This window comes from Pseudomonas capeferrum, assembly GCF_013523055.1.
In the GTDB taxonomy this organism is placed as follows: Bacteria; Pseudomonadota; Gammaproteobacteria; order Pseudomonadales; family Pseudomonadaceae; genus Aquipseudomonas; species Aquipseudomonas capeferrum_A.
The window spans coordinates 1-55,295 of the sequence record NZ_JAAMQM010000007.1 but is presented as its reverse complement, the minus strand read 5'-3'; the positions used below and the strand labels follow the sequence as shown (position 1 = coordinate 55,295).

At 62.1% G+C, this 55,295-nt stretch carries 53 protein-coding genes, 5 tRNA genes and 1 pseudogene (1 of these 59 running past the window's edge); 41 read left to right on the top strand and 18 right to left on the bottom strand.

Annotated features, from left to right (window positions below; translation table 11 throughout):
- A protein-coding gene (locus G7009_RS09720) for an NAD(P)-binding domain-containing protein (protein WP_181129781.1) crosses the window boundary here: on the bottom strand, window positions 1-694 show its 5' portion. 95 nt of this gene lie to the left of the window's left edge; only the first 694 of its 789 coding nucleotides appear in the window; its start codon is at window positions 692-694; the stop codon falls past the left edge of the window.
- 806 nt (window positions 695-1,500) lie between these two features.
- Window positions 1,501-2,355 (bottom strand): bifunctional methylenetetrahydrofolate dehydrogenase/methenyltetrahydrofolate cyclohydrolase FolD, encoded by an 855-nt coding sequence (folD, locus tag G7009_RS09715; protein ID WP_181129780.1) that lies wholly within the window; start codon window positions 2,353-2,355, stop codon window positions 1,501-1,503.
- A 270-nt stretch (window positions 2,356-2,625) separates the two neighbouring features.
- On the opposite strand from folD, the gene G7009_RS09710 reads away from it, so the two are divergent.
- The 5 genes from G7009_RS09710 to G7009_RS09690 all read left to right on the top strand — a co-directional run bounded on the left by G7009_RS09710 (window position 2,626) and on the right by G7009_RS09690 (window position 3,210).
- Window positions 2,626-2,702, top strand: a tRNA-Arg gene (locus G7009_RS09710).
- A 42-nt stretch (window positions 2,703-2,744) separates the two neighbouring features.
- Window positions 2,745-2,820 (top strand) — tRNA-His (locus G7009_RS09705).
- A 55-nt stretch (window positions 2,821-2,875) separates the two neighbouring features.
- A tRNA-Leu gene (locus tag G7009_RS09700) sits at window positions 2,876-2,960 on the top strand.
- A gap of 36 nt (window positions 2,961-2,996) precedes the next feature.
- Window positions 2,997-3,072: transfer RNA gene (locus G7009_RS09695), tRNA-His, on the top strand.
- A gap of 57 nt (window positions 3,073-3,129) precedes the next feature.
- Window positions 3,130-3,210 (top strand) — tRNA-Leu (locus G7009_RS09690).
- A 182-nt stretch (window positions 3,211-3,392) separates the two neighbouring features.
- Here G7009_RS09690 and G7009_RS27490 read toward each other — a convergent pair.
- Together G7009_RS27490 and G7009_RS27485 are read right to left on the bottom strand one after the other, a co-directional pair.
- Entirely contained in the window at window positions 3,393-3,716 is a 324-nt protein-coding gene (locus tag G7009_RS27490) for a transposase (protein ID WP_258197904.1), read from the bottom strand.
- A 206-nt stretch (window positions 3,717-3,922) separates the two neighbouring features.
- A complete protein-coding gene (locus tag G7009_RS27485) occupies window positions 3,923-4,108 on the bottom strand; it encodes a hypothetical protein (protein ID WP_219856517.1) in 186 nt (61 codons plus the stop codon).
- Window positions 4,109-4,222: 114 nt separating this feature from the next.
- Between G7009_RS27485 and G7009_RS28345 the strand changes: the two are divergent.
- The 18 genes and pseudogenes from G7009_RS28345 to G7009_RS09595 form a co-directional block, all read left to right on the top strand.
- Window positions 4,223-4,309: pseudogene (locus tag G7009_RS28345) on the top strand (PP0621 family protein); the annotation flags it as partial.
- 147 nt (window positions 4,310-4,456) lie between these two features.
- Entirely contained in the window at window positions 4,457-5,221 is a 765-nt protein-coding gene (locus G7009_RS09675) for a FadR/GntR family transcriptional regulator (RefSeq protein ID WP_181129779.1), read from the top strand.
- Between the two features lie 89 nt (window positions 5,222-5,310).
- Window positions 5,311-6,513 (top strand): ABC transporter substrate-binding protein, encoded by a 1,203-nt coding sequence (locus G7009_RS09670; RefSeq protein WP_181129778.1) that lies wholly within the window; start codon window positions 5,311-5,313, stop codon window positions 6,511-6,513.
- Between the two features lie 64 nt (window positions 6,514-6,577).
- Window positions 6,578-7,438 (top strand): branched-chain amino acid ABC transporter permease, encoded by an 861-nt coding sequence (locus G7009_RS09665; protein WP_181129777.1) that lies wholly within the window; start codon window positions 6,578-6,580, stop codon window positions 7,436-7,438.
- Window positions 7,439-7,440: 2 nt separating this feature from the next.
- Window positions 7,441-8,448 (top strand): branched-chain amino acid ABC transporter permease, encoded by a 1,008-nt coding sequence (locus tag G7009_RS09660; RefSeq protein WP_181129776.1) that lies wholly within the window; start codon window positions 7,441-7,443, stop codon window positions 8,446-8,448.
- A complete protein-coding gene (locus G7009_RS09655; protein WP_181129775.1) occupies window positions 8,448-9,200 on the top strand; it encodes an ABC transporter ATP-binding protein in 753 nt (250 codons plus the stop codon). Before G7009_RS09660 ends, G7009_RS09655 begins: the two co-directional genes overlap by 1 nt.
- A complete protein-coding gene (locus G7009_RS09650) occupies window positions 9,200-9,895 on the top strand; it encodes an ABC transporter ATP-binding protein (RefSeq protein ID WP_181129774.1) in 696 nt (231 codons plus the stop codon). The genes G7009_RS09655 and G7009_RS09650 overlap by 1 nt, the downstream gene beginning before the upstream one ends.
- Before the next feature lie 12 nt (window positions 9,896-9,907).
- A complete protein-coding gene (locus G7009_RS09645; protein ID WP_258197902.1) occupies window positions 9,908-11,185 on the top strand; it encodes a Zn-dependent hydrolase in 1,278 nt (425 codons plus the stop codon).
- 1 nt (window position 11,186) lies between these two features.
- Window positions 11,187-12,596, top strand: coding sequence for an amidase (locus tag G7009_RS09640; RefSeq protein WP_181129773.1), 1,410 nt, complete (start codon window positions 11,187-11,189; stop codon window positions 12,594-12,596).
- A gap of 372 nt (window positions 12,597-12,968) precedes the next feature.
- Window positions 12,969-13,172 (top strand): hypothetical protein, encoded by a 204-nt coding sequence (locus G7009_RS09635; protein WP_181129772.1) that lies wholly within the window; start codon window positions 12,969-12,971, stop codon window positions 13,170-13,172.
- A 125-nt stretch (window positions 13,173-13,297) separates the two neighbouring features.
- The gene (locus tag G7009_RS09630) at window positions 13,298-13,453 is read left to right on the top strand and encodes a hypothetical protein (protein WP_181129771.1); all 156 of its coding nucleotides are present in this window, start codon (window positions 13,298-13,300) and stop codon (window positions 13,451-13,453) included.
- 388 nt (window positions 13,454-13,841) lie between these two features.
- Window positions 13,842-14,147 (top strand): DUF6388 family protein, encoded by a 306-nt coding sequence (locus G7009_RS09625; RefSeq protein WP_181129770.1) that lies wholly within the window; start codon window positions 13,842-13,844, stop codon window positions 14,145-14,147.
- A gap of 262 nt (window positions 14,148-14,409) precedes the next feature.
- Window positions 14,410-15,723, top strand: a complete 1,314-nt coding sequence (gene tig, locus G7009_RS09620; RefSeq protein WP_181129769.1) for a trigger factor — start codon at window positions 14,410-14,412, stop codon at window positions 15,721-15,723.
- 89 nt (window positions 15,724-15,812) lie between these two features.
- Window positions 15,813-16,454 (top strand): ATP-dependent Clp endopeptidase proteolytic subunit ClpP, encoded by a 642-nt coding sequence (gene clpP, locus G7009_RS09615; RefSeq protein WP_181129768.1) that lies wholly within the window; start codon window positions 15,813-15,815, stop codon window positions 16,452-16,454.
- Window positions 16,455-16,561: 107 nt separating this feature from the next.
- Window positions 16,562-17,845 (top strand): ATP-dependent Clp protease ATP-binding subunit ClpX, encoded by a 1,284-nt coding sequence (gene clpX / locus G7009_RS09610; protein ID WP_181129767.1) that lies wholly within the window; start codon window positions 16,562-16,564, stop codon window positions 17,843-17,845.
- 151 nt (window positions 17,846-17,996) lie between these two features.
- A complete protein-coding gene (gene lon / locus G7009_RS09605; RefSeq protein ID WP_181129766.1) occupies window positions 17,997-20,393 on the top strand; it encodes an endopeptidase La in 2,397 nt (798 codons plus the stop codon).
- Between the two features lie 153 nt (window positions 20,394-20,546).
- Complete coding sequence (locus tag G7009_RS09600) at window positions 20,547-20,819, top strand: HU family DNA-binding protein (protein ID WP_181129765.1); 273 nt, start codon at window positions 20,547-20,549, stop codon at window positions 20,817-20,819.
- A gap of 183 nt (window positions 20,820-21,002) precedes the next feature.
- Window positions 21,003-22,874 carry a SurA N-terminal domain-containing protein gene (locus G7009_RS09595; protein WP_181129764.1) on the top strand — a complete coding sequence of 624 codons (1,872 nt, stop codon included), beginning with the start codon at window positions 21,003-21,005 and terminating at the stop codon, window positions 22,872-22,874.
- Between the two features lie 55 nt (window positions 22,875-22,929).
- On the opposite strand, the gene G7009_RS09590 is transcribed toward G7009_RS09595, so the two are convergent.
- Window positions 22,930-23,970: a patatin-like phospholipase family protein gene (locus tag G7009_RS09590; RefSeq protein ID WP_181129763.1), complete on the bottom strand. Its 1,041-nt coding sequence runs from the start codon at window positions 23,968-23,970 to the stop codon at window positions 22,930-22,932.
- A 153-nt stretch (window positions 23,971-24,123) separates the two neighbouring features.
- On the opposite strand from G7009_RS09590, the gene G7009_RS09585 reads away from it, so the two are divergent.
- From G7009_RS09585 to G7009_RS09575, 3 genes are all read left to right on the top strand, one after another.
- The gene (locus tag G7009_RS09585) at window positions 24,124-24,402 is read left to right on the top strand and encodes a hypothetical protein (protein WP_181129762.1); all 279 of its coding nucleotides are present in this window, start codon (window positions 24,124-24,126) and stop codon (window positions 24,400-24,402) included.
- A gap of 14 nt (window positions 24,403-24,416) precedes the next feature.
- A complete protein-coding gene (locus G7009_RS09580) occupies window positions 24,417-25,184 on the top strand; it encodes a CHAD domain-containing protein (protein ID WP_181129761.1) in 768 nt (255 codons plus the stop codon).
- Window positions 25,185-25,268: 84 nt separating this feature from the next.
- Window positions 25,269-26,066 (top strand): acyl-CoA thioesterase, encoded by a 798-nt coding sequence (locus G7009_RS09575; protein ID WP_181129760.1) that lies wholly within the window; start codon window positions 25,269-25,271, stop codon window positions 26,064-26,066.
- Here G7009_RS09575 and G7009_RS09570 read toward each other — a convergent pair.
- The 3 genes from G7009_RS09570 to G7009_RS09560 all read right to left on the bottom strand — a co-directional run bounded on the left by G7009_RS09570 (window position 26,063) and on the right by G7009_RS09560 (window position 28,881).
- A complete protein-coding gene (locus tag G7009_RS09570; protein WP_181129759.1) occupies window positions 26,063-26,431 on the bottom strand; it encodes an Mpo1-like protein in 369 nt (122 codons plus the stop codon). The genes G7009_RS09575 and G7009_RS09570 overlap by 4 nt on opposite strands.
- A gap of 76 nt (window positions 26,432-26,507) precedes the next feature.
- The gene (locus G7009_RS09565) at window positions 26,508-27,986 is read right to left on the bottom strand and encodes a methyl-accepting chemotaxis protein (RefSeq protein WP_181129758.1); all 1,479 of its coding nucleotides are present in this window, start codon (window positions 27,984-27,986) and stop codon (window positions 26,508-26,510) included.
- A gap of 88 nt (window positions 27,987-28,074) precedes the next feature.
- Window positions 28,075-28,881, bottom strand: a complete 807-nt coding sequence (locus G7009_RS09560) for a TatD family hydrolase (protein ID WP_181129757.1) — start codon at window positions 28,879-28,881, stop codon at window positions 28,075-28,077.
- A 155-nt stretch (window positions 28,882-29,036) separates the two neighbouring features.
- Here G7009_RS09560 and G7009_RS09555 point away from each other — a divergent pair, with 155 nt between their 5' ends.
- From G7009_RS09555 to greB, 3 genes are all read left to right on the top strand, one after another.
- Window positions 29,037-30,431 (top strand): MltF family protein, encoded by a 1,395-nt coding sequence (locus G7009_RS09555; RefSeq protein ID WP_181129756.1) that lies wholly within the window; start codon window positions 29,037-29,039, stop codon window positions 30,429-30,431.
- Window positions 30,432-30,634: 203 nt separating this feature from the next.
- Window positions 30,635-30,943, top strand: coding sequence for a hypothetical protein (locus tag G7009_RS09550; RefSeq protein ID WP_181129755.1), 309 nt, complete (start codon window positions 30,635-30,637; stop codon window positions 30,941-30,943).
- A gap of 86 nt (window positions 30,944-31,029) precedes the next feature.
- Window positions 31,030-31,503: a transcription elongation factor GreB gene (greB, locus tag G7009_RS09545; RefSeq protein ID WP_181129754.1), complete on the top strand. Its 474-nt coding sequence runs from the start codon at window positions 31,030-31,032 to the stop codon at window positions 31,501-31,503.
- Between the two features lie 6 nt (window positions 31,504-31,509).
- Here greB and G7009_RS09540 read toward each other — a convergent pair whose 3' ends face one another.
- Together G7009_RS09540 and G7009_RS09535 are read right to left on the bottom strand one after the other, a co-directional pair.
- Complete coding sequence (locus G7009_RS09540; RefSeq protein ID WP_181129753.1) at window positions 31,510-34,017, bottom strand: ABC transporter permease; 2,508 nt, start codon at window positions 34,015-34,017, stop codon at window positions 31,510-31,512.
- A complete protein-coding gene (locus G7009_RS09535; protein ID WP_181129752.1) occupies window positions 34,017-34,700 on the bottom strand; it encodes an ABC transporter ATP-binding protein in 684 nt (227 codons plus the stop codon). Before G7009_RS09535 ends, G7009_RS09540 begins: the two co-directional genes overlap by 1 nt.
- Window positions 34,701-34,710: 10 nt before the next feature.
- Between G7009_RS09535 and G7009_RS09530 the strand changes: the two genes are divergently transcribed.
- The 3 genes from G7009_RS09530 (at window position 34,711) to G7009_RS09520 (ending at window position 36,738) form a co-directional block, all read left to right on the top strand.
- Window positions 34,711-35,316 (top strand): arylesterase, encoded by a 606-nt coding sequence (locus tag G7009_RS09530; RefSeq protein ID WP_181129751.1) that lies wholly within the window; start codon window positions 34,711-34,713, stop codon window positions 35,314-35,316.
- A 56-nt stretch (window positions 35,317-35,372) separates the two neighbouring features.
- Window positions 35,373-35,654, top strand: coding sequence for a hypothetical protein (locus tag G7009_RS09525; protein WP_181129750.1), 282 nt, complete (start codon window positions 35,373-35,375; stop codon window positions 35,652-35,654).
- Window positions 35,655-35,760: 106 nt separating this feature from the next.
- Window positions 35,761-36,738 (top strand): L,D-transpeptidase family protein, encoded by a 978-nt coding sequence (locus G7009_RS09520; RefSeq protein WP_181129749.1) that lies wholly within the window; start codon window positions 35,761-35,763, stop codon window positions 36,736-36,738.
- Between the two features lie 124 nt (window positions 36,739-36,862).
- On the opposite strand, the gene G7009_RS09515 is transcribed toward G7009_RS09520, so the two are convergent.
- A complete protein-coding gene (locus G7009_RS09515; RefSeq protein ID WP_181129748.1) occupies window positions 36,863-37,114 on the bottom strand; it encodes an Lpp/OprI family alanine-zipper lipoprotein in 252 nt (83 codons plus the stop codon).
- A 494-nt stretch (window positions 37,115-37,608) separates the two neighbouring features.
- On the opposite strand from G7009_RS09515, the gene G7009_RS09510 reads away from it, so the two are divergent.
- Complete coding sequence (locus G7009_RS09510) at window positions 37,609-37,890, top strand: GNAT family N-acetyltransferase (protein ID WP_084854752.1); 282 nt, start codon at window positions 37,609-37,611, stop codon at window positions 37,888-37,890.
- Between the two features lie 83 nt (window positions 37,891-37,973).
- Here G7009_RS09510 and G7009_RS09505 read toward each other — a convergent pair whose 3' ends face one another.
- Entirely contained in the window at window positions 37,974-39,050 is a 1,077-nt protein-coding gene (locus G7009_RS09505; protein ID WP_181129747.1) for a 3-deoxy-7-phosphoheptulonate synthase, read from the bottom strand.
- 321 nt (window positions 39,051-39,371) lie between these two features.
- Between G7009_RS09505 and G7009_RS09500 the strand changes: the two genes are divergently transcribed.
- The 3 genes from G7009_RS09500 to cysB all read left to right on the top strand — a co-directional run bounded on the left by G7009_RS09500 (window position 39,372) and on the right by cysB (window position 42,020).
- Window positions 39,372-40,319 carry a putative 2-dehydropantoate 2-reductase gene (locus tag G7009_RS09500; protein WP_181129746.1) on the top strand — a complete coding sequence of 316 codons (948 nt, stop codon included), beginning with the start codon at window positions 39,372-39,374 and terminating at the stop codon, window positions 40,317-40,319.
- Between the two features lie 104 nt (window positions 40,320-40,423).
- Complete coding sequence (locus G7009_RS09495) at window positions 40,424-40,921, top strand: universal stress protein (protein WP_181129745.1); 498 nt, start codon at window positions 40,424-40,426, stop codon at window positions 40,919-40,921.
- Between the two features lie 124 nt (window positions 40,922-41,045).
- Window positions 41,046-42,020, top strand: coding sequence for an HTH-type transcriptional regulator CysB (gene cysB, locus G7009_RS09490; RefSeq protein WP_181129744.1), 975 nt, complete (start codon window positions 41,046-41,048; stop codon window positions 42,018-42,020).
- Between the two features lie 314 nt (window positions 42,021-42,334).
- Here the strand turns inward: cysB and G7009_RS09485 are convergent, their stop codons facing one another.
- From G7009_RS09485 to rloA, 5 genes are all read right to left on the bottom strand, one after another.
- Window positions 42,335-43,069 (bottom strand): phosphoadenylyl-sulfate reductase, encoded by a 735-nt coding sequence (locus tag G7009_RS09485; RefSeq protein ID WP_181129743.1) that lies wholly within the window; start codon window positions 43,067-43,069, stop codon window positions 42,335-42,337.
- A 246-nt stretch (window positions 43,070-43,315) separates the two neighbouring features.
- On the bottom strand, window positions 43,316-44,659 hold the full coding sequence (pabB, locus tag G7009_RS09480; protein WP_181129742.1) for an aminodeoxychorismate synthase component I: 1,344 nt from the start codon (window positions 44,657-44,659) through the stop codon (window positions 43,316-43,318).
- Between the two features lie 127 nt (window positions 44,660-44,786).
- Window positions 44,787-45,767, bottom strand: a complete 981-nt coding sequence (locus G7009_RS09475; protein ID WP_181129741.1) for an alpha-L-glutamate ligase-like protein — start codon at window positions 45,765-45,767, stop codon at window positions 44,787-44,789.
- Complete coding sequence (gene rloB / locus G7009_RS09470) at window positions 45,767-47,299, bottom strand: osmotic stress tolerance membrane protein RloB (RefSeq protein WP_181129740.1); 1,533 nt, start codon at window positions 47,297-47,299, stop codon at window positions 45,767-45,769. Before rloB ends, G7009_RS09475 begins: the two co-directional genes overlap by 1 nt.
- A gap of 5 nt (window positions 47,300-47,304) precedes the next feature.
- Window positions 47,305-47,841 (bottom strand): retropepsin-like aspartic peptidase RloA, encoded by a 537-nt coding sequence (rloA, locus tag G7009_RS09465; protein ID WP_181129739.1) that lies wholly within the window; start codon window positions 47,839-47,841, stop codon window positions 47,305-47,307.
- 291 nt (window positions 47,842-48,132) lie between these two features.
- Here rloA and G7009_RS09460 point away from each other — a divergent pair, with 291 nt between their 5' ends.
- The 5 genes from G7009_RS09460 to prpF all read left to right on the top strand — a co-directional run bounded on the left by G7009_RS09460 (window position 48,133) and on the right by prpF (window position 54,873).
- Window positions 48,133-48,849: a GntR family transcriptional regulator gene (locus G7009_RS09460; RefSeq protein WP_181129738.1), complete on the top strand. Its 717-nt coding sequence runs from the start codon at window positions 48,133-48,135 to the stop codon at window positions 48,847-48,849.
- The gene (gene prpB / locus G7009_RS09455; protein ID WP_181129737.1) at window positions 48,846-49,736 is read left to right on the top strand and encodes a methylisocitrate lyase; all 891 of its coding nucleotides are present in this window, start codon (window positions 48,846-48,848) and stop codon (window positions 49,734-49,736) included. Before G7009_RS09460 ends, prpB begins: the two co-directional genes overlap by 4 nt.
- A gap of 60 nt (window positions 49,737-49,796) precedes the next feature.
- Entirely contained in the window at window positions 49,797-50,924 is a 1,128-nt protein-coding gene (prpC, locus tag G7009_RS09450; protein WP_181129736.1) for a bifunctional 2-methylcitrate synthase/citrate synthase, read from the top strand.
- Between the two features lie 124 nt (window positions 50,925-51,048).
- The gene (acnD, locus tag G7009_RS09445; RefSeq protein ID WP_181129735.1) at window positions 51,049-53,634 is read left to right on the top strand and encodes a Fe/S-dependent 2-methylisocitrate dehydratase AcnD; all 2,586 of its coding nucleotides are present in this window, start codon (window positions 51,049-51,051) and stop codon (window positions 53,632-53,634) included.
- A 48-nt stretch (window positions 53,635-53,682) separates the two neighbouring features.
- Window positions 53,683-54,873 (top strand): 2-methylaconitate cis-trans isomerase PrpF, encoded by a 1,191-nt coding sequence (prpF, locus tag G7009_RS09440; protein WP_181129734.1) that lies wholly within the window; start codon window positions 53,683-53,685, stop codon window positions 54,871-54,873.
- Between the two features lie 120 nt (window positions 54,874-54,993).
- On the opposite strand, the gene G7009_RS09435 is transcribed toward prpF, so the two are convergent.
- Window positions 54,994-55,295 (bottom strand): aconitase family protein (locus tag G7009_RS09435; protein ID WP_258197901.1); only part of this gene is annotated, 302 nt, incomplete at its 5' end.

The following is a 55,295-nucleotide window of genomic DNA, read 5'->3' as shown; positions in this document are numbered from 1 at the left end:
TGAGCACCGCCAAGCCGTCGGCGGTGAAGGTGCCGGGCGTGGCGATCGCCTGACCCAGCGCCCTGAGCGTCTGCTCGGGCTGTCGTTGGGCGCTGGCCACGCAGTCCTGCATGTTGCCCAGGACCAGGGCCCTTGCTTCGGCAGTTGGCAGGCCTTTGTCGCACAGCCATTGCTGCAGGTCATGCAACAGGAAGTAGAACCAGCCATTCATGCACGCGGCCACTGTAGCCAGCTCGAACGCCGACTCATCCTCCAGCACGACAAGGTTGCCGAGCGGACCGAGGCACGCCTGGCTGGCAGCATCCGGCGGGCATATCACCACCATGCTCTGGTTGAACTGCGCCGCATAGGAAAGCATGACGCGGATGCATGATGCGCCTGGGAAGGCCACTGACAATTGCTCCAGGTTCACACCGGCAGCCAGTGAAATCAGGCGCTGGCCTGGCTTGAGTATCACTTGCCGGGCAATTTCGGACAGCGCCTCCGGGCGCACGCCGAGAATGACCAGGTCCGCATTGTCGATGACCGCCTGATTGCTCTCCATTACCTGGCAACCACATTCCCGGACCAGCGCATCGGCCCGCTCGGCATTGCGTGGGGAGAGCAAGAGAGGGCTTGTGAAACCACTGTGACGCAGGCCGCGTACGACTTTTTCGGTCAGCTCGCCGACCCCGAGTATGCCTAGGCTGTACATGAAGCCTCCTTGACTTTACTGGCCGGCGCGACACGTCGCCCAGGTGCAGGTTGAAAGTGACGTTCAGGCTCGGAACGGCTCTGCTAGGCTGCGGTTCGGGGCCGGCGATATTCACTATGACATCCGCGCGGAAGTGGAAATATAACGTGCGGGACGAGTGCTGGAAGGTTTTGACCGCTGGCGAGCACCACGGCGTCGATGGCGCATGCTCGAGAGGATGTACCAAAGAAAACGGCACCTTGCGGACAATGCCAGTCAGTTAAGCCCGCAACCTGCACTTGGGCTGCTTCGCACCCCTTCGCGGGCAAGCCCGCTCCCACAGAGTGGACTGCTCCTGAAAGTTGGGCTGCTTTGTACCCCTTCGCGGGCAAGCCCGCTTCCACAGAGTGGACTGCCCCTGAAAGTTGGGCTGCTTCGCATCCCTTCGCGGGCAAGCCCGCTCCCACAGAGTGGACTGCCCCTGAAAGTTGGGCTGCTTCGCACCCCTTCGCGGGCAAGCCCGCTCCCACGGATTGGACTGCTCCTGAAAGTTGGGCTGCTTTGCACTCCTTCGCGGGCAAGCCCGCTTCCACAGGGTGGACTGCTCCTGAAAGTTGGGCTGCTTTGTACCCCTTCGCGGGCAAGCCCGCTCCCACGGATTGGACTGCTCCTGAAAGTTGGGCTGCTTTAGCCAGCAGCATCTGAAAGCGGCGAGGTATCTTGTGGGAGCGGGCTTGCCCGCGAAGGGCCGCAAAGCGGCCCATTGGCCTTGACTGACCGGCACTAACCTTGCGGGTGCCGTTTCTTGGCGATAGCAGGTATGCGTATCAGTCGTGCAGCGTTTCGGCCGCGTACAGTGTGTTTTCCAGCAGGCAGGCCCGGGTCATCGGCCCGACACCGCCGGGCACCGGCGTGATCCAGCCAGCGCGGGGCAGGGCAGTCTCGTAGACCACATCGCCGACCAGCTTGCCATCTTCCTGGCGGTTGATGCCGACGTCGATGACGATGGCGCCTTCCTTGATCCATTCACCCTTGACCAGCCCAGGCTTGCCGGCGGCCACAACTACCAGGTCGGCACGGCCGACGTGTCCGGCCAGGTCCTTGGTGAAACGGTGGGTGACGGTCACGGTGCAACCGGCCAGCAGCAACTCCATCGCCATGGGGCGGCCGACGATGTTCGAAGCGCCGACGATGACTGCATTCATGCCATACAGATCCTGACCGGTACTCTGCAGCAGGGTCATGATGCCTTTCGGCGTGCACGGGCGCAGCAGGGGGATGCGCTGGGCCAGGCGGCCGACGTTGTAAGGATGAAAGCCGTCAACATCCTTGTCCGGACGAATGCGCTCGAGCAGCAGCGAGGCCTCTAGATGCGCGGGCAGCGGCAATTGCAAGAGAATGCCATCGATTGCCGGATCTTCGTTGAGGCTATCGATCAGGTCGGTCAATGCTTGCTGCGTGGTATCGCTGGGCAGGTCGAATGCCTGGGAGATGAAGCCGACCTCTTCGCAGTCCTTGCGCTTGTGCGAGACATAGACTTGAGAGGCCGGGTCGGTGCCGACCAGGATCACGGCAAGGCCTGGCGTGCGCAGGCCCTGTTGGCGTCGCTCCACGACACGTTGAGCGATCTGCTGGCGCAGGCTGGCGGCGATCGCCTTGCCATCGATAAGGTGTGCAGTCATAGACGCGTGATTAACCATCTAGAAGGGAACATAAAGAGCGCACATTCTCGCACGACCTAGGCCGAGGGCAAAGGCGCCTGGTCGCCCAAATCCCCTAAGCCCTTAAATAAAATGAATTTTTTTGAAAGAACTGTTGACGCCCACCCGGCTCGCCTATAAGATTCGGCGCACTTGTCGGGCACGGCCTAGCACTGGTTGGCAAGGCTGGGCAGAATGAGTGGTTTACCAGCTTGTCTGATAGACTCTTGTTCGGTTAGGCACAATGCTTATGCGCCCGTAGCTCAGCTGGATAGAGCATCCGCCTTCTAAGCGGATGGTCGCAGGTTCGAGTCCTGCCGGGTGCGCCATTAGGCAGCTTGGGCAAGCAAGTAAGGTTGTACAGCGATATGGTGGGCGTAGCTCAGTTGGTAGAGCGCTGGATTGTGATTCCAGTTGTCGTGGGTTCGATTCCCATCGTCCACCCCAGATTCTTCAAGGGCGTCGTGATTGCACAATCTGGCGCCTTTGTTTTTAGCGTTACGCGGACGTGGTGGAATTGGTAGACACACTGGATTTAGGTTCCAGCGGCGCAAGCTGTAAGAGTTCGAGTCTCTTCGTCCGCACCATGCTTCTGTAAGGTTGTACCGCAAGACCGCAACATGGTGGGCGTAGCTCAGTTGGTAGAGCGCTGGATTGTGATTCCAGTTGTCGTGGGTTCGATTCCCATCGTCCACCCCATATTTTTCGAAGGCGCCTTGATCGTGAGATCGGGCGCCTTTGTCGTATCTGCTTCACGCGGACGTAGTGAAATTGGTAGATACACTGATTTAGGTTCCGGCGGCGCAAGTTGTAAGAGTTAGAGTCTCTTCGTCCGCGCCGTATGAGCACCTGTTATCTCAAGGGCGCTTTTGGGATTTCAGGCAAAAAAGGCAGCCCCCGGGGCTAATGCCAGTCAGTTAAGCTGACTGGCATTTTCATTTTCGGCACGGATATTTTGCCGCTCGCTGCTTCACCGCTCGCGGAAACCATCGGTCATGGCGTCGATGGGGCAGGGCATACTAGGCTGCTGACGCCTGTAGGTCTGCCAGGAACCCAGGTAAATTGCCGGGATGATTCAAAGATGTGCCATGCAGCAAGCCCAATATCGCCCAGATGCAGGCGGTAAAGCTCATTTCACATGGGTAGACGCCTGGACACTGGCGAGACATCTGAATCATCTGATAGCGCAAGAGGTTGTATCCTAACAGCACACCCCATAGCGCTTGCGCAATCATCTCGGGCGTCTTGCTTCGCAAGGTGTATTCACCGCCCAGCAGGCCTTGCTTGATTTCGCGATAGCCAAGCTCGATTTCCCAGCGCTGACTGTAGAGGTCGACGATCATCACTTGGAAAACGCAGCGGGTCAGTCATTAAGGTAAGAACGCTTACAACCTTTCCCTTGATCGTTTTGTTCGACAGTCGCGCCCGAATCTCCAGTGGCAAGCTCGGCCATTGTTTGCGTGCCTGAGGTGATGTGCGAAGCACGGCCAAAGCATCGTTGCGGCCAAGATTATGCTAGACCTCGTACTGAGTGCCCTTTTCATGGGGATCAGCCAATGGCGCTACGCACCTTGAGATTGCCAGTGATGCAGCAAGCCCAACGAGTAAGACCCTTATCGAATAAGGTCAGCGAGTGGTCTGGCGTGTTGGCGATCAATTGCTCGGCGAGGTTCATTTCACTGCTGCGATAACTCTCGAACGCGCTGCTTATCAGGAGGTGGCTGGTCAGTTCCATCTGGCAGACCATCCGAACCTGAGGATGACTGCCATCGCCATGCTGGTTGGCAGCACTTGCGTAGTGAGCACGGTTTTCCGCCGTGTCAGGCGTGTTCCAGACAAGCTGGACACCATCGTTCGCCTACTTTTCTGGATCGCCCTGATCGCCGCCGCGTTCTGGCTGTGGCGTAAATTCAAGATCAGCCAGCAATCGCGCCCCGTGCAGCGGTCCCAAAAATCCTCACCGTACATATCCCTCACCGACCCATACGCACTATTTACGACCTCACCCCGCCTCAACCATTGACCCACCCGAGCAAAATTCGCTAAATCATATTTATCCGCATAAATATGAAAAATAGCCCCGATGCTCAAACCCAAGCGCAAACGCCAAAAGCTCTCTGACATGATCGTCGAATCGGTCAAGCGCTCGATCGTCACCGAGGCGCTGCGCCCCGGCGATCGCCTGCCCACCGAGCGCGAGCTGATGGAGCACTTCGAATGCTCCAAGGGCACCGCCCGCGAAGCGCTCAAGACCCTTGAGGTCGAAGGCCTGGTCAGGACCCGCACCGGGCCGACCGGCGGCGCCTACCTCAATGAGGCCGGCACCGAGCCGGCCAGCCGCGCCCTGCGCAACTACCTGCACTTCCAGCACCTGGACGGCGAGCAGGTCTATCAACTGCGCAAGGTCATCGAGGTCGAGCTGGCAGTGTCGGTCATGGGCCAGCTGAGCGAAGCCGACTACGCCGCGCTGCAGGCCAACATCGATTTCTGCAGCACCCCGGAAGACAGCGAGGAGGGCCAGCGCGAACAGCGCTTGGCCGAGCTCGAATTCCACACTCTGCTCGCCCGCCGCTGCGCCAACCCGCTGCTGAGCTTCATGGCGGTGTTCCTCAACGATCTGCTGCGCGACCTGGTGGTGCTGAAAAAAGCCTACCTGCCCAAGCGCCAACAGTTTGCCGCAGCCAACATCGACTACCACAAGCAATTGCTGCTGGCCCTGCGCGCCAGCGACGAACCGGCCGTGCGCCGCCTCATGCACGAGCACATGTGCGACGCCGAACACCACATGACCGCGCTGGAAGGCGAAGTCGCCCGCAACTTCCTCCTGGAGTTCGAACACAACCACTGATCCGCCTGACAGAGGCCTGCGCACAGGCCCGGCCGTACCCGCTTTGTCATTGCCACTCCTGCCTAATAACCACAACCAAGGAGTTACTCATGCAAAGACGTACCCTGCTCAAGGCAGGCCTTGCCCTGGGTGCCCTCGGTAGCCTTCCGTTCGGAGCGTACCGGGCATTCGCCGAGCAACCGCTGACCTTCTATGGGCTCAAGTCCATGTCCGGTCCCTTTGCCAGCTATGGCAAGTACGCCGACATGGGCTCGCGCCTGGCCATTGCCGAGCACCCGCAGCTGCTCGGCCGGCCGCTGAAGTACAAGGTCATCGACACCGAGGGCAACGCCGGCAAGGCGGTACGCAAGGTCCAGGAAGCCATCGGCCAGGACGGCGCGCGGTTCTTCCAGGGTTGCACGCTGTCTTCTTCGGCCCTGGCGGTCTCCAAGGAGATCCACAAGGCCGGCGGCGTGTTCATGACCCCGGTCGGCGCCGATGAAATCACCGGCAAGGACTGCAACAGCTCGACCTTCCGCTGGTCGGTGCCAACCTATGGCGCCATCCGCGAAACCCTGGTGCCGATGATCAAGCTGCTGCCCGACGCCAAGCGCTGGTACACCATCACCCCGCAATACGTGTTCGGCGACGCCCTGCTCGACAACGCCCGCAAGGTCTTCGCCGAAAAGGGCATCGAGCACATCGGCAACAGCTACCACTCGCTGCAGGAGCAGGAATTCTCCGGTTATCTGACCAACGCCATCGCCGCCAAACCCGACGTGCTGGTGCTGCTCAACTTCGGCAGCCAGTCGTCCAACGCCCTGCGCCAGGCGGTCAACTTCGGCATCAAGGAGCGAATGAAGGTGTTGCTGGTGTGGTCGGCCGGCCTCGACCAGTTCCAGGAGCTGGGCAGCGACGTGCTCGAAGGCGTCTACCTGGGCGCGCAGTACTGGCATCAGGTCGACACGCCACTGAACCGAGAGCTGGTCGCCGCCACCCGCAAGGTCTACGGCATCAACCCCAACTACCCACTGGCCGCCGATTATATCGGCACCCGGGTGATGCTCGAGGCCATCGTCAAGGCCGGCAGCCTCGATGGCGCCGCGGTGTCCCAGGCGCTGCAGGACATGCGCTTCCAGGGCCCGACCGGCGAAGAGCTGATCCGCCCCGGTGATCACCAGGTACTCAAGGACTACTACCTACTGCGCGGCAAGCCCCAGGCGCAGATGCGCGACGAGGACGACCTGGCCGAGGTGCTCAGCGCCGGCCGCTCGTTCGTCGAGGTCGATCACACCGGTTGCGCCCTGGCCTGAGCCTCGGTTCGTCTCACATCCATGCAGACATGCAGGCGCCAAGCGCGCTGCAGAGGGCACTACCATGCTCGATTTGTACCTGTTTCAACTGCTCAACGGCCTTGGCCTGGGGATGATCTACTTCCTCATCGCCGTGGGCCTTACGATCATTTTCGGCCTGCTCAACTTCGTCAACTTCGCCCACGGGGCGTTTTTCCTGCTCGGCGCCTACCTGTGCTACACCGCCGTGGCGCTGACCGGCAACTTCTGGCTGGCCCTGCTGATCGCGCCACTGGCGGTGGCGGCCCTGGCCTGGGTGGTCGAGCGCTTGCTGATCAAGCGTATCTACCACCTGCCGCACACCTTCCAGATCCTCGTCACCCTGGGCATCGCGCTGATCATCCAGGAAGCCTCGGTGCTGATCTGGGGCCCGGTCGGCAAGCATATCGCGGTGCCGCCGGAACTGCGTGGGGTGCTCATCGTCGGCGACTTCATCTACCCCTACTACCGCTTGTTCCTGATCGGCTTCGCCGCTTTGATCGGGGTCGGCCTGTGGCTGCTGCTGGAGCGCACGCGCTTCGGTGCGCTGGTGCGCGCCGGCAGTGAAAGCACTGAAACCGTCTCACTGTTGGGCACCAATATCTTCCGCCTGTTCTCCCTGACCTTCGCCCTCGGCGTCGGCCTTGCCGGTGTCGCCGGAGTGCTGTTCGCACCGCTGCGAGGCGCCCAGCCGTTCGTTGGCCCGGAGATCCTCGGCATCGCCTTCGTGGTGGTGGTGATAGGCGGCATGGGCTCGTTCGGCGGCGCGCTGGTCGGCGGGCTGCTGGTGGGTGTGGTGCAAAGCATGATGACCAGCCTCTGGTCGCAAGGCGCCAGCCTGATGATCTACGGCGCGATGGCAGCGGTAATCCTGGTACGTCCCTACGGCCTGTTCGGGAGAGCATGAACATGACTGACAAGAATCCACTGGCCGTGGCCAAGGGCCATGGCCATGCCCTGCTGTTGCTGCTGATCGTCAGCCTGATCGGCCTGCCGTTGATCCTGCCGTCGGCGACCCTGGCCACCGAGATCCTGATCTTCGGCCTGGCCGCCCTCGCGTGCAACCTGCTGCTGGGCTACACCGGGCTGCTGTCATTCGGCCAGGGCATCTTCTTTGGCGCCGGTGCCTACGGGGCCGCGCTGCTGATGATTCACCTGCACTGGGGCATGCTCGGCGCGCTGGTTGGCGCGGCGCTGTTCGGCGCACTGCTGGCATTGCTGGTCGGTGCCCTGGCGATTCGCCGCAAGGGGATCTATTTCGTCATGCTGACCCTGGCCTTCAGCCAGATGGCGTACTTCCTGGCCTACACCTTGAGCGGTTGGACCGGAGGCGACAACGGCCTGCTCGACGTGCCGCGGCCGAACATTGAAATCGCCGGCCATGTGCTGGTGGACCTCGCCGACCCACGGCACTTCTATGCCTTTGTCGCGCTGTTGTTCCTGCTGATCTTCGCCGGTGCCCTGCGGGTGATCCGCTCACCGTTCGGCAGCACCCTGATGGCGATTCGCGAAAACGAAACCCGCGCCGCCGCCATCGGCTACGACATCCGCCACTTCAAGATCCTGGTGTTCATGCTGTCGGGCGCCATCACCGGCATCGCCGGGGCGCTGTACGCGATGCTGCTGCACTTCGCGCCCCTGTCGAACATCGACCTGATGATGAGCGAGAACATCCTGATCATGACCATCGTCGGCGGCACCGGCTCGCTGTTCGGGTCGCTGCTCGGCGCTGGCGCTATCGTCATGCTCGGCGATGTGCTCTCTGAGCTGTGGCCGCGCTGGCTGATGCTGCTGGGGGTGATCCTGATCCTGGTGGTGGTGTTCATGCGGGGCGGCCTGTGGGGCGGCCTGGCCGATCTGGTCAAGCGCCTGCAACCGTCGCGCGCCCTCGATGCCAAGACCAAGGAGACCCTGTGATGAGCGACTATCTCCTGGAAACCCGCAACCTGCAGCTGGCCTACGGGCCGTTCCACGCCGTCAATGGCGTCGACCTCAAGGTCCGCACCGGTACCATCCACACCGTCATCGGCCCCAACGGCGCCGGCAAGACCAGCCTGTTCCACTGCCTGACCGGCGAGCGGCAGGCCACGGCGGGCAAGATCCTGTTCAACGGCCAGGACATCATCCGCAAGCCCTCCCATGGCCGGGTGGCGCTGGGCATGGCGCGCTCGTTCCAGCTCACCAGCCTGTTCCAGAACCTCAGCGTGCGCGAGAACCTGCGCCTGGCCGCCCAGGGCCGCGACGGCCTGGGCGCGCTGAACTTCTGGCGCAGCGTCGAGCACAAGCGCAGCCACTGGGACACCGCCGACCGCGTGCTGGAACGCCTCAAGCTCAACGGCCGCGCCGAAACCCTGGCCGGTGAACTGTCGCACGGCCAGCAACGGGTGCTGGAGGTGGGCATGTCGATCTGCGCCAGCCCGACCCTGCTGATGCTCGACGAGCCCACCTCGGGCATGGGCATCGACGACATTCCGCTGATGACCGACCTGATCAGCGACCTGGGCCGCGACCACACCGTGCTGCTGATCGAGCACAACATGAGCATCGTCATGTCGATCAGCCAGCGCATCACTGTCATGAGCCACGGCCAGATATTGGTCGAGGGCACCCCGGACCAGGTGCGCAACGACGAGCGCGTGCGCACCGTCTACCTTGGAGAGGCCGCCTGATGCTCAGCGTCGATTCGATCCATTCCTACTACGACAAGAGCCATGTGCTCGAAGGCGTCTCGCTCAAGGTCGAGGCCGGCGAGCTGGTGACCCTGCTCGGGCGCAACGGCGCCGGCAAGACCACCACCCTGCGCAGCATCCTCGGCATCGTCCGCCCGCGCCAGGGGCAGATCCACTTCAACGGCCAGGCGCTGGTCGGTCGCGAAATCTTCGATATCGCGCGCCAGGGCATCGCGCTGGTGCCTGAGCACCGCGGGATCTTCCGCCAGCTGAACGTCGAGGAAAACCTCACGATCGCCGCGCGCAAGGGCAGCCGCTGGCAGCTCGCAGACGTCTACGCGATGTTCCCGCGGCTCAAGGAGCGCCGGCGCAACAATGGCTTTGCCTTGTCGGGCGGCGAGCAGCAGATGCTGGCCATCGCCCGCGCCCTGCTCAACGACCCAAAGCTGCTGATCCTCGATGAACCGACCGAAGGCCTGGCCCCGGTGATCGTCGACGAACTGGTGAAGATCCTGCGGCGGATCAAGGACGAAGGCCTGTCGATCCTGCTGGTGGAACAGAACCTCAAAGTCTGCGACGCCCTCGCTGACCGCCACTACGTGCTCGAACAAGGCCGGGTGGCCTACCAGGGCAGCGCCGAGCAGTTCCGCGCCGACCCCAGCATCAAGAACCGCTACCTGGCCCTGAGTGCCTGAAGGAGACGGACCATGAATACCCGCATCGATCCCTCGCAACACCTGCTCGGCCAAGGCGCGCTGGTCAGCCGCGAGCGCCTCTGGCAGTCTCTGATGGATCTCGCCCGCCTCGGCGCCACGGCCAAGGGAGGCGTCTGCCGCCTGGCCCTGACCGACCTCGACCGCCAGGCCCGCGACCTGTTCGTGCAGTGGTGCACCGAGGCCGGCTGCACGGTCAGCGTCGACGCCATCGGCAATATCTTCGCCCGCCGCCCGGGGCGTAACCCGCACCTGGCACCGGTGATGACCGGCAGCCACATCGACACCCAGCCCACCGGCGGCAAGTTCGACGGCTGCTATGGGGTGATGGCCGGGCTGGAGGTGATCCGCACCCTCAATGACCTCGGTCTGCACACCGAAGCGCCGCTGGAAGTGGCGGTGTGGACCAACGAGGAAGGCTCGCGCTTCCCGCCGTGCATGATGGGTTCGGGGGTGTTTGCCGGGAAGTTCGGTTTGCAGGAGACGCTGGACAAGGTCGACGAACAGGGCCTGTCGGTGGGCGCCGAGCTGCAACGCATCGGCTATGCCGGCCCGCGCGTGCCGACTGGACATGCTGTGGGTGCCTATTTCGAGGCGCATATCGAGCAGGGCCCGGTCCTGGAAGACCTGCGCACCACCATCGGCGTGGTCCAGGGCTGCCTGGGGCAGAAGTGGTTCGACCTGGTACTGACCGGCGTCGAAGCCCACGCCGGGCCCACTCCGATGCGCCTGCGCAAGGACGCCCTGGTCGGCGCCGCCGAAGTGGTCGCCGCGGTCAACCGCATCGCCCATGCCCACCAGCCGCACGCCTGCGGCACGGTCGGCTGCCTGAGCGTGCACCCCGGCTCGCGCAACGTGATCCCTGGCCAGGTGCAGATGACCATCGACCTGCGCCATCTCGACCCCGCGCAGCTGGGTGCGATGGTCGCCGAAGTACGCGACGTCATCCAGGCCAGCGCGGCCAGGCACGGGCTGAGCTTCGAGCTCACCCCGACGGCCGACTTCCCGCCGCTGTACTTCGCCGAGCAGTGCGTCGATGCCGTGCGCCAGGGTGCCCGCGAGCTGGGGCTGAGCCATATGGATATCGTCAGCGGCGCCGGCCACGATGCGATCTTCCTCGCCGAGCTCGGCCCGGCCGGGATGATCTTCGTGCCGTGTGAAGGCGGTATCAGCCACAACGAAATCGAGAACGCTGCGCCGCAGGACCTCGCCGACGGCTGCGACGTGCTGCTGCGAGCGATGTATCAGGCGGCCAACCAAGGAGCCCATTGAAATGACCAGCAAGACCGCTATCGGCGAACTGACCGCCGTCGAATTGCTCGAGCTGTACCGCCAGCACCAGCTGTCGCCGGTTGAAGTGACCGACGACGTACTCGCCCGCATCGACCGTCACAACCCGGCGGTCAACGCTTTCTGCCATGTGGACGGTGAAGGCGCCCGCGCCGCCGCCCGCGCCAGCGAACAGCGCTGGCAGCGCGGCGAACCCTGCGGCAAGCTCGACGGCGTGCCGGCCTCGATCAAGGACCTGACCCTGACCCGTGGCATGCCTACCCGCAAAGGCTCGCTGAGCACCTCGGCAGCCGGGCCGTGGGACGTCGACGCGCCGTTCGCGGCGTTCATGCGTGAGGCCGGGGCAGTGCTGGTGGGCAAGACCACCACGCCCGAGTTCGGCTGGAAGGGCGTCACCGACAACCCGTTGTACGGCATTACCCGCAACCCGTGGGACACCCGCCTGACCGCGGGTGGCTCGTCGGGCGGTGCCGCCGCGGCGGCGGCGCTCAACCTCGGGGTGTTGCACCAGGGCAGCGACGCCGGTGGTTCGATCCGTATTCCCTGTGCGTTTACCGGCACCTTCGGCATCAAGCCGACATTCGGCTACGTGCCGCAGTGGCCGGCCAGCGCCATGACCCTGCTGTCGCACCTGGGGCCGATGACGCGCACGGTCGACGACGCCGTGCTGATGCTCGACTGCGTGGCCCGGCCCGACCCGCGCGACGGTCTGGCCGGGGCGCCGCGCCAGGCGCCCTGGCTGCCCGGCGAGCAGGACTTGAGCGGGCTGCGCATCGCCTACAGCGCCGACTTCGGCTATGTGAAGGTCGACCCGCAGATCCAGGCCCTGACCGCGCAAGCGGTGCAACGCCTGTCGCGGCTGGGCGCGCAGGTGGAGGAAGTCGATCCGGGCTTTGCCGATCCGCTGCAGACGTTCAATACCTTGTGGTTTGCGGGCGCGGCGCGGCTGGCCAGTCAGTTGTCGACAGCGCAGCGTGAGTTGCTCGACTCAGGCCTGCGCTGGATTGCCGAGCGCGGTGCGGATATCAGCCTGGAGCAGTACACCGAAGCGCTGGAAGCACGGGCCGAACTGGTGGCGCGGATGAATGCCTTCCATCAGCGTCATGACGTGCTGGTGTCGCCGATGATGCCGTTGGTGGCGTTCGAGGCCGGGCACAATGTACCGCCGGGGTCGGGGATGGCGCAGTGGATGGAGTGGACGCCGTTCAGCTATCCGTTCAACCTGACCCAGCAGCCGGCGGCTTCAGTGCCCTGTGGGTTTACTCAGGAGGGCTTGCCGGTGGGCTTGCAGGTGGTGGCCGGGCGGTTTGCCGACGAGCAGGTGCTGCGGGTGTGCAAGGTGTATGAGCAACATTACCCTAGCCGGCATTTGCAGGCGCCGGTGATCGGCTGAAGGCATTCTGGGGCTGCTTTGCAGCCCATCGCAGCATGATGGCGTCCCGACAAGCCAGCCAGTTAAGGGATTTGGCGTTAGATCCAAGGCTGTCGCGGGCTTGCCCCACGATAGCGTCAGTATGGGCAACACGATCCTTGACTGACTGGCATTGGCCGCCGGGGCTGCCTTTCTGCGTTCTGTCGTATATGGGGCAAGAATCGATATGAAAGGCGTGGGTTCGGCAGTGGCCTTGGCATTCTTGCTTCAGGTTGAAGCCGAGATTTCGTTGCGATGGGCGACACCATTCGTCCAAGAACGGACACTTCTCATGACCTGCGTCTCTCCCAATTCTAAGCGCGGAAAACCCGCGCCGCAGACGGGAGAGTGATGATGGTGAAAGACAACAACGGGCCGAAGAATCCCTACCCAGGGCCAGCCAAGCCAGGCAGCGATCAGGAGGTCTATCCTGACATCAGCGACGAACACGGCTCTGGCGGCGGTCGAGACCAGAAGGGTGCGGTCGACGATTCGGATATGCCGAAGAATCCTCCGGTTGACGAAGCCGAAGAGCCGTCACCTGGCAGTAGTGCTTGATGACCTTGCAGATGAAATGACGCCGAGTGGCTGTAATTCGTTGGCTGAGTGCCGTCGAGGCTCGGCGCCTGCTTATTCCTCAGGTTGGTGGGCTCCCCAGCGGGCCGATAAAGGAGTGGGCATGGGTGCTGATTCGCAAATCCGAAGGCACGGGTGGTCTCGATTTACCGCCGACATCGCCTGATTCGGTAAGTCCCGGCATCGGACGTGACTCGGCAGGCAAGGGTGGAGTCGATGAGTTGCCGGAAAACGAAGGTAAGACTTTCTTTGCACACGAGTGAAGAAGCGCATGACAGCGCGACGTGCCGAATCGGGATGTCGATAAAGCGGAAATGGACGACGCGCCGAACCCGGCTGAGCAAGCCACGCAAAGCCCGACCGTTGGGTTGTCGTGGCATTCATGCAAGGCCTCCGGGCCGCCTTGATATCTTCGGCGGGCGGTGGAACCGGCAAGTCGCCGCCTGCACGGATATAGCGCTCGACTCGAGAGTTGCCTGTATGCGTGGGTTTGTCGTGCGCTGCTCGCCCGTGGCTTCCTGACGGAGGCCTTGGCCTTGGTGGCGTCCTTGGTTCGATCGAAGTGATCCGCCTCTATTCTCCCTCCCTGCAAAACTGTTAGATTTCAATTGTTTGAATCAATGGCCAGGCGGCCGTGAAGGAAAGTGCACAATGATCGCGAGAGAAGCTCGTCAGGACCTGGCGCTGCAACGGTTTGCCGAGGCCAGTCCGCAGCTGCTCGAAGAAATCCGTGAACTGGATGCGCATGAGCAGGCGCAACAAATCCAGTGGGCTTTCGAGGACGCTGCCCAGGAGCAGGGGCTGGAGCCTTGGGAGTTGACGTTGCAACTGGTGGCGGAGTCCGCCGATGACCTGCGGGCAATGCGTCTCGAGGTTCATCGCGAGGTGGCCGAGGCGCTGGGGATGGAGTGGGCCGAATACTGTCGCTGCAATGAGCTCGACGAATCGGCGCCCTGAAAAGCGGCATTCGTCATTGCCTTTGTTTGACAAGGTTTTTCAGCGGTGGGCGCGTACGAGTCAGCAAGGCCGGCAGCGCTCCCAACGCTTTTGTCGAGAAGGGTCGAACGGCAGGTGTGCCGCGGCCTTAAGCGAAATCGACCGGCTTGATGCCCCATCCTCCTGAACGGGGTGACTTCTGCTTTGTGAGTCACTAGAATGCTTGCCCTTGATTCTGGAGTCGGGCTATCGCCGGCTAACGTCTGTGCAACGAGGAATATCCATGCAAGTTTCTGTTGAAAATACTTCCGCTCTCGAGCGCCGCATGACCATCGCCGTTCCGGCCGAGCGCGTCGAGACCGAAGTCAACAAGCGTCTGCAGCAGACTGCCCGTCGCGCCAAGGTTCCAGGCTTCCGTCCTGGCAAGGTGCCAATGAGCGTGATCCGTCAGCGTTACGAAGACGCTGCCCGCCAGGAAGCCTTCGGTGACCTGGTCCAGGCTTCCTTCTATGAAGCCGTGGTCGAGCAGAAGCTGAATCCGGCCGGCGCGCCAGCAGTAGAGCCCAAATCCTTCGAGAAGGGCGGGGATCTGGAATACATCGCCACGTTCGAAGTGTTCCCGGAGTTCACCGTTGCAGGCTTCGAATCGATCAATGTCGAGCGTCTGAGCGCCGAAGTGGCCGACGCCGATCTGGACAACATGCTGGAAGTCCTGCGCAAGCAGAACGTGCGCTTCGAAACGGTAGACCGCGCGGCGCAGCTCGAAGACCAGCTCAACATCGACTTCGTCGGCAAGATCGATGGCGAAGCCTTTGCCGGTGGTTCGGCCACCGGTACCCAGCTGGTGCTGGGTTCCGGCCGCATGATCCCTGGCTTCGAAGATGGCCTGGTCGGCGCCAAGGCAGGTGAAGAGCGCGTTCTGACCCTGACTTTCCCCGAGGACTATCAGAACCTGGACCTGGCCAACAAGGCCGCCGAGTTCACCGTCACCGTCAACAGCGTTTCCGAGCCGAAGCTTCCTGAGCTGAACGAAGCTTTCTTCTCCCAGTTCGGCATCAAGGAATCCTCGCTGGAAGGTTTCCGCGCCGAAGTCCGCAAGAACATGGATCGCGAACTGCGTCAGGCCATCAAGACCAAGGTCAAGAACCAGGTCATGGACGGTCTACTGGCCGCCAACCCGATCGAAGTGCCGAAGGCGCTGCTGGAAAACGAAGTCAATCGTCTGCGCGTGCAGGCCGTTCAGCAGTTCGGTGGCAACATCAAGCCCGAGCAGCTGCCTGCCGAGCTCTTCGAAGAGCAGGCCAAGCGTCGTGTGGTCCTGGGCCTGATCGTCGCCGAAGTGGTCAAGCAGTTCGAACTGAAGCCGGACGATGCACGTGTTCGCGCCATGATCGAAGAAATGGCCTCTGCCTACCAGGAGCCTGAGCAGGTCATTAACTGGTACTACAAGAACGACCAGCAGATGAACGAAGTCCGTTCGGTTGTGCTGGAAGAGCAAGTTGTAGATACTGTCCTGCAGAAAGCGACTGTGACCGACAAGTCGGTCTCGTACGAAGAAGCTGTCAAGCCAGCACAGGCACCTGCCGAAGCTGAGTGATCCGCTTCTCTCGTAGGGCCCCCACAAGCCAGCCTTCGCGCTGGCTTGTGCGTATTCAAGACATGACTATTTGGGAGTGAGTGCAGGATATGTCCCGCAATTCTTATATTCAGCAGGGCTCTGACATCCAGGCCGCAGGCGGCCTGGTCCCGATGGTTATCGAGCAGTCCGCTCGTGGCGAGCGTGCCTACGACATCTACTCGCGCCTCCTGAAGGAGCGGGTGATCTTCCTGATCGGCCCGGTAGAGGACTACATGGCCAATCTGGTGGCGGCGCAATTGCTGTTCCTTGAGGCGGAAAACCCGGACAAGGATATCCATCTGTACATCAACTCGCCGGGCGGCTCGGTCACTGCGGGGATGTCGATCTACGACACCATGCAGTTCATCAAACCGGACGTGTCTACCATCTGTATCGGTCAGGCCTGCAGCATGGGCGCCTTCCTCTTGACCGCAGGTGCCAAGGGCAAGCGTCACTGCCTGCCGAACTCGCGGGTGATGATTCACCAGCCGTTGGGCGGCTTCCAGGGTCAGGCCACCGATATCGAGATCCACGCCAAGGAGATCCTCTCCATCAAGGCGCGGTTGAACGAACTGTTGGCGTACCACACTGGTCAGGACCTCGAAACCATCAAGCGTGACACCGAGCGCGATAATTTCATGAGTGCCGAGCGCGCGGCCGAGTACGGCCTGGTCGACTCGGTCTACGACAAGCGGCAACTGGTGTCCTGATACCGGTGCAAGCGTAGGCGGGTAATCATCTTGCCCGCCTGCGGACTTGAAAAAGCCCGCAATTGCCTTCATCTTGTGTTGCAAGCCTACCGGATTGGATCGATCGAATGACTGACACCCGTAACGGCGAGGACAACGGCAAATTGCTCTATTGCTCCTTCTGCGGCAAAAGCCAGCATGAAGTGCGCAAATTGATTGCCGGGCCCTCGGTATTTATCTGCGACGAGTGCGTCGACCTGTGCAATGACATCATCCGCGAGGAGGTGCAGGAAGCCCAGGCCGAAAGCAGCGCGCATAAATTGCCTTCGCCGAAAGAAATCAGCGGCATCCTGGACCAGTACGTCATTGGTCAGGAGCGCGCGAAGAAGGTGCTTGCCGTAGCGGTGTACAACCACTACAAGCGCCTGAACCAGCGTGACAAGAAAGGCGAAGAAGTCGAACTCGGCAAGAGCAACATCCTGCTCATCGGGCCGACCGGCTCGGGCAAGACCCTGCTCGCCGAAACCCTTGCACGCCTGTTGAACGTACCGTTCACCATCGCCGACGCCACCACCTTGACCGAAGCCGGTTACGTGGGTGAAGACGTCGAGAACATCATTCAGAAGCTGCTGCAGAAGTGCGACTACGACGTGGAAAAGGCCCAGATGGGCATTGTCTACATCGACGAGATCGACAAGATCTCGCGCAAGTCGGACAACCCGTCGATCACCCGTGACGTCTCGGGTGAGGGCGTGCAGCAGGCATTGTTGAAGCTGATCGAAGGCACGGTAGCCTCCGTACCGCCCCAGGGTGGTCGCAAGCACCCGCAGCAGGAGTTCCTGCAGGTCGATACGCGCAATATCCTGTTCATCTGCGGTGGCGCATTCTCCGGTCTGGAGAAGGTCATCCAGAGCCGTTCCACCAAAGGTGGCATCGGTTTCGGTGCCGAAGTGCGCAGCAAGCAGGAAGGCAAGAAGGTCGGCGAGTCGTTGCGCGAAGTCGAGCCGGACGATCTGGTCAAGTTCGGTCTGATCCCCGAATTCGTCGGTCGTCTGCCGGTGCTGGCAACTCTCGACGAGCTGGATGAGGCTGCGCTGATGCAGATCCTCACCGAGCCGAAGAACGCCCTGACCAAGCAGTACTCCAGGCTGTTCGAGATGGAGAGCGTCGACCTGGAGTTCCGCAGCGATGCGCTCAAGGCCGTCGCTCGCAAGGCGCTGGAGCGCAAGACTGGCGCCCGCGGCCTGCGTTCGATCCTCGAAGGCGTATTGCTCGACACCATGTACGAGATTCCTTCACAGAAGGAAGTCAGCAAGGTGGTGATCGATGAGAGCGTCATCGAGGGGGCGTCGAAGCCCCTGCTGATCTACGAGAACAGCGAGCCACAAGCCAAGGCAGCGCCTGACGCCTGAGTCAGTTGGTTGCAGTGCTGGAAAGGGGCCCTCGGGCCCCTTTCTGCTTTTGCTGATTCAAAGCTTGTAATTTTACAGGCCTGCCCCCACATTAGCTCCAAGCATCATTTCCACCGGTTTCCGGCCCAAGGGCCGCTGTAGAGGCGAAATCATGAAGACCACCCTCGACTTGCCTCTTTTGCCATTGCGCGATGTCGTTGTTTATCCGCACATGGTTATCCCACTGTTCGTGGGGCGCGAGAAGTCCATCGAAGCCCTCGAGGCCGCGATGACGGGCGAGAAGCAGATCCTCCTGCTTGCCCAGAAGAACCCCGCCGATGACGATCCGGGCGAAGATGCCCTCTACCGCGTTGGCACCATTGCCACTGTCCTGCAACTGCTGAAACTGCCCGATGGCACCGTCAAGGTGTTGGTCGAGGGCGAGCAGCGTGGCGCTGTCGAACGCTTCGCCGAAGTCGAAGGGCACATCCGTGCCGAAGTCACCCTGATCGATGAGATCGAGGCCGCTGACCGCGAATCGGAAGTGTTCGTGCGCAGCCTGCTGTCGCAGTTCGAGCAGTACGTGCAACTGGGCAAGAAAGTCCCGGCCGAAGTCCTGTCTTCGCTCAACAGCATCGAGGAACCAGGTCGCCTGGTCGATACGATGGCCGCGCACATGGCGCTGAAGATCGAGCAGAAGCAGGAAATCCTTGAGATCATCGATCTTCCGACGCGAGTCGAGCATGTACTGGCGCTGCTGGATGCCGAAATCGATCTGTTGCAGGTCGAGAAGCGCATCCGTGGCCGAGTCAAGAAGCAAATGGAGCGCAGCCAGCGCGAGTACTACCTGAATGAGCAGATGAAGGCCATTCAGAAAGAGCTCGGTGATGGCGACGAAGGCCACAATGAAGTCGAGGAGCTGAAGAAGCGCATCGACGCTGCCGGCCTGCCCAAGGATGCATTGACCAAGGCCCAGGCGGAACTCAACAAGCTCAAGCAGATGTCGCCGATGTCGGCTGAGGCTACCGTCGTCCGGACTTACCTGGACTGGCTGGTGCAGGTGCCGTGGAAAGCCCAGAGCAAGGTGCGCCTTGACCTGGCCAAGGCCGAAGAAATCCTGGATGCCGACCACTATGGCCTGGAAGAGGTCAAAGAGCGCATTCTCGAATACCTCGCCGTACAGAAGCGCGTAAAAAAGATTCGCGGGCCGGTCTTGTGCCTGGTCGGTCCTCCAGGGGTGGGCAAGACCTCCCTCGCCGAGTCGATCGCCACGGCGACCAACCGCAAGTTCGTGCGCATGGCCCTGGGCGGCGTGCGCGACGAGGCCGAGATCCGTGGCCACCGTCGTACCTATATCGGCTCCATGCCTGGGCGTCTCATACAGAAGATGACCAAGGTTGGCGTGCGCAACCCACTGTTCCTGCTCGACGAAATCGACAAGATGGGCAGTGACATGCGTGGCGATCCCGCTTCGGCACTGCTCGAGGTGCTGGATCCTGAGCAGAACCACAACTTCAACGACCATTACCTGGAGGTCGATTACGACCTCTCGGATGTGATGTTCCTGTGCACCTCGAACTCGATGAACATTCCGCCGGCGCTGCTCGACCGTATGGAAGTCATTCGCCTACCAGGGTACACCGAGGACGAGAAGATCAACATCGCGGTCAAGTACCTTGCGCCCAAGCAGGTCAAAGCCAATGGCCTGAAGGTCGAGGAGCTGGAGGTCGACGTGTCGGCGATCCGCGACATCATTCGCTATTATACGCGCGAGGCGGGTGTGCGAGGGCTGGAGCGGCAAATTGCCAAGATCTGCCGCAAGGTGGTCAAGGAGCATTCCGGCCAGAAGAAGGTTAGCGTCAAGGTCTCCAGCGACCAGCTCGAGCATCTCCTAGGCGTGCGCAAGTTCCGCTACGGCCTGGCCGAGCAGCAGGATCAGATCGGCCAGGTCACCGGCCTTGCCTGGACCCAGGTGGGGGGCGAACTGCTGACCATCGAGGCCGTGGTGATCCCGGGCAAGGGCCAGTTGATCAAGACCGGTTCCCTGGGCGACGTCATGGTCGAGTCGATCACCGCAGCGCAGACCGTCGTCCGTAGCCGGGCGCACAGCCTGGGGATCGCCGCTGATTCCCATGAGAAGCGTGACGTACACATCCATATGCCCGAAGGTGCCACACCGAAGGATGGCCCTAGCGCGGGTATTGGTATGTGCACGGCGCTGGTCTCTGCGTTGACCCAGATTCCAGTGCGCGCCGACGTGGCGATGACGGGCGAGATCACCTTGCGTGGCCAAGTGCTAGCTATCGGCGGGCTGAAGGAAAAATTGCTGGCTGCTCACCGTGGTGGGATCAAGACGGTGATCATTCCTGAGGAAAATGTCCGCGACCTGAAGGAAATTCCAGAAAATATCAAACAGGATCTTCAGATCAAACCAGTCAAATGGATTGACGAAGTCCTGCAAATTGCGTTGCAATACGCCCCGGAGCCCTTGCCAGACGTGGCTCCGGAGATTGTCGCCAAGGATGAAAAGCGCGATAGTGATGCCAAGGAAAGAATCAGCACGCACTAATACGGATTTCGCTGGGGGGCTTCCTTGACAGTTTTTTCGTGCCCTTGCTATAAAGCGGCACGCAAGTGTCAATGGGCCTCTCAGCGCTCGTTTTAAACAGTTTCTCAATACATACTTAGAAACATACTCAATAGAGATATAAGGGGACTTAGAGTGAACAAGTCGGAACTGATTGACGCTATCGCCACATCTGCTGACCTTTCGAAAGCGGTCGCTGGCAAGGCCCTTGACGCAGTTATCGAATCCGTCACCGGCGCTCTGAAGCAAGGCGACGATGTCGTGCTGGTCGGTTTTGGTACCTTCACTGTCAAAGAGCGTGCCGAGCGCACCGGTCGCAACCCGCAGACTGGCGCCGCGATCAAGATCGCAGCTGCCAAGGTTCCAGGTTTCAAGGCTGGCAAGGGTCTGAAAGACGCCGTCAACTAAGTCGTCGTTTTCAGCCGGACCTGGTATCGCCAGGCCGGACAGCGTGCGGCAAGGCCGCGAACGTTACCGCCTTTGCCCGCTCGCTACGAAAAGGCGCATCTTCGGATGCGCCTTTCTTCTATCAGGATTCTACCCACGCTCCGCGGTTGTCGACGCAGTGGTACGACCGTTTCTGGGGGACGCATGCTGCAGAATATCAGGGACAATTCACAGGGTTGGATTGCCAAGACCATCATCGGCCTTATCGTCGTCTTGATGGCATTGACTGGCTTCGATGCCATTTTCCAGGCCACCAACCATAGCCAGGACGCCGCCAAGGTAAACGGCCAGACCATCAGCCAGAACGAGCTGAGCCAAGCCGTCGACATGCAGCGCCGCCAGTTGTTGCAACAACTGGGCAAGGATTTCGATCCGGCGATGCTCGACGAGAAAATGCTGCGTGAAGCGGCATTGAAGGGCCTTATCGATCGCAAATTGCTGTTGCAGGGTGCCGAGGATGCCAAGTTCTCGTTCTCCGAGGCCGCGCTGGATCAATTGATCCTGCAGACGCCCGAGTTTCAGGTCGACGGCAAGTTCAGCGCCGACCGCTTCGACCAGGTCATTCGCCAGATGGGCTACGGCCGCTTGCAGTTCCGCGAGATGCTCGCCCAGGAAATGCTCATCGGCCAACTGCGCACCGGCCTGGCCGGCAGCAGCTTCGTGACCGATCAACAGGTCGAGGCGTTCGCCCGACTGGAAAAGCAGACTCGTGACTTCGCCTCCCTGACGTTCAAGGCCGATCCTTCGTCGGTCAAGGTCGGCGACGACGAGATCAAGGCCCATTACGACCAGCACGCCAAGGAATTCATGACCCCCGATCAGGTGGTCATCGATTATATCGAGCTGAAAAAGTCGGCCTATTTCGATCAGGTCAACGTCAGCGACGACCAGCTCAAGGCGTTGTACGAGAAGGAAATCGCCAACCTGGCCGAGCAGCGCCATGCCGCGCATATCCTTGTTGAGGTCAATGACAAGGTTAGCGACGAGCAGGCCAAGGCCCGCATCGAGGAGATCCAGCAGCGTCTGGCCAAGGGTGAAGACTTTGCCGCGTTGGCCAAGGAGTTCTCCCAGGATCCAGGATCGGCCAGCAATGGCGGTGATCTCGGCTTCGCTGGTCAGGGCGTTTATGACCCTGCCTTCGAAGACGCGTTGTACAGCCTGAATCAGGATCAGGTATCGGCACCGGTGAAGACCGAGTTCGGTTATCACCTGATCAAGCTGCTCGGGGTGGAAGCGCCAGAGGTGCCGACCTTCGCCAGCCTGAAGGAGAAACTGAGTCGGGAATTGAAGACCCAGCAGGTCGAACAGCGCTTCGTCGAAGTGACCAAACAGCTTGAGGATTCCGCGTTCGAGGCGTCTGACCTGGCCCAGCCGGCCCAAGAGCTTGGCCTGAAGGCGCAGACTTCCGCACCTTTCGGTCGTGAAGGCGGCGAAGGCATTACTGCCAATCGTGCAGTGATCCAGGCCGCGTTCAGTGAGGAGGTTCTGGACGAAGGCTCCAACAGCACTGCCATCGAGCTCGATCCGGAAACCGTGGTTGTGCTGCGTGCGAAGGAACATCGCAAGCCAGAGCAGTTGCCTCTGGAGTCGGTAGCCGAAAGCATCCGTGGCCAGTTGGCCAAGGAAAAGGCCACCGCCGAGCTGAAGACCAAGGCCGACAAGCTGATTGCTGGCCTGGGTGACGGCTCCATCGCCGAAAACGCCGCGCACGACGGTCAAACCTGGAAGCTTCAGGAAGCCGTTACCCGCGCCCAGGAAGGGATCGACCCTGCCGAGTTGCAAGCGGTCTTCCGCCTGAGCAAGCCGCAAGCCAAGGACAAGCCGGCATACGGCAGTGTCGTATTGGGCGATGGCAGTCTGGTGGTCCTGCAGCTCAAGGGTGTCAACGAAGGGGCAGCCGCCACAGACGAGGAAAAGCAGCAGATTCGCCGTTACCTCGCCTCGCGCGCCGGCCAGCAGGACTTCGCGGCCTACCGCAAGCAGTTGGAAGCCAGCGCGGATATCACACGCTACTGATTCCGTGTCGTATCAACCGAAAAGGCCGCTCATGCGGCCTTTTTGGTTTCAGGGATCAACGTCGTTCGTTTTCATAGGTGTCCAACGTGTCGCGAGCGATTTCCCGACCCAGGGCGATGAGCTCGGGTGCCTTGTAGAACTCGAAGAAGCGGCACACGCGCTTTGGCACGTTGATCAGTATGTCGGGTGGATAGCCGGCGATCTTGTACTGTGCCAGTGACGTCTGCATGACTTCGAAACTCTGGTTGATCAAGTCGAGCAGCGAGGCAGGGCCAACGTTGTTGATGATGAACGAGCCCGTCGCGGACTTGGGCGCCGCGGTGTCTTCAGGCGTCGCTGCCGACTGCCCGGCCTTGGGATCTGCCGGATCGACCAGCCATGGGTTGGGAATGGCGAGCTTTTCGGCGACGATCTCCTGTTCGATGCGAATCAACTTTTCGGCGGGTTTGCGCCGGAAGGGCAGGTGCGAACCCAGCGAGCTGATCAGGCTGTCAAAGCGCATCCTGAATGCCGCCGGCCGTTCGATCACCGGTAACTGGTAGTGTTTCTGGTTGGTAGCGTTGAGGTTGACCGCGATGATCAGATCGCAGTGGCTGGAGACCACCGGGATGATCGGCAGAGGGTTGAGAATGCCACCGTCCACGAGCATGCGGTTGCCTTGCACCACGGGTGTGAACAGGCTGGGTATGGCCGCAGAGGCACGCATCGCCTGGTGCAGACAGCCCTCCTGGAACCATATTTCCTGCTGATTCGTGAGATCGGTGGCGACCGCCGTGTAGGGGATGCGCAGTTGCTCGATGTTGAGCTCGCCAACGATCTTGCGAATATGTCCGAATACCTTCTCGCCGCGGATCGCACCCAGGCGAAAGCTGACATCCACCAGGCGCAGTACGTCCAGATAGTCCAGGCTCTCGATCCATTTGCGGTAGTCATCCAGCTTGCCCGCCGCGTAGATCCCGCCGACGACGGCGCCCATCGAGCAGCCTGCGATGCAGGCGATCTCGTAGCCGCGGCGCTCGATTTCCTCGATCACTCCAATGTGGGCGTAGCCACGCGCACCCCCTGAACCCAGCACCAATGCGACACGCTTGCTCATTCTGTTTCCCCGCATCAGTACTCGAGAGTCCTACAATGCGCGCAATGCGCCTGATGCATCAATCCCAGTTCCCCTCGGCTGTCCCTGGAAACGGCACTTTCCCTTGAGTCTACCGTCGAACAGCCGTACACCCCCTTTCTTGAGGATCAAACGATGAAAGCCTGGATCTGCCTTCCCTTGATTGTCCTGGCCCTTGCTGGCTGCGCGGGCAAGACGGCTTATCGTGACAGCTGCGCCACTCAGCTGGATGCAGCCTGGAAGGAACTCGACCTGGCCAAGGCCGAAGGCTTCGCCGGCACCGTGAGTTATTCCAAGGCCCTGTCGTTGCTGACGGGCGCCAAGACCCAGCAGCAGTTCGAAGCGTTCGAAGGCTGCACGCACAAGGCTGACAAGGCCCGTTTCTATATCCGTGAATCCCGCGCCGGACGCTGAGAAAGGAGATCGGCATGTCTTCCATGCTAGACCACGTGGTATCCCAGATCCTCTCGCTACAGGTGCGTCTGCTGGCTTGCCGGTCGCGCCTTGCCGAAGATACCGACAGCGAAGCGCTACACGACCTGCGCACGAGCCTGCGTCGCCTGCGCAGCCTGCTTCGGCCTTTACGCGGCCTGCCGAGTGTGGATCAGCTCGAGGACGCCGCCAGAGCCTTGGGAGCGCTCACTACGCCCTTGCGCGATCAGGAAGTGCTCGCGGGCGAGCTGATTTCTCGCAACTACCTGCAGGCGGGGCAGCGACGGCTGGCCGATCGCGCGCGCGCATTCACGGAAGTCGCCACCAGCGATGAGCTCAAGCGGATAGTGATCATCATCGATGCGGCTCCGCAGTTCCTGCGTGCCGCCGAGCGCGAGGGGCTGGTGCGCGGGCTGGGCAAGCGCATCGACAAGCGCTTGGGCAAGCAGTGGCGCAAGCTGGAGGAGGCCCTGAAGGATCCCGCGCACGACCGCCATCGGCTCCGATTGCTGATCAAGCGGGTTCGCTATGGGGATGAAGCCTATCCGCAGCTCGATCATGCGGGTAAGACACTGCGCCGCCTGCTGAAGAAGGCTCAAGGCGATCTGGGTGATTGGCATGACCGTTTGCAATGGCTGTTGCAGGCACGCGAGCAAGTGGATCTGGCACCCTGCAAGGCCGTTTGGGAGCAAGAACTCGAAGCGGCGGAGCAGCAGGCAGATGTCACTCTGAAGCGCCTGCAGAAAGCGTTGTCACGTCGATGATCGCTGCAAATGGCGCTTATGCGGCCTGCCTGGCGGACGAGGGTGCTATAGCATCGTGACTTTCCTCCACGCATTGAGGGTGATATGAATTTCAATGCATTGCTGGATGCCGTCCGGCGTCAGCCCGAGGCGGTGAGCGTGTCCGCCACCTGGACTCAGGGGCGGGCGATCTTCGGTGGATTGATGGCGGCGCTGCTCTATGAAGCCATGCGCGAGCAGGTGCAGACAGACCGGCCGGTTCGCTCATTGGCCATCACCTTTGTCGGCCCGGCCGCGGCGGATACCCCTATCGCTTTCGAGGTCGAAGTGCTGCGAGAGGGCAAGGCCGTGAGTACGCTGCTCGGACGTGCCCTGCAGAATGGCCAGGTGGTGACGCTGATGCAGGGTAGCTTCGGCAGTGGTCGCGCCTCGCTGGTCGAAGTGCCGGCCTTGCCGCCGGTGGATCTGCCTGCGCTCGATCAGTCCGGACCGGAATTGCCCTACGTCAAGGGCGTTACACCGGAGTTCATCCGTCATGTCGGGTTGCGCTGGGCTGTCGGCGGCATGCCGTTCAGCAACAGCAGCGCTCGACGCATGGGTGGGTGGGTGCATTTGCGTGATGCAATGGATGAGCCCCTTGACGAAGCCCATCTCATCGCCTTGGTGGATAGCTGGCCATCGACCCTGATGTCATACCTCAGGCAACCGGCGGCGGGCAGTACATTGACCTGGACGCTCGACTTCATCCAACCTCTGGGGCATCGCTCTGCATCGGCATGGTATCAATACTGCGCCCAGACCGAACATGCCCATGCGGGCTATGGGCAGGCGTCGGCTGGCTTGTGGGCGGATGATGGAACCCTGCTGGCGCTCAGCCGACAGACGGTGACGGTGTTCGCCTAGGGCCGATGCTTGTGGCGTTGCCGCCATGCTCGCCACCAGGCACCGCTCAAGACGAACCTCGGAAAGGTGATGAACTGCTCGGTCAACAGGCGCTTGATGGCATCCTGACGATTGGCGAAGGCTTCAGGCTGCTCGGCCTCCAGGCGATGACCATGGCGCTGTAGACCAAGACCCGCAATCAATGCGATCACGCCAACGGCGATCTGACTGAGATCAAGTCCGAAGAGCCCGGAAAGCACCAGCAGCGAACCTAGGATGAACAGCGGCACCGCTATCAGATGCAGCACCAGGTTGGCCGGATGGCGATGATTATCCGGATAGCCACGCCATTGCCAGGCGGGCAGGTTGGGATGGCGTTTGCTCATGGACGTGTTCCTCGGGGTCATGTCCAAAGCTTAGTGCCGCTCGCGACACTCGGCCAATGCAGCATTTCTATGAAAATCATAGCGTGAGCTGGCCTACGGCCTTGTTCAGCTCGCCCGCCAGGGTCGCCAGTTCGATGCTGGTCGCCGCCGAGCCGACCGTCTGTTGCACGGTCTGCTCGGTGACATCGCGAATGCTCACCACGGCACGATTCATTTCTTCGGCTACCTGGCTCTGCTGCTGGGCTGCCACAGCGATTTGAGTATTGCTCTCCCGCATCCGGGCAACGGCATGGGTGATCTGTGCCAGAGCCTGGCCTGCTTCACGTGCCTGACTGACGCAGCCATCGGCCTTGAGCGAGCTTTCCTGCATGAACTCGACGGCGTCGCGGGTACCGCCCTGCAATGCGCAGACCATGGTAGTGATTTCATCGGTAGAGGCCTGCACGCGCTTGGCAAGGTTGCGGACTTCGTCCGCGACGACGGCGAAGCCCCGTCCCAGGTCACCCGCGCGGGCGGCCTCGATCGCGGCGTTCAGAGCCAGCAGGTTGGTCTGTTCGGCAATGCTATGGATCACGCCCACCACACCGTTGATCTTCTGACTGTCCTCGGCCAGTTGTCGAATCATTTCGGCGGTCTGCTGTACGCCGCTGGAAAGGCCGAGGATCGAGTCCTGGACGCGACCGACCACATCCTGACCACTGCCTGCGAGATGGTCGGCGGTTTGCGACAAGTCGCGCGTGGCCTCGGCATGCTGGGCGATATGGTGGACGGTGGCAGACATCTGGTTGATCGCGGTAGCAGCCTGGTCGGTCTCGCTCTGTTGCCCCAGCATGCCCTGGCGTACTTCGTCCATGCTCGCGGCCAAGCGCCCGGCGCCAGCGTCGAGCTGCGCTGCGGTATGGGCCACGGTGCTGACCACGCGGTGATAGGTGGACTGCATGGCGTTGAATGCCCCAGCCATTTGACCCACTTCGTCACCACAGGCGAGGGGCACCCGGGCAGATAGGTCGCCGGTTTTCTCGACGTGCAGCATGACGTCCTTGAGGGTATCGAGCTGGCTGAGCAGGAAGCGGATCAGCAACTGCGAGGCGCCGAGCATGGCCAGCATCAGAATCAGCACGCAAATGGCGTAATGGCTGAAGCGATCGAGCAGGACCTGGCGCAGGCTTGGCGAATGGGCGAGGACCGCGACCCGCTGATCGCCGCGCTCGAACACTTGGGCCCCCGTGAGAGGATCATCGGCCATGATCGAGACGGTTTCGAACTCGATCCAGCCCTGACCATCGCGCAAGTTGTCGATGGGGCCGCCGTCCAGAGACGGCGCCTGACCGACGTTCCAGGCGATAACGTATTCCCGCGAGGGAAGGGGCTGCCCCGCGGGCCACTCGGCTAGCAACCGTGCCTGTGCCTGGGCATTAGCGCGGGCGGTTTCGGCGCGTGCCTGCTGTTCCAGGTGCACGGCATACAGCACCAGCAGTAGAGTGGTGACAAAGGCCACGGCGTTGACGGCCCAGAACTTGTATTTCAAGGAAACATTGCTAAGCCAGGCACCCATGGCAGGTCTTCTCTGAGTGGCGCGGGGAACATTGCGGGCAAGGTGCCATCATTGTGCCGAGCCTGGCTGCAGCCGTTTTTGACGCAGGTCAAGAAATCTCCGGCAGGTCGAAGAAGCGGCGCGCCGCCGCCGTCGTATGCGTGCTGGTCTGTTGCACGGTTTCACCTCGGTGCTGCGCCACTTCTCGCAGCACTTCACCCAGGTAGGCCGGCTCGTTGCGCCCGCTCTTGGGTCGTGGCCGCAGACTGCGAGGCAGCAGGTACGGTGCATCGCTTTCAAGCATCAGGCGGCCCGCCGGGATATTACCGACCAAAGGATGCAGGTGGGTGCCACGACGCTCGTCGCAGATCCATCCGGTAATGCCGATATGCAGGTCCAGGTCGAGGTAGGCGAACAGCGCCTCGCGCTCGCCGGTGAAGCAGTGCACCACGGCCGCGGGCAGATGGTCGCGATAGTCCTTGAGGATCTCCAGCAGTCGATCACTGGCATCGCGTTCGTGCAGGAAGACCGGCATGCGCATCTGCACGGCCAGCGCGAGCTGCGCCTCCAGGGCGCGTTCCTGGAGCGGGCGAGGCGAGAAGTCACGGTTGAAATCCAGCCCGCATTCACCCACTGCCCTGACCCGAGGGTGCTCGAGCAGCGCGCGCAGGTGCCGCGTGCTGTCGGTATTCCAGGCGCTTGCTTCATGGGGATGCACGCCCGCCGTGCAGAACAGTGACCGACCGTCCTCATCCAGGCGTTCGGCCAGGGCAAGCGATTGCTCGCTGACCGCCAGGCTGGTGCCTGTCAGCACCATCTGCACCACGCCGGCTGCGTTGGCACGCTCGACGATCGGTGCCTCTTTGCCATGGAAACTGCTGTTGGTCAGGTTGACGCCGATATCGATGAGTTGCATGGTGCTACCTCGTGCCGCGGGTCGGCCAGCATAGCAAAAACCCGGAAGCCAGGGAGAAACCCAAGAACTTCAGGCTGTTGCCGTGGTCTTTTGCCATCAAGTGACATCGACGCCGCCCTCGCGAGCGTCTGCCGATGCCCGGGACGCTCCGCCTTATGCCGCGAATGCTGCTGACAATTGTGCTGATGCTTGGCCTGCTCGTTTCCGGGCCGGTCAGCGCGCGTCTGGCGGGCCCGCAACAGAATGTACCCAGCACTCAGGTTCGTGATCTGGCGCAGATTCGCAGCAGCAAGGTCCTGCGCGTGCTGGTCAATCAGAGCCGCAACAGCTCGGGCGAGGTGAAAGGCGAGCCGATCGGGGTGGAGTATCACCGCATGAAAGCCCTCGAGCATTACCTGAACGCGCGAATGCCCGAGGGGCGAACGATGCGGATAAAGATCATTCCCCGGGCCAAGGATCAATTGCTGGGCGCCTTGCAGCGTGGCGAAGGCGATATCGCCGCCCCCGGAGAACTGCTCGACCTGGGTACGTCGCGTGGCCTGAAGGCCAGCGCCCCGGTGCTGGACCAGGTGTCTCTGCAGTTGGTGGGGCGCAAGGGCGGGCGCAGCATCAGCCGGGTCGAGCAGTTGGCAGGAAGGACCATCGTCCTGACGCCAGCCAGCGCTGCCGGCAGCGCCCTGCACGAGATCAATCGGAAATTGGCCTTGCGAAAACTGGCGCCGATCAAGATCGAATGGGTCGACCCCAGCCTCGCCGTGGAAGATGTGCTGGAAATGGTCCAGGCCGGTATCTACCCGCTGACGGTCGTCGAGCAGCCCATTGCTCGTCGCTGGGCGCGGGTGATGCCACGCCTGCGCCTGGATACCCGTCTGCACCTGACGACACCGGAGGCCGTGCGCTGGTACGTGCGTCGAGACGCCACGATGCTGCTGGCCACGGTCGACCGTTTCCTGCAGGGCTACCGGGCCCCGGCGAACCAGGATGCCGCCTTCGAGCGCATCTATCGGCGCCTGTACCGCGTGCACAATCCGTTGGCGCGGCGAGACCGCCAGCGCCTGGCCTCGGTGCGCGCCGTGCTGCGTAAGCATGCCGCGGCCCAACAGATGGACTGGCTCAATCTCGCCGCGTTGGCGTTCAAGGAGTCCACGCTCAACCCCGCGGCGCGTGGCTCCGGGGGCGCTCATGGATTGATGCAGATCACGCCATCGGCCGCCCGCCGTGTCGGGATCAAGAACATCTCCACGGTCGACGGCAACGTCCAGGCCAGTGCGCGCTACCTGGCGCTGATCCGCCGCAAGTTCTTCGCCAGCCCCAAGCTCAACGAGCGCCAACGCATGGCGTTCGTCCTGGCGGCCTACAACCTGGGGCCGGAGCGGGTCCAGGCCATGCGTGCCGAAGCGCGGCGCCGGGGATTGAACGGCGACCAGTGGTTCTTCCAGACCGAACGTATCGCCATGGAGCAAGTGGGCATGGGTCCGGTCAGCTTCGTCAACAGCGTCAACAAGTACTTCCTCGCCTTCAATCGCGAACGGGCTTCGCTTGAGCGCTGACACTGGCCACGGCACCGGTCACGCCCCCATGTGCGGCTTGTAACTTGTCTCTCGAGGCTCTAGGATACTGTCTGCGCCGATTTAAACAGCTACTTGCGGGGCGCGGGAAAAGCCCCTTGGCCTATCCGAAATACCGCTAAAGCGCTGGTTCGGTGACGCCTCCCACCGCTGCCCAGCGGGATTTGGAGGCGGAGATAAGCGTCATGAGTTGCCCACGTACCAGCGTCTGCCTGAGCCCCTTGCTTGCCGACCAGGCCACCCGAACGCCGCGCATCCTGCTCGGCGGCCAGCATCAACCCACTCTGCTTCGTCATCTCGATGGTCTCTCGCGCCGCAAGGGGCAGGCCCGCGCGTTCCTGATCCAGTTCATCGAGAGCGGTGACGATCTTGGCCGGTACGGCAACGACCGGTTCGACCTGGCGGTGATCCAGGCGCCTGTAGGCGACGATGCCGCCCGGGTGATCGGCCAGTTGACGCGGATCGCTCGACAGGGCCTCATCACGCGGCGGTGAGCCGCGGATAGCCATCCTCGCATTTTCGCCAGGCTTTCCCCTCGATAGGCCTGCGGGCCGCCGTTGATGGATTTAGGAGACAGCGCTTGAGCACCAACATCATCACGACTGAAGGTCACGAAGCTCTGAAGAAGGAGCTGGATCATCTGTGGCGAGTCTACCGTCCCGAGATTACCCAGAAAGTGACCTGGGCCGCTTCGCTGGGCGACCGTAGCGAGAATGCCGACTACCAGTACAACAAGAAACTGTTGCGTGAAATCGATCGGCGTGTGCGTTACCTGCGCAAGCGTCTCGAGGATGTGAAAATCGTTGCCTACTCACCGCAACAGGAAGGCAGGGTGTTCTTCGGTGCCTGGGTCGAGATCGAGAACGACGAGGGCGAGCTGAAGACATTCCGCATCGTCGGTTACGACGAAATCTACGGGCGCAACGATTACATCTCCATCGACTCGCCCATGGCCCGCGCCCTGCTCAAGAAAGAGCAGGGCGACGAGGTGGTCGTACAGACGCCGACAGGCGAGGCCACCTGGTACGTGAACAGCATCGCTTATCCCGGATAGCCTGGGTCAGCCGTCGCGCAGTACCGCCAGCGGGCTGGCATTGAGCGCCCTGCGCGTGCCATAGACACCTGCCCCCGCCACCAGCAGGGCACCGGCCAGTGGCAGAATCAGCAGCCAGGGGTGGGGGCTCCAGGGGAGGTCAAAGGCATAGCGGTACAGGACCAGGGTGACCAGCTCGCAGCCGAGCGCGGCCAGCAGGCCGCTGGCGGCGCCCAGCAGGCCGAACTCTATGCGTCGCGCCTTGACCAGCAGCGGGCGACCGGCCCCCAGTGCGCGTAACAAGGCACCTTGGCGAATGCGTTCGTCCAGCGTCGCCTGCAGCCCGGCGAACAGCACCGCCAGGCCCGCCGCCAGCACGAACAGCAGCACGTATTCGACCGCCACGGTGACCTGGGCCAGGATGCTGCGCAACTGGGCCAGGAGCGCATCCACCTGGAGGATGGTCACCGCGGGGAAGGCGCGGGACAGGTTGACCACGGCCTGATCGTTGCCGGCCGCGAGGTAGAAGCTGGTCAGATAAGTGGTGGGCAGGCCTTGCAAGGTGCCTGGCTGGAAGATCATGTAGAAGTTCGGCTGGAAGCTGTCCCAGTGAACGGTGCGTACACTGCTCACGCGTGCCTGGCGCTGTTGGCCGCCGATGTCGAAGGTGAGCTGGTCTCCCAGCTTCAGCTTCAGGCTGGCGGCAAGTTCGGCTTCCACCGAGACGCCCGGCAGATCTTCCTGCGTGGGTGTCGCTTGCCACCAGTTGCCCTCGACGATGGCGTTGCCCTGGGGCAGCTCGCCTGCCCAGGTCAGGCTGAGGTCGCGCTGCACGGCGCGATCACCGGTGGATTCCTTGGTGACGAGCTGGCGCACGGGTTCATCGTTGATCGCGGTCAGGCGTCCGGGGAGCACCGGGAACAGCGGGGCGGAGTGAGCGCTGATCTCATGCAGGCGCTGCATGAACGGGTCGCGGTCCGCGGGCAGAATGTTGAGGGCGAAGTGATTGGGGGCGTCTGCGGGCAATTGATCCTGCCAGTTGTCGAGCAGTTCGGCGCGCAGGAGCGCGACCAAGGCCATGGCGAACAGGATGAGCCCGAAGGCCAGGGCCTGGCCAGCGGCCGCCAATGGATGACGCAGCAGTTGTCCCAGGCCTAGTCGCCACGCCAGCGGAGCGCCCGCCAGCATCCTGCGCAAACTGCGCAGGCCGAGCAGGAGCAGGCCGCCCAGTACCAGCGCGGCCACCAGACCACCGCCGAGCAGGGCGAAGGTCAACAGCAAGTCGAGGCTCAGGCGCCACATGATCAGACCCAGGGCGAACAAGGCTGCGCCGTAGACCATCCAGCTGCTGGGTGGCACGGGCAGCAAGTCGCGACGCAGCACCCGCAGCGGCGGGACGCGGCCAAGCGCGGCCAGCGGCGGCAGGGCGAAACCCGCCAGCGCGACCAGACCTGTGCCTATCCCGGCGAGCGCTGGCGCGAGCCCGCCGGGGGGGACCACGCTGGGCATCAATCCGTGCAGCAGCCTGAACAGCCCAAGCTGTGCCAGCCAGCCCAGCATGGCGCCTGCGAGCGCCGCCACCAGGCCGAGCATCGCCAGCTGTAGGCAATACAAAGTCAGCGCCTGTCGTCGCGACAGGCCCAGGCAGCGGAGCAGGGCACTGGCATCGAGTCGACGCGCCGCATAGCGGCTGGCGGACAGGGCGACCGCCACACCGGCCAGCAGTACCGCGACCAGGCTGGCCATGTTCAGGTAACGCTCGGCCTTGGCCAGGGCGCCACCGACCTGGCGGTTACCGTCGCGGGTATCTCTTAGGCGCTGGTTTGCCGCAAGGTCCTTCTCGACCGACTGGCGATACTGCCCCAGTCGCTCGCTGTCACCTCGCCAGAGATCCCGGTAGGTGACCCGACTGCCGGGTTGGACCACGCCGGTGGCTTCCAGGTCGTCCAGGTTGATCAGCACACGAGGTGTCAGGCTGTAGAAATTGTTGGCGCGGTCCGGTTCGTAGGTCAGCACGCGGCTCATGCGCAGGCTCTTCATGCCTACGTCGATCGTGTCGCCGATCGACAACCCCAAGGCTGCCAGCAATCGCGGCTCGACCCAGGCTTCCCCCGGCGCGGGCCCGCCACCAGGCGTCTCGTCGGCGTAAGGCGCGCTGGCGCTGCGGATCTCTCCGCGCAAGGGATAGGCAGCGTCGACGGCCTTGATGGCGGACAGCTGGATGCCGGCGTCGGTGGCCACCACACTGGAAAACTCCACCACCCTGGCGTGGCGCAAGCCCAGGCCGGTGCCTGCATCGACCTGTTCGGCGCGCGCCGGTTCGCTGCCCTGAAGCACCAGGTCCGCACCGAGGAATTCGCTGGCGCGCAGTTGCATGGCGCCGTTGAGGCGGGCACCGAAATAGCCGATGGCGGTGCTGGCGGCCACCGCCACCAACAAGGCGAAGAACAGCACGCGCAGCTCGCTGGCGCGCAAGTCGCGCAGCAGCTGGCGCACGGCCAGGCTGCAGAGATGGGAGAAAGGCAGGCGCGTCATCAGGGCTCCAGGGGGGCGACCAGGCGGCCGGCGTCGAGACGGATGTGACGCTGGCAACGGTGGGCCAGGCGCTCGTCATGGGTGACCAGGACCAAAGTAGTCCCGCGCTCCTTGTTCAGCTCGAACAGCAGATCGCTGATGCGCTCGCCCGTGTGGCTGTCCAGGTTGCCGGTAGGCTCGTCGGCGAACAACACCGCCGGTTGCGCGGCAAAGGCGCGGGCGATTGCCACGCGTTGCTGCTCGCCACCGGAGAGCTGGCGGGGCGTATGGCTCAGGCGCTTGCCCAGGCCGACCCTTTCAAGCAGGCCGCGGGCATGTTCCCTGGCATCGCGACGGCCATGCAGCTCCAGGGGCAGCATGACGTTTTCCAGGGCGCTGAGGCTGTCGAGCAGCTGGAACGACTGGAACACGAACCCGACATGCTCGGCGCGTACGCGTGCACGCGCGTCCTCGTCCAGAGGGCCTAGATCATTGCCGGCGAGGATGACATTGCCAGCGCTAGGGCGGTCGAGGCCCGCGAGCAGGCCGAGCAGCGTCGACTTGCCGGAGCCCGAGGCACCGACGATTGCAAGGCTGTCGCCTTGGGCCAGAGAAAGGGAAAGCGCGTGCAGGATGGTCAGGTCACCTTCCGCGCTGGGGACCACTTTGCTAAGGTTCTGCGCAACGAGAATACTGGGGCTCATGGAGAATCCGATGCGAATGTGGTGGTTGAGTGCCGGTCTGGTGATGTATTGCCTGGCCCAGAGCGCGGCGGCGGGTACATTGCTGGTCGTTGGAGATAGTATCAGTGCCGGTTTTGGCCTGGATACCCGCCAGGGGTGGGTTGCCTTGCTGCAAGAGCGCTTGCGCAAGGAGGGCTATGACGGTGAAGTGGTCAATGCGTCCATCAGTGGTGATACCAGCGCGGGCGGCCAGGCCCGGCTGCCCGCGCTGCTCGCGGCTCACAAGCCGACGCTGGTGGTGCTCGAGCTGGGTGGCAACGATGGCTTGCGTGGTCAGCCGCCGCAGCAATTGCAACAAAATCTTGCCTCGATGATCGATCTCTCGCGAGAGGCCGGCGCCCAGGTACTGCTCTTGGGCATGCGCCTGCCGCCGAACTATGGGGTACGTTACACCACTGCCTTCGCCAATGTCTTCGAACGACTGGCTGCGGAAAAACAGGTGCCACTGGTGCCGTTCTTCCTGGAGGGTGTCGGGGGAGTGCCCGCATTGATGCAGGCCGATGGCATTCATCCTGCGCGAGGTGCCCAGGCGCGCCTGCTGGAAAACGCCTGGCCGGCGATAAAACCCTTGCTGTGACGCTTTTATCGGAGGCGGGTTTCGGCTAATGTTGCGCCCCCGCCCTGGAGCCCCCGATGCCGCGTTCTGCCTGGTCCCTGTATGCCTATCAATTGATCGAGCCCGATGAGCAGCTCGACCTCTTCGCATGTCAGGAGGTCCGCGTCCATCTCGTGGCTCGCCAGCTCGAATTGGGGGGAGCGGCTGATCGGACTCTGTGCGGTGGATTGCTGCCCGCGCAGCCGCGTTGGTCGGGGGTGCCCACCACGATTTATCGCGACGGCCGCCTGTGCCCCCTGTGCCGGGCCATCCTCGACGCCCAGCGGCGTGGCACTCGTCCGGTCTGGCCGGAACTCTGAGTGCCTTTCATCATCTGAAAACTACCACAGCCCGAACGGTCCCCGCTGGTTTTGGCCGAGGGTGTACAATCGATTCTCTTGAATCACCTTTCGAAGGAATTACCGGATGTTGCAGCGCTTTCCCGCCGTCACTCGTTGCCTGTCTCTGGCAGCCCTGCTGGTAGCAGGTCACGCTGCGGCCCTGGAACTGCCCTTGCCAGCTCCTGGCGAAGACATCGTCGGGCAGGTGCAAGTCATCAAGGCCAAGTACGAAGATACCTTCGCGGACATCGGCACTGCCAATGATCTGGGCTATTCGGAAATGATCGCCGCGAACCCAGGCGTCGATCCGTGGTTGCCCGGCGCCGATACCGAGATCGTTCTGCCGACGCGCTTCATCCTGCCGCCAGGACCGCGCGAAGGCATCGTCATCAACCTGGCCGAATATCGTTTGTACTACTACCCCAAGGGCGAGGGCGTGGTGCATACCTACCCGCTGGGTATCGGCCGCGAAGGCTGGGGGTCGCCCATCGCCAATACCAAGATCACCGCCAAGACGCCCAACCCGACCTGGACGCCGCCTGCCTCGATCCGTGCCGAGCATGCCGCGGATGGCGACATCTTGCCAACGGTGGTCCCGGCGGGGCCCGATAACCCGTTGGGACCGTTCAAGTTTACCCTGGGTGTGCCGGGCTATCTGATCCATGGCTCGAACAAGAAGTTCGGCATCGGCATGCGGACCAGCCACGGCTGCTTCCGGATGTTCAACAACAATGTGCTGGAACTCTCGACCATGGTTCCGGTAGGCACTCCGGTGCGCATCATCAATGAGCCGTACAAGTTCGGCCTGAGCGCGGGTAAGGTCTATCTCGAGGCGCATACCCCATTGGATGATCAGGGTGATCCCTCTGTGGTGGACAAGCACACGGCAGTCATCAACGCATTGCTCAAGCGTGAGGACCTGGCCAATAACCTGCGCATGAACTGGGACATGGTTCGAGATGTGATTGCTGCCGAAGATGGCATGCCGGTCGAGATTGCTGTCCCGCTCAATAATGATGAAGCGCCGTCCATGGTCTCGAGCATCCCGCCCGAACTCCAGTAAGGCTGTCTCGTTACAAACAGAGCCTGCCCAGTGCAGGCTTTGTCGTATCTGGAGAGTGCCTCGAGAGGGCAATAAAAAAGCCGACCCACAAGTGGATCGGCTTCTTAACAATCCATGAGGATTATTACTTGCGGCTGGCTTTGTCCAGCATGCGCAGAGCGCGCTCGTTGGCTTCGTCAGCGGTCTGCTGAGCCTTCTGAGCGGCAGCCAGAGCGTCGTCAGCCTTACGGTAGGCTTCATCTGCACGGGCTTGGGCGCGAGCTGCTGCGTCTTCGGTTGCAGTCAGGCGAGCTTCGGTTTCTTTGGTAGCGCTGCTGCAACCGGTAGCCAGAACTGCGGCCAGGGCCAGAGCAGAGAATTTCAGAACGTTGTTCATCGTGTTCCCCTTCAAAGGACTTTCAATTAATAGCCATCTCTCGGAAAAGAGAAACTGGCCGCCGTACATAGTACCCATTACTTGTAGTAAGTAAACTGACTGAGCGCAAGAACGGTAAAAAAAATGATATTCCGGATGATGCCTGACTCGGTGTGTAGCGAAAGTGTGAGCTGGCCATAGCAAAGGCTAGTAGTCTGCAACTATTCGTTGAACTAAAAGTGACTCGAACGGTCTTGGAGCGTCATAGCCTTACAACATCATTCGGCGGCTATTCATGACAGATGGGTGAAGCCCGGTTCACGAACTGGACATTTTTACCTGTCTGCACCTTGAGCAATCCGGCATTGCGCGCCTACTATTCGAAGGTGCCTGGAAAGCGAAGAACATTTCGACGCTTCGCAATGTCCAAGGGCATGAGGTGGCGTAGAGGTCCCTCCGCCGGAAAACAATCGGTAAGAATAAAAGGTCTGCATAGAGACCTGCGAGGAGTAGAAATGAGCGAAGCGCTGACCATCCACCATGACCAGGCCGGTCATCAGTTCGAGACCAATGTGGACGGTCATCGTGCCTATCTGACCTACATGGACCTGGGCAAGCAGACGCTGGACATCTATCGCACCTTCGTGCCCAACGCACTGAGAGGGCGCGGGATTGCCGCGGCGCTGACCGAGAAGGCTCTGGAGTATGCCGAGCAGATGGGCTACACGGTCATCCCCTCGTGCTCTTACGTGGAGCGCTACATGGAGCGCCAGCAGCGTCACTCGAGCAAGGCCTGATCAGTCGGCCTGGCACTCTCCGCGCCCACGGGCGTCGCATATGAAAACGCCGGGCAGATGCCCGGCGTTCGCGTTCAGGTCACTCAGCCGCGCTGACGTCCAGGCAACACATCCTTGAGCTTGGCGCGCATGCTGCGCAGGGCTTTCTCGGTGGCGGCCCAGTCGATGCAGGCATCCGTCACCGACACACCATACTCGAGTTCGTCCAGGTTCTTCGGAATCGACTGGGCGCCCCAGTTGAGATGGCTCTCGACCATCAGGCCGATGATCGACTGGTTGCCTTCGAGGATCTGGTTGGCGACGTTCTCCATCACCAGCGGTTGCAGGGCCGGATCCTTGTTGGAGTTGGCGTGGCTGCAATCGACCATGATGTTGGGCTTGATCTTGGCCTTGGCCAGGTCCTGCTCGCACAGGGCGACGCTGACCGAGTCATAATTGGGCTTGCCATTGCCGCCACGCAGCACGACATGCCCATAGGCGTTGCCCTTGGTGGTGACGATCGACACGCCACCTTCCTGGTTGATACCCAGGAAACGGTGTGGCTTGGAAACCGACTGCAGCGCGTTGATCGCCACGGTCAGGCCGCCGTCGGTACCATTCTTGAAGCCGACCGCCGAGGAAAGGCCCGAAGCCATCTCGCGGTGGGTCTGCGACTCGGTGGTGCGCGCGCCGATGGCCGACCAGCTGATCAGGTCCTGCAGGTATTGCGGGGAAATCGGGTCGAGTGCTTCGGTCGCGGTGGGCAAGCCCATTTCCGACAGGTCCAGCAGCAACTTGCGGCCGATGTGCAAGCCGTCCTGGATCTTGAACGAGTCGTCCAGATACGGATCGTTGATCAGGCCCTTCCAGCCGACGGTCGTGCGCGGCTTCTCGAAATAGACGCGCATGACCAGGTAAAGGGTGTCGGAGACTTCCTCGGCCAGCGCCTTGAGGCGCTCGGCGTATTCGTGAGCGGCCTTGATGTCGTGGATCGAGCAGGGGCCGACTACCACGAACAGGCGATGATCCTTGCCGTCGAGGATGTTGCGGACCACTTCACGACCGGCAGTCACGGTCTGCAGGGCCTTGGCGCTGAGAGGGATTTCCTTCTTGAGCTGATCGGGAGTGATCAGGGTCTCGTTGGAGGCAACGTTTAGGTCGTCGATCGGTAAATCAGCCATCGTGTTACTCGTCAGGTCACGGGTGCCGGCCGCCTGCATTCCCCGTGCGGCCCAGCAGCTAGATTGTTCGCAGCGGGGAGCCGAACCTTAGCGCGTTACAGGAAGCGCCACAATGGGCACACCTTTGTCGTAGGGGCTTTTTGTAGCCAAGGCATCGCTCTGAGCTCTTCTCGTTTCCCGGTTGGCGAGATGGATGGCGAAGCTGGTGCAGGCAAGGGTTAACGTATGCTGCGGCCCCGTAGGTGTGCATAGGGTCGATGGCGAGGCGGCGTCCGGCAGCTGGAAACCGGCAAATCGACCGAATGACAAAGAGGAGAGGGCATGAGCGAACGCGATGTACGGATCGGAGTGATCGGCACCGGGGCCATCGGTGGGTTCTATGGGTTGATGCTGGCAAGGGCGGGCTTGGACGTGCACTTTCTGTTGCGCAGCGATTTCGAGGTCGTTCGCGAGCGGGGCCTGGAGGTCGATAGCGCCGCGCACGGACGCGTGCACATGCACGTGCAGGCGTACAAGGAAGTCGCCGACATGCCCGCTTGTGACTGGTTGCTGGTGGGTGCCAAGGCGACCAGCAACCTCGAACTGGGGCCCTTGATCGTCCAGGCGGCCGCGCCGGGCGCCAAGGTGGTGCTGCTGCAGAACGGCCTGGGCGTCGAAGAACAGTTGCGGCCGTTGTTGCGCCCGGACCTGCACCTGCTCGGTGGGTTGTGTTTCATCTGCGTCAATCGCCAGGCCCCCGGGCAGATACGTCATCAGGCCTTGGGCGCGGTCAATCTGGGTTACCACAGTGGCCCGGCGGGACAGGACAGCTTGCGTCTCGTCGAAGAGGGCGCGGCCCTGTTTCATGCCGCCGGGATCGACTCCCAGGCCATGGACGATCTGAACCAGGCACGCTGGCAGAAGCTGGTGTGGAACGTGCCCTATAACGGGCTGTCGGTACTGCTGCAGGCGAGCACCGCACCGCTGATGGCCGATGCGGACAGCCGTGCGCTTATCCAGGCGCTGATGGCCGAGGTGGTGCAGGGCGCTGAAGCCTGTGGTCAAGCATTGCCGACGGGTTATGCCGCGCACCTGTTTCGAGTGACCGAACAGATGCCCGATTACTGGCCAAGCATGCATTACGATCATGTCTTGCAACGTCCGCTGGAACTGCAGGCCATTTATGCCGAGCCGCTGGCGCGAGCGCGCCAGGCAGGTTGCCAATTGCCGCGCATGGAAGCGTTGTACCAGTCGTTGGCGTTTCTTGATCGACGCAACCACGACGCCTGAATCGTTGGAGCCAGGCAGCTTCAGCGCGCCAGACGGCCAGGCGGTCCTCCATGGCGCTGCTAAGCTGAAACATGCTCTGACACAGGGGCAGTCTAGGAGGTCGAATGATCCGTTCCATGCTGTATGCCACCGACCTCGGTGTCTACGCGCCTTTTGTAATGCAACACGCCTTGGCACTGGCTCGCACGTTCAGCGCCGAGTTGTATGTGATCCACGCGGTCGAACCCATGGGCCAGTTCGCCGAGTCTCTCCTGCAAAGCTATTTGGATGAGCAGACCCTGGACCAGCTGCATCGACAGGGTGTCAATACGGTACTGGCCAATATCGAGCAGAAAGTCCTCGAGAGCTTTCGTGAAGAACTGGGCGAGCAGGCGGACCTTGCCCTGATCAAGGCAGTAAGGGTGCGCCAGGGCGATCCGGCAAAAGTGATTCTCGAACAGGTTCAGCGACTGGATGTCGATCTGCTCATTTTCGGCAGCCACAGCCAGGGTGCAGGCGTGGACGTGCCTATCGGGCGCACGGCGGTACGTCTGCTGCAGCTTTCAGGGGTGCCGGTATACATGGTCCCGCTTTCACAGCATCTCGGACGCCGAAAAACCTGAACCGGCAGCGATACGGGGAGGGCCTTGGAATAACAAAATAGTTCTAGATTTATTCCCCAATCCACTAATATAGTTATAAACGTCGTCGCCAGCTGCCGGTGACACCGCGACCCGAGGGATTTCTATGAAGCTTCAACAACTGCGCTACATCTGGGAAGTGGCCCACCATGATCTCAATGTTTCCGCCACAGCGCAGAGTCTCTATACCTCGCAACCGGGTATCAGCAAGCAGATCCGTCTGTTGGAAGATGAACTGGGCGTGGAAGTCTTTGCCCGCAGCGGCAAGCATCTCACCCGCGTGACCCCGGCGGGCGAGCGCATCATCACCACGGCTGGCGAGATCCTGCGCAAGGTCGAAAGCATCAAGCAGATCGCCCAGGAATTCTCGAACGAGAAGAAGGGTACCCTTTCTATCGCCACTACCCACACCCAGGCACGTTATGCGCTGCCCCCGGTGATCAGTGGCTTCATCAAGCAGTATCCGGAAGTCGCCCTGCACATGCACCAGGGTTCGCCCATGCAGATCGCCGAGATGGCGGCCGACGGCACCGTGGATTTCGCTATTGCCACCGAGGCGCTGGAGTTGTTCGGCGACCTGATCATGATGCCTTGCTACAAATGGAATCGCTGCGTCGTGGTGCCCCAGGGCCATCCCCTGGCCAAGCTGCCGAAGCTGACGCTCGAAGCCGTCGCCGAGTACCCCATCGTCACTTACGTGTTCGGCTTCACGGGGCGCTCCAAGCTGGACGAGGCATTCAGTCACCGGGGCCTGACGCCCAAGGTCGTCTTTACCGCCGCAGATGCCGACGTGATCAAGACCTATGTTCGCCTGGGCCTGGGTGTGGGTATCGTTGCCGGCATGGCAGTCGATGCCAAGCTCGACAACGACCTGGTCGCTCTGGACGCCAGTGAGCTGTTCGAGCCGAGCATCACCAAGATCGGTTTCCGTCGCGGCACGTTCCTGCGTGGCTTCATGTGCGACTTCATCGAGAAGTTCGCGCCACATCTCACCCGCGAAGTGATGGCCAAGGCCATCCAATGCCATAACAAGCAAGAGCTCGAAGAGCTGTTCGCCGGCGTCGAGCTGCCTGTCCACTGACAGGCACGCACAATGAAAAAAACCGGCACGAGGCTAATGCCAGTCAGTTAAAGAGAAGTCATCAAACTTCGATGATGGAGCTGATGGTTCGGCTCGAACCATCAGTGCCGCTGCTGGCCTATCGCGGGACAAGCCCGCTCGCCACTGGAGCACCGCGCACCGGTGGCGAGCGGGCTTGTCCCGCGATAGGCCAGCAGCGGCACTGAAGAGTTCGGAAGCCAAACAAGAACGCCAGCCAACGAAATTTGATGACTTTCCCTTAACTGACCAGCATTAGGCACGAGGCCGGTTTTTTCATTCCTGGATCGCTCGATTCAAGCCTTGGTGATCAGGTTGCCGGCATGCAGCCCGCATTCCTTCTGGGTCGACTCTTCCCACCACCAGCGGCCTTCACGTTCGTGCTGGCCCGGCAGCACCGGGCGGGTGCAGGGTTCGCAACCGATGCTGATGAAGCCACGTTCGTGCAGGCTGTTGTAGGGCAGCTCGAGCATGCGGATATAGCCCCAGACTTCGGCGCTGGTCATCTGCGCCAAGGGGTTGAACTTGTAGAGAGTGCGCTCGGGCGTGGAAAATGCCGAATCGATTTCCACCGCCGCCACCTGGCTACGGGTACCCGGACTCTGGTCGCGGCGCTGGCCGGTAGCCCAGGCGCTGACCGTGGTCAGCTTGCGCCGCAGCGGCTCGATCTTGCGGATGCCGCAGCATTCGCCGTGACCCTCCCGGTAGAAGCTGAACAGACCCTTCTCGTTGACCATGGCTTCAAGCTTGGTACGGTCCGGGCTGAGGATCTCGATCGGCAGGTTGTACTGCTCTCGAACCTGATCGATGAACCGGTAGGTTTCCGGATGAAGGCGACCGGTGTCCAGGCTGAACACCTTGACCTGCTTGTTCAGCTTCCAGGCCATGTCTACCAGCACTATATCCTCGGCGCCGCTGAAGGAGATCCAGAGATCGTCGCCGAAGTGTTCGAAGGCGAGCTTGAGGATGTCCTGCGGGGACTTGCTGGCGTAAGTCGCTGCCAGGGCGGCGACGTCGAAGGGTTGGCTCATCAGGCGGTTTCCATGCAGTGGTGCGGCGCTGCGCGCTCTCAGTACCGCGATGGTAACAAAAAATGGCGAGCCAGACTCGACCTCACGCCTTGTCAGGCGAGGCCTTTGGCCTCCATCGCGGGCGGTCCGGCGTCCCGGCAAGCCCGCTCACCACCGAAACCTGCTGTCTCCAGGGCGCCAGCGTGGATCGAGGCATCAGAGTGGATCAGGAACACCTGGCATCAGGCCAAGCGCGCCAGAGCTTTTTCAGAGTGCCTCCAAGGTCTCCATCAGAACTCGGACCTTGGCGATGGATTCCTCGTATTCCGATTCCCACGCCGAGTCGGCCACTACGGCGCCGCCGCCCCAGCAGGTGATCTGACCGCCCTTGACCAGCAGGCTGCGAATGGCGATGGAGCTGTCCATCTCGCCGCGCACGTCGAGGTACAGCAGCGACCCGCAGTAAAGGGCGCGGCGCGCGGGTTCGAGTTCGTCGATGATCTGCATGGCGCGGATCTTCGGGGCGCCGGTAATGGAGCCGCCGGGGAAGCTGCCCGCGATCAGATCCAGGGCATCCTTGTCCGCTGCCAGCCGGCCGGTGACGCTGCTGACCAGATGATGGACATTGGGGTAGCTCTCCAGGCTGAACAGCTCGGGCACTTTTACCGTACCGATTTCGCAGGTGCGACCCAGGTCATTGCGTAGCAGGTCGACGATCATCAGGTTTTCCGCACGGTCCTTGCGGCTCTCGCGCAGCTCGGCGGCATTGCGCGCATCTTCCGTAGGGTCCGCCGAGCGAGGTCGCGTGCCCTTGATCGGGCGGGTCTCGACCAGGCCTTCGCTGACCCGCATGAAACGCTCGGGCGAAAAGCTCAGCAAGGCGCTGCCGTCCGCCAACTGCTGGTAGCCTGAAAAAGGCGTAGGGCACGCCTTTCGCAACGCCTTGTAAGCCTGCCAGGGATCGCCCTGGCAGGGGGCGCGAAAGCGTTGGGTCAGGTTGATCTGATAGCAGTCCCCGGCATGAATATAGTGCTGCACCTTGTCGAACGCTTGCCGATAATGCGCCGCGCTGCTATCGCCGCGCATGGGTGACAGAAGCCGAAAGTGGCTCTCGTCCAGACCTGGGACCGCTTCGAAAACCGCGATCAGGCGCGCGCGTTCGTCCGCTTCCAGGCTGGGGTGGAACACCAGTTGCGAAGTCTGCAGAAAGTGGTCGCTCACCAGTGCCCAGTCATACAGGCCCAACTGCGCGTCGGGCAGTTCCAGGTCGTCCACGGCAAGCGCCGGCAACTGCTCGAGGCGCCGCCCGAAATCGTAGCTCAGATACCCCATCAGCCCGCCCGCGAAAGGTAGCGTCACGCCTTCGGGTAGATCCGCCCGCCCCAGTTCCGACAATGCTTCGCGCAGGCGTCGCAGGTAGCCCGCGCCGGTTTCCTGCGGCTCTGCTTGCAGGTGCCGGCGCGGCCAGGCGCTGATCAGGTCGAAACGGCCACGCTCGGCACCGGGGCGGGCGCTGTCGAGCAGTATCGCGCCAGGAGCGCTGCGCAGGCGGGCGAAATGGAATGCAGGATCTTGCTGGTAGGGCAGGGGATGAAGCGTACAGGTCGGCATGCGAATGAATGGCGATGGGGACGAGGACGCGATTGTAGTCGCCTGCGGGGGCAGCGCCTAGCGCCGTCGCGACATTCGGCTTTCGCATCGCGCCGACCTGCAAAGGCCGACGCGAGCGAGACCGGCGTCAGCGTGGGTGGATATGACCGAACAGGCCTTGAGCGACACGAACGCGCTGCTCGACGTCTTCGACCACACCATCCTTGGCCAGGGCCTCCAGGTGTGCCTCGATCGCGTGGGTGCGCTGGGTCAGGCCGCAATCGTTGGCGATCTGGATGTTCAGGCCGGGGCGCGCGTTGAGCTCGAGGATCAGCGGGCCCTTGTCCTGATCCAGGACCATGTCCACGCCAATGTAGCCAAGGCCGCACAGCTCGTAACAGCCCGCGGCAAGCTTCATGAAGCCGTCCCAGTTCGGCAGCTGTACGCCATCCACCGCATTGGTCGTGTCCGGATGCTTGCTGATGATGTTGTTCAGCCAGGTTCCCCGCAGCGTGACACCGGTAGCCAGGTCCACACCTACACCGATGGCACCCTGGTGAAGATTGGCCTTGCCGCCCGACTGGCGGGTCGGCAGGCGCAGCATGGCCATGACCGGATAGCCCATCAGCACGATGATGCGGATGTCCGGCACGCCTTCATAGCTTATGCTCTTGAAGATCTGGTCCGGGGTCACCCGATACTCGATGAGCGCGCGATCGCGATGCCCACCCAGCGAATAGAGGCCTGTCAGGATGCTGGAGACCTGATGCTCGATCTCCTCATGGCTGATGATCTTCCCGGAGACCGTGCGATAACGGCCCTCGAAGCGGTCGGCGATGACCAGGATGCCGTCACCGCCAGCGCCCTGCGCCGGCTTGATGACGAAATCCGTGCGCCCGCCGATGATCTCGTCGAGCTTGTCGATCTGCTTCTCGGTCTCGATGATCCCGTACATCTCCGGTACATGAATACCGGCCTTGAGCGCGCGCTCCTTGGTGATGATCTTGTCGTCGACGATCGGGTACAGATGGCGTTTGTTGTACTTGAGGACATAGTCCGCATTACGCCGGTTGATACCCATGATGCCCCGCGCTTCCAGGGCTTTCCAGGTCTTGATCAGTCCAAACATCAGGCGTCAGCCTTCAAGAAAGCCTTGAAGCGAACGAGCTCGGTCAGGCGGTAGCCGCGATAGCGACCCATCGCCAGCATGAAGCCCACCAGGATCAGCAGTACGGCCGGGAAGGTGAAGACGAAATACACCAGCTCCGGCACCATCATCAGCAGGTGCGCCAGGGATGCGGCGAACAGCGTGCCGATGGCCACCTTCATGGCATGGCCGCCGCCACGCTCTTCCCAGGTAATGGACAGGCGTTCGATGGTCATGGTCAGAATCACCATCGGGAACAGCGCGACGGAAAGCCCGCGTTCCAGGCCCAGCTTGTGGCTGAACAGGCTGATGGCGGCGATCAGCACCACGACGAAGGTCAGCACCACCGACAGGCGCGGCAGCATCTGCAGTTTCAGGTGCTCGAGGTAGGAGCGCAGCGACAGGCCCAGGGCCGTGATCACCGTGAACAGCATGATGCCGAAGCCCAATTGGGTTTCGCGGAAGGCCAGGGCGATCAGTACCGGGGTAAAGGTCCCCAGGGTCTGCACGCCGATCAGGTTGCGCAGGATCAGGATCACCAGCACGCCGATCGGGATCATCACCATGATCATGAAAGTCTGCTGGGTCTGCAGCGGCAGGCCGTAGAGGGAGTACTCGAGGAAGTCGGCGTCGGTGTTCTCGTCAGTCAGCTTGGCCAGGCGGATGGCGTTCATCTCGCTGTTGTTCAGGCTGAAGCTGACATTGGCGCGCTTGCCACCGTCGACGGTGACCAGGTTGTCGTCGCCGGTCCACCACAGCAGGCGGTCGCTGGGCAGGCCCTGTTCACCGGTATCCGGATTGAAATACAGCCAGTCGGTGCCGTTGAAGCTGCGCAACCACAGTTCCGGGGTTTGCGGCGTGTCCGCGACCAGGCGGATGGTGTGCACCTTCTCCATCGGCACATGGGCGATGGACAGCAGCAGGTCGATCACCTTGGCCTTGTTCAGGGCTGAGGTGTCACCGGCCAGGAGCAGCTTGACGTTGTCGTCGTTGAGGTTGCTGACCCGCTTGATGGTTTCGCCGACGAAGGTTTCGACGTCGGCCGAATGCTGGCGGATCGGCGCCATCAGGGCTTCGGCGGCGACCTTCTCGGGGCCTTCCACCGCCATGCTGTCACGGAAGGTCGGGCCCTTGATCGTGGCCTTTTCCGTGCTGTAGCGCTTGGTCAGGACCAGTCGGTAATAGAGCGTCTGGTTGCCGCTGGCGCGGCGCGCCGACCAGGTCACCTTGCGGTTGCCGTCTGCCCGGTTGACGCTCACCCCGTAATTGTTGGAGATGAAGCTTTCGTTGAGGCTGACATAGTCGCGGTTCAGGGGCGGTACGAACATCTGCACCTTGACCGGGTCCTTGGAGCTGGCGACGAACTCGACCTTGGCGTCGATGTTCCACAGGTCATCGGTCTCGTCTTCGGTCACCGGGATGCCGAGCACGAAGATCTGATAGGTCGTGACCGACACGCCCAGCAACACCAGGACGGTGATCAGGATTTTCAGGTGGAGGGTAAGAGAGCGCATCGGGATTACTCTGCGGTGTGAGCGACAGTGGCGCAGGCGGGTTTGCCGGCCGCGTATTTAAGGCTTGGGTCGACCAGCGCGTCGAAGTGCTTGAGCGCCTCGGAACCGATCAGCAGCGGGAACTGGAACGCGCTGCGATCGGTGAGGTTGACTTCGATGGTGCGTGGGGCGCGACCCATGCAGATATTCAGTTCGATTACCGGGCGAGCCGTGTAGGCCTGGCCTTCGTCTGGATCGTAATCACCGGCGCGCCGCTTGATCTTGCTGACGCGTGCCAGGGGGCGTTCTATCGGATGCGAATGGGCGGCGTCAATGGCCAGGTAGAACCGTACCCAGCTTTCGCCATTGCGCTTGAAGCGCTTGATGTCGCGAGCGCTGAGGGAAGCCGTCTTGGCGCCCGTGTCGAGCTTGGCCGCAACCTCGAGGTCGAGGTCCAATAGGCGAGCGTACTCGTTGAGGCCATAGACGGTCTTGTCGGCAGCCTGGCCGAGGGTCGGCAGCAATGCGAGGCAGAACAGCAATAGAAAGGGTGTGAGTCTCATAATCCTGGCGCGGTACTGTGCGGTGTGCGGGCAAGGCGATTGGCAGGTCCTGCGCAAGCTTCCTCGTTCATCTGTCAACACCTCAAGCGCTGACGAATCCACTGTCCATACTCTGTAGGAGGCGCGGCATTCTATCACGCTGAAGTATTGACGCCAGCGCGCCGCGATGAGACAGCGTGGAGGAGCGTGAAGTTCGGCATTAGACAATTGTCGACAATGTCTATTTTTTCTTTGACCGGAATGGCATTATTGGCTAGTTTCTTGTCATTGAATCGGTAAGGTGTCGACAATATGCTGGACTCAACTCCCACGCTCAGTCCTCCCCAGGAAGAAACGGAAACCCTCTCCGAGCATGTGTTCCGGCGTATCCAGTCGGCCATCGTCAAGGGCGAGATCGCGCCGGGCAGCAAGATCTCCGAGCCTGAGCTGGCGCGTACCTACGGCATCAGTCGTGGGCCGCTGCGTGAGGCGATTCACCGCCTGGAAGGGCAGCGCCTGTTGGTGCGAGTGCCGCATGTCGGCGCTCGCGTGGTATCGCTGAACCACGCCGAACTGATCGAGCTCTACGAAATCCGCGAATCCCTGGAAGGCATGGCCTGCCGTCTCGCCGCCGAACGCATGAGTCATGCCGAGCTCGACGACCTGCGCCGCGTGCTCGAGACCCATGAGCGCGATGAGGCGTTCCAGGCCGGGGTTGGCTATTACCAGCAGGAAGGCGACTACGACTTCCACTACCGGATCATTCAAGGCAGCGGCAACCAGACCTTGGTGAAGATGCTCTGCGGAGAGCTTTACCAGCTGGTGCGCATGTACCGCATCCAATTCTCCGCCACGCCCAATCGTCCCCGTCAGGCGTTCGCCGAGCATCACCGCATCCTCGATGCCATCTCCGACCGCGACGGCGAACTGGCAGAGCTCCTGATGCGTCGTCATATCGGCGCTTCCAAACGCAACATCGAGCGCCACTACCTGGACGCCCACAACAACATCCCACGAGGTGAGTCATGAGTCTGAAGAGCACGCCCGGCCAACGTTTCCGCGATGCGGTCGCCGCCGAACATCCACTGCAGGTCGTCGGGACCATCAATGCCAACCATGCCTTGCTGGCCAAGCGGGCCGGTTTTAAGGCCATCTACCTTTCCGGTGGCGGGGTAGCGGCAGGTTCCCTCGGGTTGCCTGACCTGGGCATCAGCGGTCTGGACGACGTGCTGACCGACGTCCGCCGCATTACCGACGTCTGCGACCTGCCGCTGTTGGTGGATGTCGATACCGGCTTCGGCGCTTCGGCCTTCAACGTTGCCCGCACGGTCCGTTCGATGTGCAAGTTCGGCGCCGCGGCCATCCATATCGAGGACCAGGTTGGCGCCAAGCGTTGCGGACATCGCCCGAACAAGGAGATCGTCTCCCTGCAGGAAATGGTCGACCGCATCAAGGCTGCCGTGGATGCGCGCACCGACGACAGCTTCGTGATCATGGCGCGCACCGACGCGCTGGCGGTCGAGGGCCTGAACGCTGCGCTGGACCGCGCCGAAGCCTGCGTCGAGGCCGGGGCCGACATGATCTTCCCCGAGGCCATTACCGAGCTGGCCATGTACAAGACCTTCGCCGACCGAGTAAGGGCGCCGATCCTGGCCAATATCACCGAGTTCGGCGCCACGCCGTTGTATACCACCGAAGAGCTGGCCTCTGTCGATGTATCGCTGGTGCTCTATCCGCTGTCGGCTTTCCGCGCGATGAACAAGGCGGCGGAAAACGTCTTCACCGCACTGCGTCGCGACGGTACGCAGAAAAACGTCATCGATACCATGCAGACTCGCATGGAGCTCTACGACGCGATCAATTATCACGCCTTCGAACAAAGCCTGGACGCCTTGTTCCAGCAGAAGAAGGACTGAGATCCCACACCGTTACACACAGCCGTTTCCATAACAATTTCAACAAGTGGAGAAGAATAAATGGCCGAAGCAAAAGTACTCAGCGGTGCCGGGCTGCGGGGCCAGGTGGCCGGGCAGACGGCGCTGTCGACCGTGGGCCAGGCCGGTGCCGGGCTGACTTACCGAGGCTATGACGTACGCGAATTGGCAGCCCATGCCGAGTTCGAGGAAGTCGCCTACCTGCTGCTGTATGGCGAGCTGCCGACCCAGGCCGAGCTGGCCGAATACAAGGCGCGGCTCAAGGCCTTGCGCGACCTGCCCCAGGCGCTCAAGGAAGTGTTGGAGCGTATTCCGGCTACCGCCCACCCGATGGATGTGATGCGTACGGGTTGCTCGGTGCTCGGTACGCTGGAGCCTGAACTCAACTTCGAACTGCAGCACGACAAGACCGACCGGTTGCTGGCGCTTTTCCCGGCGATCATGTGCTACTGGTATCGCTTCAGCCAGCACGATGTGCGCATCGACTGCACCAGTGACGAAGATACTCTGGGCGGGCACTTCCTCCATCTGCTGCATGGCAAGCAACCGAGCGACCTGCATGTCAAGGTGATGAACGTTTCGCTGATCCTCTACGCCGAACACGAATTCAATGCCTCGACCTTCACGGCTCGGGTCTGCGCCTCGACCTTGTCGGATCTCTACTCCTGCATCACCGCGGCCATCGGCTCGCTGCGCGGCCCGCTGCATGGCGGCGCGAACGAAGCCGCGATGGAAATGATCGAGCGTTTCAAGACCCCGCAGGAGGCCGTCGATGGCACCCTCGGCATGCTCGAGCGCAAGGACAAGATCATGGGCTTCGGTCATGCCATCTACAAAGAGTCCGATCCGCGCAACGAGGTCATCAAGGGCTGGTCGAAACAGTTGGCCGACGAAGCGGGGGATACCGTGCTGTACCCGGTTTCCGAAGCGATCGACAAGACCATGTGGGAGCAGAAGAAGCTGTTCCCCAATGCCGACTTCTACCATGCGTCCGCCTATCACTTCATGGGCATCCCGACCCCGCTGTTCACGCCGATCTTCGTCTGCTCGCGGCTTACCGGCTGGGCCGCCCATGTATTCGAGCAACGCGCCAATAACCGAATCATCCGACCCAGCGCCGAGTACACCGGCGTAGAGCAGCGCAAGTTCGTGCCAATCGAACGACGCTGATTCCATCCGCAGGGGACGTCCCGGCAAGCCCGCGAGGGCTGCCGTGATGCCACCGCGAGCCGAGCTGTCGCACAGCCGGCCGTCGGCCCCTGCGGGGACCCTCCCGTGATCGAGTCCATGTGCAATGAATACTGAATTCCGCAAGCATCTTCCAGGCACCGACCTGGATTACTTCGACGCCCGCGCGGCCGTCGAGGCCATCGAGCCCGGCGCCTACGCCCGTCTGCCCTATACCTCGCGCGTGTTGGCCGAGAACCTCGTCCGCCGCTGCGATCCGGCGACGCTGCAAGCGTCCCTGGGACAGCTGATCGAACGCAAGCGCGACCTGGACTTCCCTTGGTATCCAGCCCGCGTGGTCTGCCATGACATTCTCGGCCAGACCGCCCTGGTGGACCTGGCCGGACTGCGCGATGCCATCGCCGACATGGGAGGCGATCCGGCCCAGGTCAATCCCGTGGTGCCGGTGCAGCTGATCGTCGACCATTCGCTGGCTGTCGAATGCGGCGGTGCCGATCCGCAGGCCTTTGCCCGCAATCGCGCCATCGAGGACCGTCGCAACGAAGATCGCTTCCATTTCATCAACTGGACCAAGAAGGCGTTCAAGAACGTCGACGTGATCCAGCCAGGCAACGGCATCATGCACCAGATCAATCTGGAGAAGATGTCCCCCGTGGTCCATGCCGATCAGGGCGTCGCCTATCCCGACACCTGCGTCGGTACCGACAGCCATACCCCACACGTAGATGCACTGGGCGTGATCGCCATCGGTGTGGGAGGCCTCGAGGCGGAGAACGTCATGCTCGGCCGCGCTTCGTGGATGCGCCTGCCGGAAATCGTCGGCGTCGAGCTGACCGGCAAGCTTCAGCCCGGTATTACCGCGACCGACCTGGTGCTGGCCATGACCGAGTTCCTGCGCAAGCAGAAGGTGGTCGGTGCCTACCTGGAGTTTCACGGGGAGGGCGCCAGTGCATTGACCCTGGGTGACCGCGCGACCATCTCCAACATGGCGCCTGAATACGGCGCGACCGCCGCCATGTTCGCGATCGACCAGCAGACCCTTGACTACCTCAAGCTGACCGGCCGGGAAGAGCAGCAAGTACGCCTGGTCGAGACCTATGCCAAGGTGGCCGGCCTGTGGGCGGATACCTTGACGCGGGCAGAGTATGAGCGAGTTCTGCGTTTCGACCTGTCCAGTGTCGTGCGCAACATGGCTGGGCCCTCCAATCCGCATGCGCGGGTGGCGACCTCCGAGCTGGCGGCCCGTGGCATTGCCGGGGCCTGGGAAGAGGTGCCAGGCCAGATGCCGGACGGCGCCGTGATCATTGCCGCCATCACCAGTTGCACCAACACCAGCAACCCGCGCAACGTGATTGCCGCCGCGCTCCTGGCGCGCAACGCCAACCGCCTGGGGCTGACCCGCAAACCCTGGGTCAAGTCCTCGCTGGCGCCCGGTTCCAAGGCCGTGGCGCTGTACCTGGACGAGGCCGGTCTGACCAAGGATCTCGAGCAACTGGGCTTCGGCATCGTCGGGTTCGCCTGCACGACCTGCAATGGCATGTCCGGGGCGTTGGATCCGGCGATCCAGCAGGAGATCATCGACCGCGATCTGTATGCCACCGCCGTGCTGTCGGGCAATCGCAACTTCGATGGGCGTATCCACCCTTACGCCAAGCAGGCGTTTCTTGCCTCGCCGCCCCTGGTGGTCGCCTATGCCATTGCCGGCACCATTCGCTTCGATATCGAGCGCGATGTACTGGGCAAGGTCGACGGCAGGGAAATTCGCCTCATGGACATCTGGCCGAGCGACGAGGAGATCGATGCCGTGGTCAAGGCGGCGGTCAAGCCCGAACAGTTTCGCCAGGTCTACATCCCCATGTTCGCCATCGAGGAAGACCGCGGCCCTGCGGTTGCCCCGCTGTATGACTGGCGCCCGATGAGTACCTACATCCGCCGACCGCCCTATTGGGAAGGCGCCCTGGCTGGCGAGCGGACCTTGCGCGGCATGCGCCCGCTGGCCGTGCTGCCGGACAACATCACCACCGATCACCTGTCACCGTCCAACGCCATCCTGGCCAGCAGCGCAGCCGGTGAATACCTGGCGAAGATGGGTTTGCCGGAAGAAGACTTCAACTCCTACGCCACTCACCGCGGCGACCACCTGACCGCCCAGCGCGCAACCTTCGCCAACCCCAAGTTGTTCAACGAGATGGTCGTGGAGAACGGCCAGGTCCGGCAGGGATCGCTGACGCGCCTGGAGCCGGAAGGCCAAGTGGTGCGGATGTGGGAGGCCATCGAAACCTACATGCAGCGCAAGCAGCCGTTGATCATCATCGCCGGTGCCGACTACGGACAAGGCTCGTCACGCGACTGGGCGGCCAAAGGGGTGCGCCTGGCCGGCGTCGAAGCGATCGCCGCCGAGGGCTTCGAGCGTATCCACCGCACCAACCTGGTGGGCATGGGCGTGCTGCCGCTGGAATTCCAGCCCGGGACCGACCGCAAGAGCTTGGGTATCGATGGTAGCGAGACCTTCGATGTGCTGGGCGCGCGTACGCCCCGGGCCACACTCACCCTGGTGATCACCCGCAAGGATGGCCAGCGTCTGGAGGTGCCGGTGACCTGCCGACTGGATACGGCCGAGGAAGTGTCGATCTACGAAGCGGGAGGCGTGTTGCAGCGCTTTGCCCAGGATTTTCTCGAGGCCAGCGCCTGAACGGCGCCGGATTCCATGATCGAGTCAGATACAGAGGACAAGACAGCCATGGCAGCGTTACCCCAGATCAAGATACCCGCCACCTACATGCGTGGAGGCACCAGCAAGGGAGTGTTCTTCCGTCTCCAGGACCTGCCCGAGCGCGCCCAGGTGCCTGGGCTGGCACGCGATGCTCTGCTGCTGCGGGTGATCGGTAGCCCCGACCCTTATGGCAAACAGATCGACGGCATGGGGGGCGCGACATCCAGTACCAGCAAGGCGGTCATTCTGTCGGCCAGTACTCGACCCGACCACGACGTCGACTATCTCTTCGGCCAGGTTGCCATCGACGCGGCGTTCGTCGACTGGAGCGGCAACTGCGGCAACCTTTCGGCAGCGGTCGGTGCCTTCGCGATCAATGCCGGGTTGGTCGACTCCCAGCGCATTCCACGCGAGGGTCTTGCCACGGTACGCATCTGGCAGGCCAATATCGGCAAGACCATCATCGCCCATGTACCGATCAGCGACGGACAAGTGCAGGAGACCGGTGATTTCGAGCTGGATGGCGTGACCTTTCCCGCGGCCGAGGTGCGTCTCGAGTTTCTCGACCCGGCGGCCGACGAAGAAGGCGGGGGTGGGGCCATGTTTCCCACGGGTAATCTGGTCGACGACCTCGAGGTGCCTGGCGTAGGTGTGCTCAAGGCGACGCTGATCAATGCCGGTATCCCGACCATCTTCATCAATGCGGTCGATATCGGGTACAGCGGGACCGAACTGCAGGAGGCGATCAATGGCGATGTCGCTGCCCTGGCGCGTCTGGAGCTCATCCGCGCCTACGGTGCCGTGCGCATGGGCCTGATCGATCACGTCGACGATGCCTCGAAGCGACAGCACACGCCCAAGGTGGCCTTCGTTGCGCCACCGCGTGCCTATGCGTCTTCCAGCGGCAAGGCCGTGACGGCCGGCGATGTCGACCTGCTGGTGCGCGCGGTGTCCATGGGCAAGCTGCACCACGCCATGATGGGCACGGCGGCAGTGGCCATCGGCACGGCCGCCGCCATCCCCGGTACGCTGGTCAACCTGGCGGCGGGTGGTGGCGAGCTCGAGGCCGTTCGCTTCGGTCATCCCTCGGGGACCCTGCGTGTCGGCGCGCAGGCTCGGCAGATCGACGGCGAATGGGCCGTGACTCAGGCGAGCATGAGTCGCAGTGCCCGGATATTGATGGAGGGGTGGGTGCGCGTCCCTGGGGATGCATTCTGAAACCTTCGCATAGCCTGCGACCACAAATCGGCACTTCTGCAACAATCGGTTAGCTCAAAAAAAACCCCGGCATTTGCGCCGGGGTTTTTTTTGTCGCCTGTAGCCTGAGGCCGAAGCCCGTTACGCTTGAACGACCGGGATGTTGGCGTTCACCGCAGCGTCGCGGAACTCGGCGATCTGGTCGAAGCTGAGGTAGCGGTAGACGTCGGCAGCCATGCTGTCGATGTCTTTCGCGTACACCATGTACTCCTCGATGGTCGGCAGCTTGCCGAGAATCGAGGCGACTGCGGCCAGTTCCGCGGACGCCAGGTAGACGTTGGTCGCGTCACCCAGGCGGTTCGGGAAGTTACGGGTCGAAGTGGAGACCACGGTGGAGCCTGTCTGCACACGTGCCTGGTTACCCATGCACAGCGAGCAGCCCG

Excerpts from the sequence above, each read along its gene's own strand:
- rloB (WP_181129740.1), bottom strand. The coding sequence starts at position 47,299 with ATGCGCTCTCTTACCCTCCACCTGAAAATCCTGATCACCGTCCTGGTG.
- prpB (WP_181129737.1), top strand. The coding sequence starts at position 48,846 with ATGAGTCTGAAGAGCACGCCCGGCCAACGTTTCCGCGATGCGGTCGCC.
- G7009_RS09660 (WP_181129776.1), top strand. The coding sequence starts at position 7,441 with ATGACTGACAAGAATCCACTGGCCGTGGCCAAGGGCCATGGCCATGCC.
- G7009_RS09560 (WP_181129757.1), bottom strand. The coding sequence starts at position 28,881 with ATGCAACTCATCGATATCGGCGTCAACCTGACCAACAGCAGTTTCCAT.
- pabB (WP_181129742.1), bottom strand. The coding sequence starts at position 44,659 with ATGCCGACCTGTACGCTTCATCCCCTGCCCTACCAGCAAGATCCTGCA.
- G7009_RS09670 (WP_181129778.1), top strand. The coding sequence starts at position 5,311 with ATGCAAAGACGTACCCTGCTCAAGGCAGGCCTTGCCCTGGGTGCCCTC.
- G7009_RS09650 (WP_181129774.1), top strand. The coding sequence starts at position 9,200 with ATGCTCAGCGTCGATTCGATCCATTCCTACTACGACAAGAGCCATGTG.
- G7009_RS09640 (WP_181129773.1), top strand. The coding sequence starts at position 11,187 with ATGACCAGCAAGACCGCTATCGGCGAACTGACCGCCGTCGAATTGCTC.
- G7009_RS27490 (WP_258197904.1), bottom strand. The coding sequence starts at position 3,716 with ATGATCGTCGACCTCTACAGTCAGCGCTGGGAAATCGAGCTTGGCTAT.
- folD (WP_181129780.1), bottom strand. The coding sequence starts at position 2,355 with ATGACTGCACACCTTATCGATGGCAAGGCGATCGCCGCCAGCCTGCGC.
- G7009_RS09475 (WP_181129741.1), bottom strand. The coding sequence starts at position 45,767 with ATGTTTGGACTGATCAAGACCTGGAAAGCCCTGGAAGCGCGGGGCATC.
- G7009_RS09655 (WP_181129775.1), top strand. The coding sequence starts at position 8,448 with ATGAGCGACTATCTCCTGGAAACCCGCAACCTGCAGCTGGCCTACGGG.
- G7009_RS09570 (WP_181129759.1), bottom strand. The coding sequence starts at position 26,431 with ATGAGCAAACGCCATCCCAACCTGCCCGCCTGGCAATGGCGTGGCTAT.
- G7009_RS09595 (WP_181129764.1), top strand. The coding sequence starts at position 21,003 with ATGCTGCAGAATATCAGGGACAATTCACAGGGTTGGATTGCCAAGACC.
- G7009_RS09555 (WP_181129756.1), top strand. The coding sequence starts at position 29,037 with ATGCCGCGAATGCTGCTGACAATTGTGCTGATGCTTGGCCTGCTCGTT.
- G7009_RS09625 (WP_181129770.1), top strand. The coding sequence starts at position 13,842 with ATGATCGCGAGAGAAGCTCGTCAGGACCTGGCGCTGCAACGGTTTGCC.
- G7009_RS09530 (WP_181129751.1), top strand. The coding sequence starts at position 34,711 with ATGCGAATGTGGTGGTTGAGTGCCGGTCTGGTGATGTATTGCCTGGCC.
- G7009_RS09585 (WP_181129762.1), top strand. The coding sequence starts at position 24,124 with ATGAAAGCCTGGATCTGCCTTCCCTTGATTGTCCTGGCCCTTGCTGGC.
- G7009_RS09580 (WP_181129761.1), top strand. The coding sequence starts at position 24,417 with ATGTCTTCCATGCTAGACCACGTGGTATCCCAGATCCTCTCGCTACAG.
- rloA (WP_181129739.1), bottom strand. The coding sequence starts at position 47,841 with ATGAGACTCACACCCTTTCTATTGCTGTTCTGCCTCGCATTGCTGCCG.
- G7009_RS09500 (WP_181129746.1), top strand. The coding sequence starts at position 39,372 with ATGAGCGAACGCGATGTACGGATCGGAGTGATCGGCACCGGGGCCATC.
- G7009_RS09515 (WP_181129748.1), bottom strand. The coding sequence starts at position 37,114 with ATGAACAACGTTCTGAAATTCTCTGCTCTGGCCCTGGCCGCAGTTCTG.
- prpC (WP_181129736.1), top strand. The coding sequence starts at position 49,797 with ATGGCCGAAGCAAAAGTACTCAGCGGTGCCGGGCTGCGGGGCCAGGTG.
- G7009_RS09525 (WP_181129750.1), top strand. The coding sequence starts at position 35,373 with ATGCCGCGTTCTGCCTGGTCCCTGTATGCCTATCAATTGATCGAGCCC.
- G7009_RS09540 (WP_181129753.1), bottom strand. The coding sequence starts at position 34,017 with ATGACGCGCCTGCCTTTCTCCCATCTCTGCAGCCTGGCCGTGCGCCAG.
- G7009_RS09665 (WP_181129777.1), top strand. The coding sequence starts at position 6,578 with ATGCTCGATTTGTACCTGTTTCAACTGCTCAACGGCCTTGGCCTGGGG.
- G7009_RS09510 (WP_084854752.1), top strand. The coding sequence starts at position 37,609 with ATGAGCGAAGCGCTGACCATCCACCATGACCAGGCCGGTCATCAGTTC.
- prpF (WP_181129734.1), top strand. The coding sequence starts at position 53,683 with ATGGCAGCGTTACCCCAGATCAAGATACCCGCCACCTACATGCGTGGA.
- G7009_RS09520 (WP_181129749.1), top strand. The coding sequence starts at position 35,761 with ATGTTGCAGCGCTTTCCCGCCGTCACTCGTTGCCTGTCTCTGGCAGCC.
- G7009_RS09460 (WP_181129738.1), top strand. The coding sequence starts at position 48,133 with ATGCTGGACTCAACTCCCACGCTCAGTCCTCCCCAGGAAGAAACGGAA.
- G7009_RS09675 (WP_181129779.1), top strand. The coding sequence starts at position 4,457 with ATGCTCAAACCCAAGCGCAAACGCCAAAAGCTCTCTGACATGATCGTC.
- G7009_RS09495 (WP_181129745.1), top strand. The coding sequence starts at position 40,424 with ATGATCCGTTCCATGCTGTATGCCACCGACCTCGGTGTCTACGCGCCT.
- G7009_RS09485 (WP_181129743.1), bottom strand. The coding sequence starts at position 43,069 with ATGAGCCAACCCTTCGACGTCGCCGCCCTGGCAGCGACTTACGCCAGC.
- tig (WP_181129769.1), top strand. The coding sequence starts at position 14,410 with ATGCAAGTTTCTGTTGAAAATACTTCCGCTCTCGAGCGCCGCATGACC.
- G7009_RS09590 (WP_181129763.1), bottom strand. The coding sequence starts at position 23,970 with ATGAGCAAGCGTGTCGCATTGGTGCTGGGTTCAGGGGGTGCGCGTGGC.
- G7009_RS09575 (WP_181129760.1), top strand. The coding sequence starts at position 25,269 with ATGAATTTCAATGCATTGCTGGATGCCGTCCGGCGTCAGCCCGAGGCG.
- acnD (WP_181129735.1), top strand. The coding sequence starts at position 51,049 with ATGAATACTGAATTCCGCAAGCATCTTCCAGGCACCGACCTGGATTAC.
- G7009_RS09505 (WP_181129747.1), bottom strand. The coding sequence starts at position 39,050 with ATGGCTGATTTACCGATCGACGACCTAAACGTTGCCTCCAACGAGACC.
- clpP (WP_181129768.1), top strand. The coding sequence starts at position 15,813 with ATGTCCCGCAATTCTTATATTCAGCAGGGCTCTGACATCCAGGCCGCA.
- G7009_RS09550 (WP_181129755.1), top strand. The coding sequence starts at position 30,635 with ATGAGTTGCCCACGTACCAGCGTCTGCCTGAGCCCCTTGCTTGCCGAC.
- G7009_RS09645 (WP_258197902.1), top strand. The coding sequence starts at position 9,908 with ATGAATACCCGCATCGATCCCTCGCAACACCTGCTCGGCCAAGGCGCG.
- G7009_RS09535 (WP_181129752.1), bottom strand. The coding sequence starts at position 34,700 with ATGAGCCCCAGTATTCTCGTTGCGCAGAACCTTAGCAAAGTGGTCCCC.
- G7009_RS09565 (WP_181129758.1), bottom strand. The coding sequence starts at position 27,986 with ATGGGTGCCTGGCTTAGCAATGTTTCCTTGAAATACAAGTTCTGGGCC.
- G7009_RS27485 (WP_219856517.1), bottom strand. The coding sequence starts at position 4,108 with ATGGAACTGACCAGCCACCTCCTGATAAGCAGCGCGTTCGAGAGTTAT.
- lon (WP_181129766.1), top strand. The coding sequence starts at position 17,997 with ATGAAGACCACCCTCGACTTGCCTCTTTTGCCATTGCGCGATGTCGTT.
- G7009_RS09635 (WP_181129772.1), top strand. The coding sequence starts at position 12,969 with ATGGTGAAAGACAACAACGGGCCGAAGAATCCCTACCCAGGGCCAGCC.
- cysB (WP_181129744.1), top strand. The coding sequence starts at position 41,046 with ATGAAGCTTCAACAACTGCGCTACATCTGGGAAGTGGCCCACCATGAT.
- clpX (WP_181129767.1), top strand. The coding sequence starts at position 16,562 with ATGACTGACACCCGTAACGGCGAGGACAACGGCAAATTGCTCTATTGC.